The organism is Leptospira weilii serovar Ranarum str. ICFT (assembly GCF_000332415.1).
Classification (GTDB): Bacteria; Spirochaetota; Leptospiria; order Leptospirales; family Leptospiraceae; genus Leptospira; species Leptospira weilii_A.
Window position 1 is genome coordinate 1 of record NZ_AOHC02000016.1, and the last position, 57,671, is coordinate 57,671.

The window sequence follows — 57,671 nt, forward strand, 5'->3', positions numbered from 1 at the left end:
CATTTTATCATTAGAAGCAACACNCGTTGGCTCAAAGAGGCAAAAATTGCAGGGAAATACAAAGAATACGACAAAAGTTAAAAACATTCATATCACTAACAATAATGCACCTAGTATGAAGGAATGGCTTAAGGAATATGCGAATACGAAAGGAAATCTGTTTTCATTACGTTTTGTCAGCTCAAGATATAAAGACGGACAAGTCGGAATTTTTGTCACCGATCTTCCCGATTCCGAATTTTCAAGAGAAGATATTGTTTCCCTCTACGGCAAACGTTGGAATATAGAAACTCATTTTCGTTTCGAAAAATATTCTCTTGAATTGGAGAATGTAGCATCCAAAACTTCAATCCGATTTCTTCAAGAATATTATGCAAAAATCTTAACATTTAATCTTGCCTCTCTTCTAATCCAAGAAGCGCAAATAGAATACGATCAATCGATTCAAAACAAAAAAGTAAAAACAAAATATGATTATAAAATTAATAAAAATATCGCGATCGGCATTCTAAAAGGAGAACTTCCAAGGTTACTTTCCGGTACTGAACCGATGAACTCCGTTTTTGATGAAATGAAAGCCGAACTTTTAAAACATCGGCTACCTGTCATTCCAAATAGAACCTTCAATAGAAAACATAAAGTTCGAAAACGTAAGTTTGAAATCTATTACGGCAGAGTCTCTTAAATTGACAGCATTGCCCTTCCGGCCGCTGGCGCGTTGTAAAACCGAAAACTTTCGTAAACGGATTCAAAGATTCGCCTTGACAAGAAATTTCGAAATTGTTAAGGAAAGAATGTTTATTTTCAAAGAATAAAGAAAAAAAACTTTTGAAAAATTTGAAATTCGAAGTTTTTACTCATAACTATATAATAGAGTTGTTGAAAAATTCAATAGTCACGATTAACAAAACTGCTTCAATCGTCTATTTCAATGAAACAGAAACAAATGGAGAATTAATTTTTCAATAACTCTAATAAAGTAACCTAGAGCCTGTCCAAAACTTAAAACAATCGCAGAGATGCGGCCATTCCGATAAAATCGGACGGTTTTGGGACAAACACCTAATATTTCGCATTGAAACGGTATTTTGCGATAAAAATAAACGGGACTCGATTTTTATAGAGATCAGTAAAAATAAAAATGAGAGAAAAGGAACCAGTATGAAAATATTATTCGGAATTATGGGAACGATCGTTTTTTTGGGTTTAGGATTTTTCGGTTTGGGAGTTTTTGCAAACCCGAAATTTGAAGGTAATATTACCGGAACGATTCATGCGCCCGTAGAAAAAGTATTTCGGCATTTATTGGATTTGGAAAACCTCCCGAAATATAGAAAAGAAGTCACCGAAGTGATCATCGAAGGAAAGAATACAAAGGGATATCCGATCTGGAAGGAAGGAACGGATATGGGAGGATTTATACATTTCGAAATGATCGAAAAAGAAGAAAACTCTCGGGTTCAAGTTCGGATGAAAGAAAGCAGTTTTGGAATGAAAGGAACCTGGGATTATAGACTACAAGCCGACGGATCCAAAACAAATATTACAATTTACGAAAGTTCGGAAACTTCAAACGTTATGATACGAGCGATCTTTGTACTTGTGGGGAAAGACGCAAATCTCAAAAAAGAGTTAGAGATTTTAAATACTGTTTTTCCTTGAAAAGAAATATTAAGAACCTGTCCCAAAACTTAAAACAATCGCAGAGATTTGCGGCCATTCCGATAAAAATCGGACGGTTTTGGGACAAACTCTAAATTTGTACCAAACATCGCGACTTGAATTGGAAGATAAACCTCCGTCGGAAATACGAGAAACTCTTTGAAAAAACCGAGTTAGGAGCGTTTATCATAATACAAGTTAGAACCTTGTGAGTAGGCAAAGCCTTAATTAAATCCGTAACGAACCTCAAGATTTCCGGTATTCGAGAAATCTTTTCTTAATTTGTGTAGGGTTGAAAAGACGAGTATTTTAAAGTAAAATGCAGGTGTTTAAAGAGTTCCCACATTGTAATTGTAAGGACGCGATTTCAGGATTCAGCAAATAGTCTCCCTCCCCATTCATAACCAAGGTTAGGTTTTCAGGGCTCAGATTTCAGAAGAGATGGATTTACCTTTGATAAAGTCTGATTGCTTGTTAAGAAAATATAACTGAACCCTGAAATCTATCCACTGACTGCTATAACATTTGCATTTTTGATCCTTTTTATTTCTAAAACCTTTCGACCTGTGGGATGGTTATGCCCATCGACCTAATTCCAATTTATAATATGAATATTTTTTTGGCATAGTTTTTGAAACGATAAAAAAGAGTTTTTAAAAACAATAGATTGTCATTGTCGTTTTAATTTCAGTATTTCGATTGCGCACGGATTAGAAACTTTCATTCGAACCATGTTTTTACATAATTGATTTTGAGTCCTGAAATCAATTAAAATCTTTACAAATAACAATTCATTTTCCAACGTGCCTATTATGAATTATGAGTTTATTTCTTCACGTTGTTACAGGAGTAATAAGACTAAATTTCTTTCTTCAGATCGTGAAATTCTAAAAAATAAAATTCAAAACAAAACCTTCCGGATATTTCACTTTGTAAACTTCAGAATCTTATCTCACTTTTGTAAATTTTCAGTTAAAATTCTATTTTTTGGAATATTATCGATTCTTTATGCAGAGGAATCTTCGCGTTTTAAGACTGCCGAATTCAACAAAGAAACGTCCGAAAAAAACGGCGGAATTGTAGTTCAGGGTAAAAAAGATCGGAGGGACCTTGAAATATTCAAAACTCCGAGCAGCATTTCCAGATTCAACGAGCAGGATATTTTGGATACGGGGATATCCAGAACAAACGATATAGATAAACAAGTTCCGAATTTTGCAATTATAGATTCAGGCGCTCGTAATTTCACATATTATAATATTAGAGGAATGAGAAGTACCTTATTTAGCGATCCATCCGTGGGAATAATCTTGGACGGAGTTCCTCTTGCGGATAATGTCGCATTAAATACGGAGCTGTTCGCTCTGGAAAGTATTGAAGTGCATAGGGGTTCTCAAGCCACCGTTTTTGGAAAAAATTTCCAAGGAGGTGTTATAGAGATCAATACCAAAAAACCGAACAATATGCCTCAGGGCAGATTTACGATCGATTTTGGAAATTATAAAAAAAAGGAATATTCCTTTTTCTATAATACCCCCTTGATCAAAAACACTCTTTACATAGGCGTTTCCGGAAAATCGACGGAAAGAAGCGGATACCTAAAGAATATTAGGGGATTTCATTATCCAAATAATTTAGTTTCGGATATACCCGTCGAATTTTATAAAACCCATCCCGACGGAAGAAGGGGAAAATCGGGAAGGCTCAGGTTTTATTGGACCCCCGCCGAAAATTTTGAAATCGATCTACAAACAAGCGCCGAAAGTTTTGATGACGGCTCTTTAAACATAGTCAATTATCTGGCTTCTAAAACGGACAGACGTAAAAGTTTAGTAAAAGGATGTGCAGTCAGTCCCGAAAATTGTGAAAAAAATTTTCGAACCTATATCAATCGTACTAAATCGGTTCGAAAAGTATATTGGGACTATGAGGGTATTTCCAACACAACCGGAAACACTTATTCCGGCAATATCAGTTACAAACTTCCGAAAGCCATTTTTAAAACGGCTTCTAGTATTAGAAAAATGGCAATCGATCCTTTGAATGTGGACGGCGACTTTACGAGAAGCGCCATGTCCAAATCGGAATACGTGGAAAAATCCATCACCCGAACCCACGAAACAAACATAGAATCCAAAAATAAAAAAGATCCGTTCCAATTTAAAATCGGAACATTACTTTATCATAAAATATCCGACAAGGATTTTACTCAGGAGCATTTGACACAATCCTATACGTATAACGTTCTTAAAGGGCTAAACGCGCCCGCAAGAGAAACACATCACTCAAGAATCGAAGACAAGTCACTCAGTCTGTTTACTCATAATAGTTATACGTTTTGGGAAAAATTTACTCTTACCTTAGGAGCCAGAATTGAAACTCAAAAAATCAAGATAGGTCATAGCCGAGACGCGACAGGTGTACTTTTCGATAATCCGTACGGCGACGTGCGAATTTTATCTCCTCATTATAATAGAGACGATTCCTATCGATACAACGTCTCTAGAATCATTTTCGATTATAAACCCATCGAGTCTTTGATGATTTTTACGGGTTTAAGTCGCGGTTATAAAAACGCGGGGTATAGTACGGTGGTCAATCAGGCTTCATTCGCCGCTTTCAAACCGGAAATCAACGATACGGTCGAAGTCGGAATCAAGTCGAAGTATTTCAAAAACACGCTCGGAATCAATATAACCTACTTTTATACGGAAACGTCGGATTTTCACGTTATCAGAGCCATTTCCATCGCCGAGGCCGTGAACTTAAACGCGGAAAAAGTTACGATTCGGGGCGCCGAAATGGAAACCTATGTGAAACCTTGGAAGTTGTTAAAACTCGGTTTTTCAGCGGGATACACGGAAGGTATATTCAATAAGTTTTATGATCGAATTTTGAACGCCAATTTCGACGGCAAACGTGTGCATTTTATTCCGCAATACGATGTCGTAAGTTATCTGCAATATCGTTCCGCATTGGGTCCGTTTTTCAGATGGGAATTTCAAGCCGTAGGAAAGATGTTTTTTGCAACGGATAATACGATCTATAGCAGTCCTTATACGGTTACTAATCTTAAAATCGGATACGAAAAGGAACGTTTATCCGCATACGTTTATTGTAATAATCTAAATAACGAATATTACTTCACTTCCTATATTGATGGTACCTTCCAAGCGGTTCCCGGCGCGCCCCGCACCTACGGATTCATTGTAAATTACAAAATATAAGAGAATCAAATTTTAAAGAGATATGGAGATTAAATGAAAAGAATGATAAAAATAGGGTCAACTGCTTTGTTGATTTTTACCCTACTACCTTTTTGCAAAAACGAGGAAAAACTGAATATGAATGAAGTTTTTGGAATTTTGCTTATGAAAAAAACTTCCGAAAGCGAGGGGGAAAGTTTAGGACTTAAGATCGAGTATAGCTATCGGTACAAAAAGCCGGATGGAGAGATCCTTTTTTGTCAAGAATGGAGCACCGCCTATTTGGATAAAAGGGCCTTATGGGACCAGTCCGCTCAAGGATTTGTCGATAGAATGAAAGAAGTATACGGTTATGAAATGGTCGTTGATTCAATCGAGGGTCCCTGTGTTGTTCCGAATAAGGTGATGGCTTGTAATTACGAAGGTTTTATGGGCGTCAACGAAACGGTGACGAATGTGTATTCGTATGCCGGGGAGCGCGAGTTTTTCGTTCCGATTTGGCACTCTTATAATTTTTTTACGGATGCCAAGACCGGAAAAGAACTATGCAACAGACTGAATGAGTTTGGGCACGCAACTCAATACAAATGTTACGCGCCTGGACGGTGTATGGAAGAATAATTGGAAAATTTGCCTTATAAGTTATCTTATTTGGAAACGTTGTTTCTAGATAAAAGAACTTTATGGGATCAGTTCTAATTCGTTTTTACTAAGCGCTGCATGATAATGTTGCCGGGAATTCCGTACCTAAAAAGCGGATTTGTGCTAAAATTTGCGGTGCGCTTCATCGGCAGCGTTTAGTAATTTTTAAGGAAAGGTATCTCTCAAAAAAATCAATCCTGACGATCGTTGATGATTTCCGGAACGGTTACAAAACTATAACCCTTGGAAAGCATTTCCTGAATGAAATCGGGAAGAATGTATATGAGCTTTTCCGATTGTCTCGGCGAGCCTAAGTGCATCAAAATGATCGCTCCGTTCATACCGTTTTTATCCGCTTCTTCCCAACGATACAGAAAGTCGAGAGTTTCTGCTTTAGTTTTGTAATTCGGGTTTTGCATGATTTTCGTTTTGCCGGTCTGAGGATCCTTCTTATAAATGAATTTCTTATATACGAAATCCGGAATGTCCAAGGAGCCGATCGAATTGTTGCTCCAAAAGATATGATGTGTAAATCCCAGTTTTCCGAAAATTCGGATTACCAGAGGATCAAAACCTCCGTAAGGAAGGCGATAATACTTGGTCAATTGTTTGCCGGTAACGGATTCGAATTTTTCTTCCACCATTCTCATCTCCTGTTGGAGAAAATCCGCGTCCGGAATTTCGTCGGAAACATAACTGAGTAAAGCCCTTTTACGTAGGGAAGTTTCGTATAAACTTCTTGGAATATTATAATGACTCCAAGTATGATTTCCGAAAACGACTCGATTTCCGAGTTCCGAAAGTTTTTTCAAGTAATGAAGATTCGTATTGCTAAAGAAGGAGCCGTTTTTGAGCGCTGGATTTTCGTTCGAAACAAACAACGTGATTTTAATGGGAAATCGATTCAGATATTCGTAGATCAGTTTCAAATCTTCTCCGGTTCCCAAATCGAAGGTCAAAGCGATTTCTTTAAAACGAACATCCCCCCGATCGACGTTTTTTCCCACGTCTTCGGCCGCAAGAGATTCTAGATTCGTTTTATTTTCGGAAACCTGATCGGTTAAATCTCCGTCGGGAACCGTATCGTAAAGTTCGGATTTGAATTTAAGAAGTTCCTCTTCCTGTTGTTGTTCTTCGAGACGAAGCGACGTTAAGGTTTCTTCGAGACTAGTGATATGGACCGTTTGTTTTTCGACGGTGGCTTCCAATCTGAAAATCCGATTGGTTAGGGTAAGCGCGGATGTCGCGCCTAAGAACGTAAAAAAGCCGATGGAAAAAAGAACACGAAGAGTTTTGAACTTTCGCTCGATCGCCTCGGATTCGATTCCGCTTTTTTTAATTTCGAAAATCGTTCTGGAAAGTTCCGATGATTCTTCTTCGCTTAACATTAAGATTTGATTGAAAGGAAGAATTTCGAATCCTTCAAATCATTTTTAGGAAAGAATTTTTAAAAATTTTCCCTTTTTGCCCTGCCTCACCAAGTATTCTTTTCCTTTTTGAATCGAGAGTTTTTCGTCCGTGATCTTGTCTTCGAAAAGATACAATCCTCCGGCTTTGATCAGTCTTCTCCCTTCAGAGACGGATGGAACAAAAGAAAGTTTATTTAAAACCCAAACAAGCAAAGGCTCCTGTGTTTCCGCAAAAAATTCTTCTCCGAGTTTTACTTCTTTGATATCGTCCGGAACGGCTCTTGATTTCGGGTTGTGTATTTTTTTCCATTCTTCGATCGCTTCCTCGTTTTCGGAAGAAGGAGAAAACTGATCCATAATGAGTTTTGCAAGTTCCGTTTTCACTTCTTTCGGATGAAGTTCTTTTTTTGCCATTCCGTTCTTGCGATTTGAAATTTCAGACAATGGAAGGTCGGTCAAGAGTTCGAAATAGTTCCACATCAGTTCGTCGCTGATTGACATGAGTTTTCCGAACATATCAATGGGCGTTTCCGTAATTCCCACATAGTTACCGAGAGACTTGGACATCTTTTTACTTCCGTCCAGTCCTACAAGTAGCGGAAGAGTCAGAACACATTGTGCTTCCTTTCCGTATTCTCTTTGTAAGTCCCTTCCCACGAGAAGATTGAATTTCTGATCGGTTCCTCCGAGTTCTACGTCGCATTCCATCGCAACAGAATCGTAACCTTGAACGAGGGGATATAAGAATTCGATCATAGAGATCGGCTGACCGGCCTTGTAACGTTTGCTGAAGTCGTCTCTTTCCAGCATTCTGGCAACGTTGTATTTGGAGCTTAAGACCAAAACGTCTTCGAAGTTCATTCCGGAACACCAACTCGAATTGTAGACGATCTTGGTTTTCATCGGATCCAGAACTTTAAAAACTTGGCTCTGATAGGTTTTTGAATTTTCCAAAACCTCTTCTTTAGAAAGTCTCTTTCTGGTTTCGGATTTTCCGGTCGGATCTCCGATCATCGCCGTAAAGTCTCCGAGTAAAAAAGAAACTTCATGACCTAGGTCTTGGAAATGTTTTAGTTTTTTAAGCTGAACGAAATGTCCGAGATGAAGATCGGGTGCGGTGGGATCAAACCCGGCCTTGATTTTGAGCGTTTTCTTTTTTTGAAGTTTGGATTTTAATTCTTCTTCGCTGATCAGATCAACACAACCGCGACGAATGATTTCGATTTGTTTTTGAATGTCCATGAAAGAAAATGTAAATTGGATTGTGAAACTTAATGCAAATTTGTAGGGGGAAAGAAACCTGTAAAGCAGGAAGAATTCTCAAAATGGAAAAACCAAACAGAACCGAACAAATTTCGAAACTGCAAAAAGAATCCTTTGATATCCTTGTGATCGGAGGCGGATCCACGGGAGCCGGAACCGCTTTCGACTCTGCAAAACGAGGTTATAAAACCGCACTCATTGAAAAAAAAGATTTTGCATCGGGGACCTCTTCTCGTTCCACCAAACTCATTCACGGCGGAGTGCGTTATCTGGCTCAGTTCCATTTTAAATTGATCCACGAAGCCCTGACGGAAAGACAAAGGCTTTTGGAAAACGCTCCTCATCTGGTCAAACCTCTCAAGTTCCTTCTTCCCGCTTATCGTTTTTATGAAAGACCGTACTATGGAATCGGTCTCACTCTCTACGATATCCTCGCTTCCAAAGGAAAACTTCCTTCTCACAAATCCGTTTCCAAGTCCGAAGCGATCTCCGAATTTGCGGCGATTCAAAAGGACGGACTTTTTGGAGGAATCACGTACTACGACGCTCAGTTCAACGACTCTCGTTTGAACGTTCTTCTCGCAAGATCCGCGGAGAAAGAGGGAGCGATCGTCGCCAATCGAGTCGAACTCGTTTCTTTTATTAAAAAAAATGGAAAGATCGTCGGCGCCGATCTCAAAGATTTAGAAACCGAAAAAACTTTTCCCGTTTATGCGAAAGTAATCGCAAACACAACGGGCATCTGGGTGGATCACGTCCGTAAATTGGACGACCAAAGAGCGCTTAACGTTCTTTCTCCGAGCCAAGGAATTCACTTGGTATTTTCCATAGAAAAGATTCCCTGCGAATCCGCGATGATCATTCCAAAAACAAAAGACGGACGTGTTGTATTTATCATTCCTTGGGAGGATCACGTAATCCTGGGAACCACGGATACTCCGATTGAAAATCCCGGAGACGAACCTCTTCCGATCGGAAACGAGGTTCAATTCTTGTTAGATACGGGAAACGAGTATCTGGAAAACCCCGTCACCGAAAAAGATATTCTCTCCGTGTTTGTGGGGATTCGTCCTTTGATTTCTCCGGAAGGAAATCAGGATACGAAGAATATTTCGAGAGAAGAAGTCGTCCTCGTTTCCAACTCGGGACTCGTCACCATGGGCGGGGGAAAATGGTCCACATACAGAAAGATGGCTGAAGATTTGGTGGATAAACTCATCCAAGTCGGAAATTTAGAAAACAAGGCAAAATGTTCCACGAAGTTTTATTCGTATCCGGGTGCGGAAGGTTATTCGGAATCTCTTTATCAGGAGATCGAAAAGACTTATAAAGTTGATACACAGTTTGCCAAAAGACTTCAGAATTACTACGGAACCGAGGTTTTTGAAATCTTAGGTAAAAAGCCGAAACTTTTAAGCAAGGGAATCCCCTACTTCGAAGAAGAAGTTTTGTTCGCCGCCAAAGAAGAATTCGCGTTAGGCGTCACCGATATTATCGCGAGAAGATTTCGAGTTCTTTTTGTGGATTTGGATCTCGCTCAAAAGATGGTTGTTCCAGTCGCGGCCCTTCTTTCCAAACAACTCAAATGGAAAGACAAAAAGAAAAAATCGGAAGAATCGGCCGCGATAGATTTGATAGCAAATTTGAAAAAGTCGTATCGATAGGCGGTGATCCGATTTTCTCTTTAGAAATAAAAGATGATCTTTGATTTCGGAAATCTGTCGGAGTTACGACGACTCTAAATGACGCTTAAGAAAAGTATGATATTCTAGAGTAAAATCTACCGATTCTTTCCGCCAGTGATAGGGTCAAATCCCTAATTCATAACTACTTGAAACTGAAACGTCGGAACTCTTACAAAATCAACCGTCGATATAATCTTTCAACTTCTTAGAACGGGAAGGATGTCTGAGTCTTCGAAGCGCCTTCGCTTCAATCTGACGAATCCTTTCTCTCGTGACCTTAAATTGATAACCGACTTCTTCCAGAGTTTGCGGATAACCGTCATCTAAACCGAAACGCATGCGGATTACTTTTTGCTCGCGTGCAGGCAAAGTATGAAGCACCTGACGGATTTGTTCGGCAAGAATGCTGGACGCCGCGGCGTTCACGGGAGTTTCCACTTCCGTATCCGGAATAAAATCTCCCAGTTCCGAATCTTCTTCGGAGCCCACAGGAATTTCGAGAGAGATCGGTTCTCTGGCAACGTTCTTAACCATTTTGACTTTTTGCACCGGCCAACCGAGTCTTTCCGCAATTTCCTCGTTGTTTGGATCTCGTCCAAATTCTTGGATAAACAATCTGGTCTCTCGAATGACCTTGTTGACCTGTTCGATCATATGAACGGGAACACGGATCGTTCTTGCTTGGTCTGAAATCGCTCTTGTAATCGCCTGACGGATCCACCAAGTAGCGTATGTGGAAAATTTATAACCTTTTTTATATTCGAACTTATCCACCGCTTTGATGAGACCGATGTTCCCTTCCTGGATCAAATCGAAGAAGTGCATCCCACGATTCGCATAACGTTTCGCGATGGAAACCACAAGTCGTAAATTCGCCTTAACAAGTTCCTTTTTTGCTTGGGAAATTTCTCTTTCCCCTTTGATGATCTTCTCACCCCAGTCCTTGATTTCTTGAACCGTAGAACCCGCTTCCTGTTCCATACGACGGAGTTTTCTTTCGTTGTTTCGGATGTCCTTAATGACTTCTCGAACCTCGTCTATGTTGACTCCCATCTTGACTTCGATGTCGTCTAACTTCTCATTTTTTTCTATGAAACGGTTGAAGGCTTTGATGTCGCGAACGTCTTGACCGTACTGAGCCTTGATCTTTAAGAAGTGGCGATCGATTTCCTTGATTCTAAAAACCATGGATTTGATCTTCTGGGAAATTTTTTGAATCTCCTTTTGAGAAACACCCAGTTCTCGGGTCGCGTTGTGAATGATATCCGTGGAAGCGTCGATTTTCTCTTTGAACTCTTTGAACTCTTTGAACTTTTTGGAAGTTTCGGAATACTTTCGGATTTTGGAAACGGCTTCCTGAAGGACTTTTTCCTGTTCTTGGATGACTAAAATGTTCTTAAAAAATAACTCTTCGAGTTTGTAAGCCTCTTCGGCGTTGAGGGCGTACATCTTGTCCACGCGAATCAGATCGTAGACTTTGATCTTTTTACTTCGAATCTTCGGTAAAAGTTTAATATAGTTCGCCCTAAGAATGGAAGAACTAAGAATCGTTTCTTCGATGATTTTCTCACCCTTCTCGATTCTTTTTGCAAGAAAGACTTCGGTCTCGCCGGAAATCAAACTTACTTTACCGATTTCTCTCAAATACAGTTTGATCGGATCTTCGGAACCGCTTGTGGAAGCCGAGGATTCTTTTTTCTTTCTCGCGGGTTTGGAATCGTCTTTAGGAACGAGTGTGGAAGCCGGCTCCAGAGTGTTTCTGGTATATTCTTCCACAATTTCGATTCCCATTTCGTGCAGGAGGGTAAAAAAATCGTCTATCTTTTCCGAGTTCAGAATTTTGTCGGGAAGGATCTCGTTGATATCATCATACGAGACTTCTCCGTTTGCCTTTCCAAGAGATATGATCTTCTGAACTTCAGGCATACTTTGTAGATTTTCCATCATTTCAATTTCCCTCTATTTATGTGGTAGCCGATTGACTCCGGATATGTTCCAGAATCTTTTCTTTTTCCTTACGGTAGAAACTCAGTTCCGTAAAGACCTCGGGCGTAAAAAAACGTTCTCTTCTTTGATCGAGTTCCCGAATTCTTTCCTCGATCCTAAACTTCTTTTGTTGTAACAAAAGTATTCGAAAAATCTTATGTAGTTCTCCCGGTTCCACCTTTTCGGAATCTTCCTCCAAAAGATATGGAGCCAGAACTTGTTTTAGATCCTCGGGAACATCCGAGGTTAAAATTCTCACGGGAGAAATTTCACCTTCTCCCGTATAAATCGTATATAAATAATCCCAAAGAAAGGAACTCGCGGTGTCCATGAATTCCATCGAAGAAATTTCCTCCGAATAGGAAAACAACCCCGTGTGTTTGACGAGCATGGAGATGATTTTTCTTTCACAATCCAACGCAGGACCCGAGATCCCTTGAACTTCTCTTAGGTTAGAACTAGTATCGGCATTGACGGGTCCAATCTTTGCACCGGTTCCGCCTTTAAAATCCCGAAGAACCGCATCCATACTGATCCCAAGTTTATTGGCTCCTAGTCCCAGTAAGAACTGTTTGTCCGTTTCCCGATTCAAACTCTGGATGAAAGAATACAAATTTTGAAGCGACTTCCTTTTTCTTTCCGGCAAAGCCCGAGAATCTGCGTTTTCGAGCAATTCTCCGACAACGAATTCGGAACCTTGAATTTGTTCCGACAAAAGTTCGTTCAACTCGGGTCTGCTTAAAAGTTTTGCGAGATCAAACGGATCTTTTCCTTCCGGGAGGAGAACGATGGAACATTCCATTCCTTCTTTGAGACAAATTTCGGCGGCTCTCAAAGCGCCTTTTTTTCCCGCTAGGTCCCCGTCCAAAACGAAGGTCACTCGTTCCGCAAATTTTTTAAGAGTTCGAATATGATTTTCCGTAATCGCGGTTCCCATGGAAGCGATCACGTTTTCGTAACCTCTTCTCACGAGTCCGATCACGTCCAAATACCCTTCCACTAGCATAACCTCGCCCGTCTTACGAACTCCTTCCCTCGCTCTGAAAAAATTATAAAAGGTGCGACTCTTATCAAAGATAACGGAGGCGGAACTATTGATGTATTTGGCTTCTTTTCCGGGACCTAAAATTCTTCCCGAAAATGCGATCGTTCTGCCGGATAAATCCAAAACCGGAAATAGAATTCGGTCCCGAAAAAAATCGTAAGGACGTCCGTTACCCGCTTCTTTCTCTCGAAGAAGTCCGAGCTGAACGGCTCCCGCGATTTCGTCTTTGGTTTTTAAGACTTCTTTTGTAAGAGTTTCAAATCCTTCGGGGGCATAACCCAGTCCAAACAATCGAATTTCGGAATCTTCGATTTCTCTGGACTTTAAATAATCCAGAGCGTTTTTACCCGTAGGAGTGTGCAACAGATGTTGATAATATTCAGAAACCTTTAAATTGATTTTATAAAGAAAGTCGGAGATTTCCGCGTTCTTGGAGTTTTTTTCTTCCAGAGGAATTCCGGAGTATTCCGAGAGAATTTCCAGAGATCTGGAAAAATCCACTCTCTCGTAATCCATCACAAAACGGATGAGATCTCCCGAAGCCTTACAGCCGAAACAATAGTAAAATTGTTTTTCAGCGGAAACGTTAAAAGAAGGGGATTTTTCTTGGTGGAAAGGACAAAGACCTAGGAAATTTTTTCCTCGTTTTTTAAGAGGAACAAAACGCGAAATGTAAGATTCGATGGGAACTTCCCTGTGAACTCGATCGATGAAATCCTTTTTGTTAGACAAAGGGGTCTCACTTAAGATCAGGAAAGCCTGGATTTAACAATTGCCGAAACTTTAGTACCGTCGATACTTTTTCCTTTGAACGCGGCCATAACTTTACCCATGACCTTTCCCATATCCTTTGCCGTTGGTTGTAATTCCGCAAAGATTTGATCGATCGTTGCGATGATCTCCGATTCCGGAAGTTCCGGCGGAAGATACTCTTTGAGAACGGACGCCTCTCCCTCTTCCTGAGTTAAAAGATCGTTTCTTCCTGCCTTTTGATACATCTGGATCGCATCCTGACGTTTTGCAAAAGCCTTTTTGATTACGGAAACGACCTGATCGTCCGAAAGTTCTTTGGCTCCGGTTTTAGTCAGTTCGTATTGAATATCGGATTTGAGAAGACGAAGCGTGGAAAGATGAGGTTCTTTCTTTGCTTTCATCGCCTCTTTCAGATCGTCATTGATTTTTATCTGCAGGGACATAGGTTTTTAAGATTCAATTTTGAGGGGAATCAAACTGATTCCATTTTAACAAAGCTGAATTTAGGCTTTGTCTTTTTTAGAGAAAAGGCGTTTTTTCTTTTCTGCTTTTCTTTTTGCGGATTCGATCGCTTTTTTCTTTTTGATACTCGGTTTTTCGAAGTATTCTCTGCGTTTGATTTCGCTCATAATTCCTGCGTTTGCACAGTCGCGTTTGAAACGTTTCAGAGCCGATTCGATCGACTCTCCGTCTTTTACAATGATTCCTACCATTCGATTTTTAGATTCCTTCGTTTTATTGCCATTCTCCAAACGATTTGATTTGGAGATAAAATTGCATGCCAGTCACTACCGATTTTCAATTAGAAATAAGTAGATAAGATCCACGATACCAGAAAAAAGGGGCATTATGTCAAGGGTTTTCCGACAAAATCTTAAAAAGACGTCGTTTTTCCTACAATTCCGATTTAAGCGGCAAAGAATTCCGCTTTTTGAATCTCAGAAATCTCAATTTGAGCCACGATTCCTGTTTTTCCGTTTTTAATTACTACATCTCCGTTCAATCTTCTGTTTTTATCCAGCTCGATCACGGTTCCGTTTTTAAGATGAAGAATGATGTCGATCCCTCTGTAGTCGATGTACCTTGCTAGTGTTTTCTTGAATTTTTCTGCTTGATCCATTCTTTCCTCCGAGGGGTTGTCCTCGTAAAAATTTACGGTACAACTGTTCATTCCCTGAAGAACTTTTTAAAAAAGATGAATTTTATACGCGGCTATCGATTTGTGAAGCGGAGTGCCGTCTTTTTTTGAAGAAAAGTGTGAATGTTTTTAGATCGATTCGTTTAACAAACCGTCTTATACTTTTTTGAAAAAAAGAGTAACTCTTTCAGTTCGGTCCAGTTCGCTTAACAAACGTCATGTACTTTTTGAATACACAATTAATTCTTTCCAAATCGGTTCGATCGAATCGATGGGAGAATCCAGTTCCATAAATTGAATCTCATAATCCACGATCAGATGGTTTACCTGAAAAACGACCTCGTTGAATCTCGCTTGAACCACTTCCGTCTTACAGTCCGGAGATAGAGTAAGAATCGATCTCGGACTGATGACATACAATTTATCGTAAGGACGGAGATGGGCCTGAATGATCGATTTCAACTCTTTCATGATTTCGCCGGATCTTTGTTCCCCCAAAAGTTTAAAATAAGGATGTAAATCCTGAAAATAAAAATGGGTGATCACGATTTCGTTACTCAGAGAATTTTGAATGTCTCTCACGATCTGATTCGAAAATTCTTCGAAGGGATCTTCCGTAATTTTATATCTGTGTGTGATCGGTTTGATTGCGGATTCCATAGGAGTCTCCTTCTACTTATAATATCGGATGAGAATCTTCTCAAAAATCGCAAGTTTCTTTTTTAATCTTAACTTTCGAGTAATCCTTTTTCGAGGATCTTTTCGCTTGAATTCGGAGACACTCCGAAAACTCTGTTGGAATCATTTTCCAAGAGGAATTTATGTCTGTCCATCCTACACAAACATTGAGTCTTTCCCAGTATCTGATCGAGGAACAACTCAAGTTACCCCAGGCCACGGGGGACTTTACAGCCTTGATGAGCCATTTGGTTTACGCCGCTAAGATCGTTTCCAGAGAGGTTAGAAAAGCGGGTCTTTTAGAAAACATTCTCGGTTCTACCGAAATCGTGAACGTTCAAGGGGAAACCCAAATGAAACTGGACGAATACGCGGATAAGGTTTTCAATCACACACTGACTCGTTCGGGTCATCTTTGTATCTTAGGAAGCGAGGAACATGAAAACACGGTTCCCGTTCCGAACGGATACAAAATCGGAAAATACACGATCGCAATCGATCCGCTCGACGGTTCTTCCAACATAGACGCGAACGTTTCCATCGGGACCATCTTCTCCGTTCATTTGCGAAAAAGTCCGGGTGGAACTCCAGGAACGTTAGGCGATCTTCTTCAGCAAGGTTCCGGTCAAAGGGCCGCCGGTTACGTTTTATACGGATCTTCAACCATGCTCGTTCTTTGTACGGGCAAGGGAGTTTCCGGATTTACGTTAGACCCTTCTTGCGGGGAATTCATTCTTTCTCATCCGGATATGCAGATACCGGAAACGGGAGGTATTTATTCGATCAACGAAGGAAACTACAACTATTGGTCCGATGAAGTGAAGAATTATATCCGAGACATCAAGTCGATCGAAGGCGGAAAAAAACCTCAGTCGGGTCGATACATCGGTTCCTTGGTTGCGGATTTTCATAGAAACCTTTTGAAAGGCGGAATTTTTCTCTATCCGAACGATACCAAGTCCACGAAATACCCGAACGGTAAATTAAGACTTCTTTATGAAGCGGCTCCTATGGCGTTCATCGCGGAACAAGCAGGTGGGATCGCAGTCACCGTTTACGGAGAAAGAATTTTAGATCTCACTCCCAAAGAACTTCATGAACGTACGACCTTAGTCGTAGGAAGCAAAAAAGAAGTGGAACATTTCTTAAAGTTCGCTCCGAAAAAACCTTAATCGGAAACGGATTCGAAAACTTTTTTCTATATCATAAAATCATACTTTTTGCAAGTAAAAAGTATGATTTTATCGAAACTTCCGCTTTTTAAGTTCAGTATCCAATTGGATCGTTCTTTCCCCATTTCCCTTAGAGCTACTGCAAAAAAATAGACTTCACGTTAGATCCAATTCGCGTTAGAATACTTAAGGAATACTGAATATACTTTCTTGCGAAGTTTACTGGGCGCTCGCGTCGACGATCGGAATTCTTAAATAAAATCGCGTATATTGTCCCGGTTCGCTTTCAAAGTTAAGATAACCTCCGTGTTCCTTCGCGATTCCTAAACTGACCGACAAACCCAAACCGGTTCCTTTATCGGCCGCCTTGGTCGTAAAAAAAGTTTTAAAAACCGATTGTTGAATATCGATCGGAATTCCCGTGCCGAAATCCTGAACCGCAAATTCCGCGTATTTCTTGTTGTTGTCTTCTATGATTGAGTTTTCCAAGATGATCCTTTTTTCGTCGTCATACTCGGGATACTTTTGATTCAGACTATCCACGGAATTGTTTATAAGATTTACAAGAATTTGAAGAATCTGACCTTCCCTACACTGAATCGAATATCCCGGTTCTACGTTTTTCCAAGAGGCGTCGATTCGATTCATTTTAAAAATTTGTTGTGTGATCGATTCCAGTTTTACGAGAATTTCTTCTACTTCTACGGGATGAAGAGATCCCTTATCGTCCCTGGAAAATCGAAGAAGATTTTTCATGATGGTGGAGATACGAGCGCTTTCGTCCCGAATTTTGGAAGCCAACTGTTTTGTTTTATCGGAGTCGATTTGCCCTTTTGCGATTATGGCCGCGTACTCCGAAATCGCTATCAAAGGATTGTTAATCTCGTGCGCCAAAGTCCCCGCCATAACGCCCATCGCTTCCAGTTTTTGGCTTTGTATCAGTTGCTCTTCGAGTTCGTATCTTTCCTTTTCCGCCTTTATGCGTAATTCATGATCTTCTAATTCGTGTAAGGCTCTTTGTACTGCGGGAAGAAGTTTTTCGATTCTATCTTTGAGAACGTAATCGGTCGCACCCATGGTAAGAGTCTGTATGGCCGCGTCTTCCCCGTAAGTTCCCGATACGAATATGAAAGGCGTCGTAGGACAGATTTTTTTAGCCAATTTCAAAGCGGAAAATCCGTCGTATTTGGGAAGACTGAAATCGGATAAGATCAGATGAGGTTTTTGTTCCAGGATCGCCTGAGAGAATCCTTCCGAATCGCTGACGTGAATCGGGTAGTAATCGATTTTAGCGCGATTCAATTGCCTCTGAATCAATTCCAAATCCACTAAAGAATCTTCTAAAAAAAGGAATTTCCATCTATTCATGTGTAGTACCGTTTTCTATATTTTTATGACGTTATTTTAAATGTTTTCGTTTCCAGAAAGTTTCGGAAGAGTGAATGAAAATTTGGAACCTACGTTCACCTCCCCTTCCGCGAATACCTGCCCCCCGTGACGTTGTACGATTCTGGCTACGATCGCCAAACCGACTCCGGTTCCTTCAAATTCCTCTTGTGTATGAAGTCTTTGAAATACCTTGAATAACCTGGTCGAATAAGCCTTATTAAAGCCGACTCCGTTGTCCTCTACGAAGTAAACGTTAAATCCGTCCACTTCCGTAAAACCGATTTTAATTACAGGATATTCTCTCGTGGAAGAATATTTAACCGCATTCGAAATGAGATTGACCCATACCTGTTTGAGAGCGGACCCGTTTGCAAAAGCGTTCGGCAATTTTTCGACCTGAAACGAATAATCCTTTTCCGGATAATTTTGAAGAACGGTTGCGATCGCTTCCTCGACCATTCTGTCCATGTCGACGATTCTGCTCGTCATATCGATCTTTGAAACCTTATGAAAATTCAAAAGGTCCTGTATGAGATTATTCATATAGAGCACGTTCTTTTGAACGACCTTGAGCAATCGCAGAACCTCCGAATCCATCGTTTCGGAAAAATCCTCCAAGATGATGCGTATAAAACCGTCGATCCCTAAAATCGGCGCGCGAAGATCGTGTGATACGGAATAACTGAAGGATTCCATGTCCTTATTGGCGATCTCCAACGTCTCAATCGTTTTTTTACACGCGGCAAAATTCCGAACCTTTACGCTCAGCTCTTCCGGCGAAAACGGTTTGATCAGATAATCGTTGGCTCCTTCTTGAAGGAGTTTGACTCTGAAATTCTGATCGGACTTTGCGCTTAAAAAAAGGATAAATGTGCCGACAAGTTCCGGAATTTTTCGGATTTCCTTTACCATCTGATCTCCGCTCATCACCGGCATCATAATATCCGTAACGATAATATCCGGCTTCTCAAGGATCGCTTTTTCCAAACCCTGTTTTCCGTCGGAAGCGACCCAAAGATTGAAATCGGCGGATAACGTATCGAAAACGTATTTTCGCATTTCCGCGTTGTCTTCTACGATCAACACCTTGGGACGATTGTAAAATGTGGACGGTTCTTGCGTTTCTATTTTATTTTTCTGTAACTGATTGATATCGCTGATCAAAGCGGGAGTTAATTCTTCCGTCTCGATGGATTGTTGCATATCTTCGATCTGAATCGGAGCGTAAATCGGAATCTGAACCTTAAAGAGGGCTCCGCCCAAAGTAGAATCGGAAACTTCGATAGATCCCATATGTAGATTTGCAAATTCCTTTGCGATTGCAAGTCCTAGTCCCGTTCCTCCGAAAGATCGGGAATCTCCCTCTTCCCCTTGTCTGAATTTTTCAAAGATCTGATCTCTCAGATGAACCGGAACTCCGGGACCGTTGTCCGCGACGTAGAGGGAGGCCATTACACCTTCCGTTTTCAAAGCACAATGGATCTTACCGGAATCGGGAACGAATTTAAACGCGTTTGAAAAAAGATTCAATACGATCCGTTCCACTTTGGAAACGTCCATTTGAATCGGAAAATTTTCCGGAATACTCAACACAAAGTCTATATTTCTTTCCTTGACTATGATATCAAAATGGGCCGCTATAAACCGAATCACATCCGAAAGATTCACATTCGAATATCGTAATGTCATTTTACCGGATTCCAATTTGGAAAGATCCAGGAGATCGTTTACGTGTTTGAGAAGAGTATAGGAATTTCTTTCGATGGTTTCCAAATGGGAGCGCACAGTCGAAGCGATTTTCTGATCTTTCAGCAGGTTTCGAGTGGAAGCGATAATTAAGGTCAAAGGAGTTCTTAACTCGTGGCTTACATTGGCAAAGAACTGGGATTTCAATTGATCGATGTCGAACAAACGTTTGTAAATTTCCTGAATCTCGCGTTCTCTCTGCGTGAGTTCGTCGTTGAGTTTGAGAAGTTTTTTATTGTTATTCTGAATTTCTTGAGCCCTTTGATAGATCTCCGTTTCCATGGAGGCCGTCAGATTTCGCAGGTCTTCGGCGATCTTGTCCTGCTCTTTTCCCATGTTTTTAAGTCGAACAAATTCCGTTACTTCTTCCACTTTGTGGATGATATAAACCACTTCCCCTTTTTCGTTCAAGATCGGAGAATTCATCGGACTCCAGTATTTTTCCTCGAACCCTCCTCCATCCGCCTCGGATCGCCTAACGTCGTACTTTTGTACGGCCATTGTGTTCGTGGCTTTATCCTTTAGAACGAGCATAAGAGAATCGCGCAAATTACCCACTCCGTCGGCGTTAGGATCGGATGGGTTGTCCGGGAAAACGTCGAAAATTCCGCGGCCAAGAATTTCATCTCGTTTTGTATTCGTTGCTTTGAGGTAGGATTCGCTTACCGCGACGATTCGAAGATCGGGAAGGAGGATGAGATAAAGTCCCGGAAGAGACTCGAAGATAAGCCGATATCCGTCGCGTTTTAAATCGATTGAATTTATCATAAATTTCTAATCCGGAAATCGCTCCAAAATCGCATCCGCTTTGATATTTGTGAGTCGCGAGGACAAAAAAATATCAAAGTTTAAATGGAATTTCAAACTCTTTTTACGGAAATTTACAATTCGTTTTGTTTTATGAAAGTATAACATAATTCCTTAAAACGGGTTCAACTTTTTAAAAAGAGAATTTGAATTCCACACGAAATGGATCATTATCACGTTGGAATATTCGCATTTTCCGGTATTGGAAAGGATCGAAGAACTGATTTTTCCGTTTGAATTTCTGAATGCGACAAAAATTCGAAAAACTTAATTAAAGACTTATTTTTAAACTTTCAATATCCGGCAACTTTCTCATGCAAGTGTATACAGTAATCCGGATGAGTTTAAGAAAAAATTCTTAGTATACAACACGTTTATCCGTAACTTAGAACGATTCAAAATTGTTTTTCAATTTCCGTATGTGCTAAAAATAAGATTCCGATTTACAATATAATATACGTGTAATCATTGAACAAATAACAACGGGATACTCGGACGATAGTCCCCAAAAAGTCCAACTTTACGGCGGTCAACTAAAGTATTACAGCAAGAGGGTGGCAGGAATTTTGTATGTAAGTAAAAGGAGGATTTGCGCTAAAGAGCCAACATTGAGTTTTCCCCTTGATTGGGTGGTAAACTAAAGTGAATTGCTTCCTGCCGAATGATCCTAGAGAATGAGGCGCCTACTTCAATCAATCATTCTCAGAAGTAAGCGAAACGCTCACTAAGGATCGCGTTTCAGAGGCGCGTTGTGGAGCTTATCGTAACAATTTTAGAAATTCCTAAAACAGAAATTTCAAGAAATTATTTCCTACGAATGACTTCCTTTTTCAATTCTTCTTTGACCGCGTCGCGAGTACTACCGGTTTTGTTTTTCAGTTCCAAGGAATAATGAATCTGAAACCTGGTCACAACCGGTTTTTCTTCGGAGTGTTCCATTGTCCAACGGGTCACGTCGTTTTGAACGATTTTGGCGAGGTCGTTGATCCTAGGCACTCTGGTATTAAAACGAATCGTCTCAAAGGCTCCCGTATTTCCGTTTAACACGACGATGATGATCCCGTCGTCTACGAAATTGATTTTGTTGTAACGAACCAACTCTTCGCTGATAAGAGCGTCCCCGCCCTTATCCACTTTTCTTTTGATAAACTTGGAACCTCTCAATTGACGCAGTTGATAACCTTCGCTCGAAATATGAACTCGAAAGTATTCCAAAGGATCCTTGGAAGGTTTTAAAAAAGACGCCGGATCTTCCGTATTTAAAGCGACTTCCCTTCCCTCTTCGTCCAATACGACTTCGTTTTCTCCGGCAGGGTTTGGAACCGATTCCCGTTTTATCGTTTCGTTATCCGTAGTTTTTGTACTGGAACAGGAAAGGATCCATAATAAGCTCCAACTCAGTCCCGCAAGCAGGATCGTCTTTTTAAGAACGGACTTTGATTTTATACGCGACATTGATTTTTGATTCTCCGAAACTGATTTCTAATTAAAAAATTCGAACATAACTAGGATAAACAGGAATATTTGCACTTTAAAATATTATAACATTTGAATGAACACGGTAGCCAATCCCAAAAAGCAGAAAAAACCGAACACGTCCGTAAAAGTAGTCACAAAAATGGAGGAAGCGATCGCAGGATCGATTCCTAAAACGCGCAACAACAACGGAATCGAAGTTCCGATTACGGCGGCGATCACCAAATTCGCCTGCAAGGCCATAAGCATAACCATCGAAAGCGTAAAATTTCCCGTAAAGAAATAAACGATCAAACCCGCCGTGATTCCGATCATAAAACCGTTTAGAAGTCCCACAAGTCCTTCCTTTCGAATCGCGGATTTCCAATTTCCGGTGGAAAGATCTCCTGTCGCCAAACTTCGTACGATCAAAGTGATCGATTGTGTACCCGCGTTTCCACCCATTCCCGCGACGATCGGCATGAGAGAAGCGAGGATTACGTATTTCTCGATCGTTTCTCCGAAAAAGGAAACGACCGAAGCGGCAAGAGCGGCCGTTCCCAAATTGATCAAAAGCCAGACCATTCTTCTTCTTGTGGAAGTTAAAACGGAAGAAGACAATTTCTCCTCTTCGGAAACCCCTCCCAAACGAAGAATATCTTCCGACGCCTCTTCGTGAACGATATCCAAAATATCGTCTACGGTAATTCTTCCCAAAATTCTTCCGGAATCGTCTACAACCGCCACGGAAACCAAATCGTACTTACGAAAAATTTTAGCGACTTCCTCCTGATCCTTATCGTAGTGAATCGAAGTGAAAACGGTTTTCATCAGTCGATGTACTTTTGTGTTGAGAGGGGCCAAAAACAAATTTTTCAGTTTAACGTATCCTTTGAGTACGTTGTTTTCGTCCGTGATATATAAATGATAGATATCGTCCGTGTCTCTTGCGATCTTTCTGAGTTTGATGATCGCCTTTCGGACCGTATCGGTTTCCATGGCCGAAGCAAACACGGTGTTCATCAAACGTCCGGCGGAATATTCCCGAAACGTAAGTTGTTTTCTGACTTGGGAAGAATCCTCTTTATCGATCGAGTTTAGAATTTCTTCCGCCTTGTCTTTGGGAAATTCGGAGATGAGACTTGAGAGTTCGTCCGTTTCCAGATTTTCCAAAATCGGAGAAATTTCCTTCATTTGAAAACGGGAGATTAAGTCGGCCTGAAATTCTTCGTCGAACTCGACTAGAATCGAACTCTGCAATTCGGAATCACATCGTTTGAATACGGAAAACGCCTCGTCTTCTTCGAGTTTTTCCAGAACCTCCGCGATGTCCGCGGGGTGATTCTGCTTGAGAAAACGATCCAAAAAAACATTCTCGTCGGCTTTGATTTTTTCGGAGAAAAATTCGATCCATTCCTGAGAGGAAGGATTCGCTTTTTCAGAAAATAGTCCGCGGCTTATCCCTCTTTCTTCCATAAAGTTTTCTCCAAGAAACGGTTTTTAGTGAACAGAATTGAAAACGGAACAGACCGATCAATGAATTTCCAAACGAACGTTAAAAAAGGAGTGACCCGATCGTAAACCGTTCAATCTTAGAAAGAAGTGTGATCACGATGAAGCCCTTTCTGAAATCTCATTTTCTTTTTTCCTGTTGTCTGATTCTTTCCGTGAACTCGGTTTCTGCGGATACGTTTTACTATCCTTGGGAATACAACAAGGTGTATAACGAGAAAATCGCGTTGGAAATCGAATTGGATTCTCTCAGAACCAGATATAGAAACGAAACCGAAAATTCCAAAAAGGAACGTTTGGGATTCGATTCTAAAATTCGTTTTCTGGAAGAAATGCTCGCGAGAGAAAAAGAATTCCGAGCCAAGGACAACGACCTCTCCGACGAAAAACTCAAGATCTTGGAGAATCAAATCGCCGTTTTAAAAACAAAAAGTTCCCATAAAGAAAAGGAACTGATCGAAGAGAATGAAAAACAGAACAAGAAGTTCAATGATCTTATAAACGACTTAAAAGAAGAATTGGAAAAAGAAAAAGAGGTTTGTCAAAAAAAAACGGAGTCTCTTCAAAAAGAATACGAGAAAAAAATCAACGAGCTTGAAGGTAGAATCCTATCCTTAACCGATGAAATTTCCAAACTGAAAAATCTTTCGGAAAATCAAAAAAAAGAACTGGATCGGCTCTCGGATCAGGCGAACGAACTGGAAAACAAACTCGTAGATGAAATCAAAAAAGGGCAGATCCGTCTCAAACGTTTTCACAATCGACTCGTCATCAATATCGACGATCGGATTTCCTTCGATTCCGGTTCGGCCGATTTAAAAAAACAAATCCTTCCCGCGTTGGATAAGATCAGAGAAATCCTGGGAAACTATCCGGGAAATTTAATCATCATCGAAGGACATACGGATAACGTTCCGATCCGAACCAAAAAATTTTCGGACAACTGGCAACTTTCCGGAGAAAGGGCCCTTAGTGTGCTTCACTACTTTTTAGAAAGTAAAATTTTGGATCCGAGAAGTTTTTCTCTCGCGGGTTACGGAGAATTTCAGCCCATCGTTTCCAACGATACTCCCGAAAACAAAGCGCTCAATCGAAGAGTGGATATCGTAGTCGTTCCGCGTTGATGGATGATTTTTTTCAACTTCATCATGTAGAGAGAAGTCAGGAGAAAGGTCTGAAAAGATCGATTCTACTGGCGATTCTCGTTTCCCTTTCCATTTTTTTCGTGGAGTTGTTCGGCGGGTTTCAGAGCGGAAGTATCGCCCTTCTTGCGGACGCGGGTCATATCATCACGGATGCGATCGCCTTATCCCTTTCTTTTATTGCGGTGTTACTCGCTTCCCGAAAACCCAATCATCGATTTTCGTTCGGTTATTATCGAATCGAAATCTTGACCTCTCTTTTGAATTCGATTTTGATTTTCGGGATTTCGTTTTATATTTTTTACGAGGCCGTTGAACGATTTCAAAATCAAAAAGAGATTTTGAGTTTTCAAATGATCTTTTACAGTTCTTTAGGAATCGTTCTCAACCTGATCAGCGCCTGGATTTTATTTCGTTTTAGCGACGAAAACATCAATATCAAATCGGCTTACGTTCACGTTCTAAGCGATCTTCTTTCGACGGCGGGAGTTCTCCTCGGTTCCATTCTGATTTATTTTACGAATTGGAACTGGATCGATCCTTTGATCAGCGTTTTGATTTCGATTTTGATTTTGCGTTCCGCTTGGGGAATTTTTAAGGAAAGTGTTTCCGTTCTATTGGAATCGTCTCCGCAAACATTCGAAATTCCTCATATTCTGGAACACGTTCGTAAGATCGAGGGTGTCGGCCAAATTCTGGATTTTCATTTTTGGGCCATCACAAGGGGAGTTTACGCCTGCACCTTGAGGATTTCGATGGCGGATTTTAAACACTCCGAAGAGATCGTTTTCAAGTGTAATCAAATTTTGAAATCTTCATTCGGGTTCGACTTTGTTACAGTTCAGTGCGAGATTCCGGAACTAACAAAAAAAATCGGCGCATTTCCGATCTTAAATTCACACGGAACGCACGACCATCACGGACATCGTCACTGAGCGGCCGACAACACGACCCATAAAGGATGTTGCGTTTTAGTTCAGGGTTTTTATTTTTTCGGAACTTTCTAAAATAAATTTCGACTTTTTGAGCCTTTCAATGTCGCTTTCGGAACCGTTTTCGGTGAGGGCGAATTTTTTCGCTTGCCCATTTTTTTTTTGGGGGAGTAGTTTTATGCTTATGTCAGCGTTAGTTCGAAAAGTTCCTAAACGTTTGGGGGAACTTTTGGGTCAGGAAGGTATTGTAGAGTTTGTGGATTTTTTAAACCGTGCTTTTGGGGATAGTCATTCGACAGCAATCGAAGTTGTTACGGACCGTTTCGAACGTCGTCTTTCCGAGGAGAGCGGTAAACTTCGTTCTGAAATTTCGGAATTGAGAGTAGAATTTTCCAACTTAAGGGCGGACATCAAATCCGAAGTTTCGGAAATTCACAAGGCCATATCTTTGCAAACAAAATGGATTTTAGGCGTCATGATAGGCGCGATCGGAATATTTTCGATCATCGTAAAATCCTAATATTCTAAAAATGGAATTTTCCTCTTTTGCAAATGGGAAAATTCCGATTCGATTTCATTATCCCGAATTTCAAAACTTATCTCAAAGATATTTTCTCGGTTTTTTACTCTCCTACTACTACAAACAAAACGCAAAATCCGCTAACGCAAAGCTCGAATCTTTTTCAAGATATTCTTTTGATAGATAGGAGTTTTACCCGGATGAATGGAATAAAAAAGTCCTATATCCGGAAACATATTGGATAATTCCACTCCGCTTACAAGATCCGTAAACCAGGAATAAATCAGGTCCAGAGCCGTTTCGTAACCGTAAGGATGAACTTCTTCCATCCTAAAGTTCGGATCCTGATCCTTTTTTACGGAGATCTCAATTATTTTTGAATATAATAATTGTTGAATGTCTAAGATTTTTCCGGCGATCATCGGATCCACGTCTCTTTTTTCTTTTAAAAGGGTTTTTAGGATCAAATCCACATAACCGCAAAAAAGCGCCGAAGCCGATAACATTTCCGAAAGGTGAATTTCGGGTGCAAAGTTTTGGTAGTTCAAAAAGAGCAGATTTTTCAAAGGAAGGGACAAATCGTTGCCTTTAAGCCTACAGTGAGTCGCTTCTTTGGCGTATTCCAGATCGAAAATTTCCAATTCAAGACCGTAAGAATCGCGGGGGATATAGATCACGTCGTAGGTTTCCGAAGGTGATTTTGCCACGATCAAAAATCCGCTACAGTTCGCTCCGTTGGTTAGAAAGGACTTGGATAAACTTAAGAGGATTCGATCGTTTTCGACTCGATAGTCGGTGACGATATTGGAAATTCTTCCCTTCCATCCGGATTCGCTGACTCCCATGGAAATGATATCTTTACCGGAGCTGACATCCTTTAAAAGTTTGGTTCCGATCGCAATCGTTTCTTCTCGTCGAAAAACTCGGTGGATTCCGGTTTCGTTTAAGAAACCGTCTCCAACGAACTTCAAAATTCTTCCCGCGACATTGGTTTGAGCCATCATCGCGATTCCGAGTCCGATTCCCCTCGGATAAGAACCCAGTTGATAAATCTTTTTGTGAAACGTTTCGAAGGAACCTCCCGCAATCGCTTCGAAATAACCCTCCTCCGCCAAGTAAGGAAGCGCGTCTCTGAAAACGTTTCGATACTCGTGGGACGGAACGGAAGATAAGAATTCTTTCAGATTCATAACGCCTCGTTGCGATTTTAACGATTCACTTTTTGTTTCGTTTCTTGAGCGGATTTTTTTTCTTTCATTCCGTTTTTGCCGTCCGCTTTACCGTTCTCGGATGTAAAGACTTTCTTAAGATACTGACCCGTATAGGAATTTTTTACTTTTGCCACTTCTTTCGGAGTTCCTTCCGCAATGACAAGACCACCACCGTCTCCGCCTTCGGGTCCCATGTCCACGATCCAGTCGGCTTGTTTGATCACGTCCAGATTGTGTTCGATCACGATCATGGAATTTCCGCGATCCACAAGAGTATGCAGAACCTCGGAAAGGTGTCTAACGTCTTCGAAGTGAAGTCCGGTCGTCGGTTCGTCCAAAATGTAAAGGGTTTTTCCGGTTGGTCGTTTGGAAAGTTCGGTCGCGAGTTTGATCCTTTGCGCCTCTCCTCCGGAAAACGTGGTCGCGGGTTGTCCGAGCCGGATATAACCCAGTCCCACTTCCAAAAGGGTTTCCAGTTTACGTTTAACGATGGGAATGTTTTCAAAGAATTGATTCGCGTCTTCCACGGTCATTTCCAGAACGTCGAAGATATTTTTCCCTTTATAACGAACTTCTAATGTTTCTTGATTGTATCGTTTTCCTTTACAAACCTCGCAGGTCACGTATACGTCCGGCAGAAAGTGCATTTCGATTTTGAGGATTCCGTCGCCTTCGCAGGTCTCACAACGCCCACCGCTTACGTTAAAACTGAATCTTCCCGGACCGTAACCCCTGAGTTTCGCGTCTTCGAGATTGGAAAACATTTCTCGGATCGGAGTAAACAGCCCCGTATACGTTGCGGGATTGGAACGAGGAGTTCTTCCGATCGGAGACTGATCGATATTGATGATCTTATCGATGTTTTCAAATCCCTTGATCGTTTTGTGTTTGCCCGCCAAGGTTTTCATCTTCATCACCTTGTGCGCGGCTGCGTTGTAAAGAATGTCGTTGATAAGAGTCGACTTTCCGGAACCGGAAACCCCCGTAATGACGACTAACTTTCCCAAAGGAAGAGTAACGTCTATATTCTTGAGATTGTTTTCCCTGGCTCCGAGGATCTGAAGTTTAAATCCGTTTCCGTCCCTGAGTTTTGCGGGAATGGGAACGTTCAGTCTTCCGGAAAGATACTTTCCGGTCAGAGAATCCTTGTGATTGGCGACGTATGTAGGAGTTCCCGCACAGACGATCTGACCGCCGTGAACACCCGCGCCCGGTCCCATATCGATCAGCCAATCCGATTCTTCCATCGTTTCGTGGTCGTGTTCGACGACTAACACCGTATTGCCGAGATCTCTTAAATTCTTGAGAGTGGAAATGAGTTTTGTATTGTCTCTTTGATGCAGACCGATCGAAGGTTCGTCCAGAATATACAAAACTCCCATCAGCCTCGAACCGATCTGAGTCGCCAAACGAATCCTCTGCGCTTCTCCGCCCGACAAAGAACCCGCGCTTCTTTCCATCGTAAGATAACCGACTCCTACGTCGTTTAAGAAAGAAAGTCTCTGATGAATCTCTTTCAAAATCGGTTTGGCGATGATTTCTTCCGCGCCGGTCACTTTGAGACTTTCGACAAATTTCAAAGCGTTTTCGATCGAATACGAAGTGAACTCGTCCACGGGAACGTTATGCACCTTTACCGAAAGACTTTCCCGTTTGAGACGTTTTCCCTTACAAGAAGGACAAGGATGATTGGTCATGTACGACTCGAACCACTGACGCATCGAGTCGGATTTGGTTTCCTTGTATCTTCGTTGAAGATTCGGAATCACACCCTCGTATTCTTTGGTGAACTCGTAATGGGAATTGGCGCCTCTAAAATCATATTCAATTTTTATTTTCTTATCTCCGTGTAGGATCGTTTGTCTCGTTTTTTCGGGAAGATCTTTCCAAGGAATGTTCATCTTGAACTTCAAAGAATCGGATAAGGACTTGAGAGTGGCCATAAACCAAAAGCCGTTGCTTTTGGAACCCGCCCAGGCTTCGATACAACCGTCGACTAAGGAAAGTTCCGGATCGTTTATCAAAAGATCCTCGTCAAATTCCAATAAACTTCCCAGACCGTCGCAGGTCTCGCAGGCTCCATAAGGAGAATTGAATGAAAACATCCGGGGAGAAAGTTCGGTAAAACCGATATCGTGTCCGTTCGGACAGGCCATCTTTTGGGAAAGAATATGATCCTTGGAACCGTCGTCCAAGATCACGAGCCCTTCGGATTGTTTGAGCGCGGTTTCCACGGAATCGGCGAGTCTGCTTCGAATTCCGTCCTTCATCACGATCCGATCCACAACGATCTCGATGGATGTTTTAAAATTCTTTTTTAATACGATTTCTTCGTCCAGGGTTCGGATCTCACCGTTGATTCTCACCCGATTGAAACCGTCCTTGCGGATCTTTTCGAGAACGTCCTTGTGTTCTCCTTTTTTGCCTGAGACAACCGGCGAAAGAATCTGGAGTTTACTTCCTTGTGGAAACGCAAGAACCCGAGCCGTGATCTGATCGATCGACATGGATTGGATCGGGGTTCCACATTCGGGACAATGCGGTTTTCCCACCCTTGCGTATAAAAGCCGGAGATAATCGTAAATTTCCGTAACTGTTCCGACAGTGGATCTTGGGTTTCTATGAGTCGTTTTTTGTTCGATGGAAATCGCCGGGGAAAGACCTTCGATCAGATCCAGATCCGGCTTTTCCATCTGACCCAAAAATTGTCTGGCATAAGCGGATAAACTTTCCACGTATCGTCTTTGACCTTCCGCGTAGATCGTATCAAAGGCAAGAGAAGATTTTCCGGAACCGGACAACCCAGTAATGACAACAAGTTTATCCCTCGGAATATCCACGTTGATATTTTTAAGGTTATGCTCTCTCGCTCCGCGAATCCGAATTTCCTGCAATGAAATACCCTCTTGCTTTTTAGAATTTATTGTGTACTTAAATCTGAAAACTCCTTTCCTAAATGAAATTCTTCTTTTTCAAGAAGAATCCGGTTTTCAAACTGACGTCATGTTTCGAAATTTTCTTCAAATCGTATTCATTCCATTTCGTCTGCTCTTTCAACTTACCCGCGTCCTTCGATTTCGATTTTTTCGAGGAGATCATTACTTTTTGGAAATTCCTTCCGAATTTTCAAGTTACAGAAAATCTCTCTTAATGAAACTTCTCTCTTCCAAAGAGGAAGACGTTTTTTTCACGGATTTTCTTTTAGAACTCAAACTTCTCTCTCAAGTCCCCGGGTTGAAAAAAATTTCCGTTTTGATTCAACAACCGGAATACGGATTCGGTGAAACCTTGAGTATCGCGGAAAGATTACGAATTTTGAAAGAAGCCGGAGTGATATTGGAAGGATTTGCGCTGACAGGCGGACTCAAATCCTTGTTTCTCTTGGGAGTTTGCAACGAACGGTTCGCTTCGGAAGCCTCGGAATTTTTTCCAGTTCTACCTTCCGCAGAATCTTTTTTCTTTGGAAACGCGGGTAAAAAATGGGGAGTGAAAGTGGAAACCTTCCAGAGCGGTCCCTACAAATCCTTCGGGGAATCCTTTCAAAGAGATAAGTTTTCTCCCAAAGCAAGGGAAAATCTAAACGCGCTCCTCAAACAAATGACGGAAGATTTGGAAGCCCTTTTTCAACGTTATGCGGGCTTTTCGCTCACAATATTTGCCGAACCTTTTTTATCCGCAAAAACCCTAAAGGAAAGAAAATTCATCTCCGGATTTTTAAACGAAGAGGATTTTAGGGAGAATTTTCTTTATTTGCACTACGAAAACGAGGACGACAAACAAAAACCGGTTTCAAAAGAACTCAGTCTTTCTTCTTTATATCGTTTTTCTAAATTAAGAAATTTTAAAATACTTCCCGGACGCGAACCGATCGTCGCGGTTCTGCCCCTCAAGGGAAACATTCATCACGATACTCTCGGCAAAGGGGAAGGAAAAACGGAAGGAATCTCCTATCACTCCGTAAAAAACGCTCTCAAAGAACTCAAGGAAGCATCTTCCGTCAAGGCGGTGGTGTTGGAAGTGGATTCTCCCGGAGGTTCGGCTTTCGTGTCGGAACTTCTATATCAGGAAATTCTAAAGTTGCAAAAGAAAAAACCGGTTTACGCGTATGTGCAAAACATTTCCGCGAGCGGGGGATATTATCTTTCCTGCGGAGCTTCTAAAATTTACGCTTCTCCGTACGGAATCGTTGGAAGTATCGGAAGTATTTCGCTTCGTTTGGATCTGAAAAATCTTTATTCCAAATTGGGTGTCACAAAGGATAGGGTCGGTTTTTACAAATACAGGGATCTTCTTTCCGAATACGGGCCGATTCATCCGGAATCCAAAAAATTGATGGAGCAGGAAATCAAAGAATCGGAAGGACTTTTTTACAAACGGGTAGCCGATGCGAGAAAAATTTCAACCTCGGATTTGGATAAACGATTCGGACAAGGAAGGGTTTTTACTTCCAGTCAATTCTTAAAAGAAAAGATGGTCGATTCCATCTCCGACTTTCTGGGACTACTGGAAGACATCAAACAAGAATTGAAAACGGAACGAGTGGAGGTTCGATACTTGCCGACTCTTTTTACGTTTCAAAGTTTTCTTAGGTCCTTAAAACCCGGATTTTTATCCAATCGATTGTCGGGAAATTTCTCCTCGATTTTCCCGGAGGTTTTACAATCCGCCTCCGCCGAAATTACGGATCCGATTCGAAAAAAATTTCAATTCGCGGAAGCCGAGTTTTTTCTGAAGTCGAGGTTCTGGAATCAAGGTTGACGATCGGTAGAAAAAATTTCGGAACCCTCGTTTCAAGCGGCTATGTAAGGATTAGCTCAATGAATTGCGGGCGCAATTCAGGTAGTGAAATGGGTGGGAAGACTCTTTTCTCTATTAGAAAATCATATTTTTTGCAAGTAAAAGTTCAGGCTTTTTGCGAGAACTCCCGGGTTTTAGGATTGCTCAGAAAATCAAACCGAATTTCTCTTCTATTTCAAAGCCGCTTTTGAAATCCGATTGATTAACGCTTCCTTTCCTCTTCCTTCCTTGGGAGTTTCACACCACGCTTCCGCAATTCCTCTGCGATCGCATTCCACAAAAAAGGAATAGATGGATTTCATGTATTCCTCGTTAGTCGAAATACGGATCTGATATACCGATGGATTCTTAATGTCAAAACCGATTTGGCCGAAATTTTTTGAAATTCCGTTTAACGAATCCTTTAATACGACCTTACAGGCCGGAGCATAATGCCGATATTTAAGACCCGGACTTTTTGGAGCTCCTTCCGCTTCGTTTAACAATTCGAGACCTTTTAAATCCGGAAGAATCAAAAGCAGATCCTTTCGGTCCACAAAACCCGGACGAACTAAAATAGGAGGTTCGGAAGTGAAGTCGATCACGGTCGATTCGATTCCGATTTTCGGTTCTTCTCCCAGCAAAATGCAGTCTACTTTTCCGGTAAATTCCTCCAATATATATTCAATTTTTGTTAAGGAAGGTTTTCCGGAAAGATTGGCGGAAGGGGCGGCAACGGGAACCCCGCAGGATTCCAAAAATTGAATCGCAGTCGGATGGGAAGGAATTCTTACCGCGACGGTATTGAGTCCCGCCGTAAAAAGTTCTCGGTTTCTTTTCGTAAAAATGCCCGTGATCGGGCCGGGAGAAAATTTTTGAAATACGAGATCGGCTTTTTCACTTACGTTTCCGCAGGTTTTCAAGGAAAAAATATTTTGAACGTGCAGAATGAGAGGATTGTCCGAAGGACGATTTTTGACTTCGTAGATTTTTTTACAGGCTTTGACGTCAAGGGCGGAGGCTCCGATTCCATAGACCGTTTCGGTCGGAAAAACGACGAGCCCTCCTCCGAGCAATATGTTTGCCGCTTTTTGAGGAGAGTCCGTGACGAGAGTGTTAACCTTGTTTTCCGGCAAGTTTTTCCGTATGTTTGCGGTCTACATTTGCTTCTTCCGGAGCGGTTTGTTGAACGTCCGTCGCAGGTGCGTTCGGATTTTTTACGGGCTCTTTGACCTTTTCAACAGGAGGAAGTTTATTAGAAACTAATAATTCTAGATAATCGTTGATTCCGGGATCGTTGTCGCTGATCAATTGCCAAAAGGAAAATCCGCCGAGGTCGTATTGTCTGAGAAGATTCATCTTGTCTTCGAACGCTTTTCGGTTCATGTAAAACGCTACACGGTCACAACCCTCCGATTTATACCAGATGCTCGGATCTTCGTATGTTTTTCCCGAATGAACGTAGGAAAATTTCGAAAGATTGGTCCAAGAACCGGAGTTCTTCGTGTTCGCAAGAATCTGATCGATGTTAGTCGGTTGTCTGTGAATTCCGAATTCTTTTTTGCGAACCGCATCCTGATAATAAACCGATTTGATTTTCGAATTACAATTCAAGGCCCAATCGTACCCGTAAGTGGGAATCGCCATATACAACTGATTTGCGGGAACTCTCGCTTTCGCATATTCGATGATACTTTTGATCCAAGTGTTCGGGGCCTGCGGTCCCGGTCCCGGATTTCTGTATTTTCTAGGATGCAATTCATATGCCATAATTTTAATACGATCCGCGTATTTTGCGAGGAAGGTATAATCGTGAGTCATAGGTCCTCTCCAGTTTTCCGCGTAATCCATTTTAATTTTGTCTTTTAAACCCTTGCAGACTTTCATGGATTCTTTTTTAGCCGGAGTTTTCGGATGAACCGCAACGGAAAGGATTTTTCCGCGTTTATGAATTTCCTTGGAAAGAATGACGATGAATTCTTCGAACTTTTCCTTTTTCTCGCAACTCATTCCTTCGTAATCGATATCGATCCCGTCGTAACCGTACGTATCCAGTTCGTGAAGAATATTCGAAAGGTGTTTATCACGAATATCGTTGCGTCCGTTCATCCCGATATTTTCGGAAATCTTTTCGTATTTATTCTCCCAACGAAAGATCGTAGGAATGATCTTTACATTCGGATTGAGTTTACGCAACTCGGCGACCCGTTCGTGTTTTTGAGCGCTTCCCCAACTCGAATAAAGATCTCCGTTATTCGTTTCACGGCCTTTCATTCCGTAGATAAAGGGATGAATTTCGTTGTAAAGATGTACGGTCTTTTTCATCGCTTCGTAATCGGAAAACCAAGTGGAAGCACGGAAGGTTGTATTCTCGTCCGCTTTCGGAAGTAAGGTCGCCTCGGGCATATCGCCGTCGTCTTTTCCAAATGAGAAAAGATCCGATTTGAATTCGGAAGAAGTTTTTGGATCTTGCGACGGTTCAGACTGATTGGCGGGTTTGTTGATAAAAAAAAGATCGCGGATTTCATCCATGATTCCGACGGAACTCGCACGAACATTCTCCACTGAAAGCGGAGCTCGATCTTTTTTGAGAAGATGAATCCCTAAAAAAAAGGAAGTTGCGGATAATAAAAACCAAGTAAAAGAATAAAATAAGATCTTATGCTTCGGTTCTGAACCTTTCTGAAGTTCCGAACCTTTCTGAAAAGGAGTCGGTTTTATCAAATCTTCCGGAAAATCGTGTTTGTCTTCTTGTTTGTGTGCCATCGGTGTTGTCTTAATTATCGAATCGAAACTCGGGAAAATAAAGAAGTTTCCTACGTTGATGAATTTTAGAACCCGCTTCCAGAGATTTATACGCTTGGAGACTGTCAAACGGTTCTTTTTACAAGTTGACGAATTCGAGTGATCGACGGATAAAACCGCTTATGCCTCTCTCCAAATCTCTGAAATTATTTATCGTCTTAAACGCATTCTTTTTAACGTTCTTGATCCTGGCCGAAGTGACAGGATCCAAACTTTTTATTTCCTTCGGTTTTACTCTTACGATGGGAGTGATTCCGTTTCCCGTAACATTCATCATAACCGATCTTCTCAACGAATACTACGGAAGAAAAGGAGTTCGTTTTACCACTCTCTTAGGAATGGTGATGATCTTCTTGGCTTACTTTCTTTTGATGTTGGACATGTCGATTCCTGCGGCCTCGAATTCTCCCGTCGACGATCATTCCTTTAATATCGTTTTTGGAAATTCGGGAAAGGTAATCGTCGGTTCGATTGTGGCGTATTTGATCGGCCAATTGATCGATATTCAGATCTTTCATTTTTTGCGGGTTAAAACCAAAAACAAATACATCTGGCTTCGGGCCACGGGTTCCACGATCGTTTCTCAGCTCGTGGATTCGTTCGTAGTGATTTATATCGCACTCGGAGGTGGCAAACTCAGTTTTCAAGAATTGAATCAAATTTCCACCAATAACTTTCTTTATAAATGTGGTGTGGCGATCGCGATCACTCCTTTGATCTACGGAGCGCATCAATGGATCGATTGGTATTTGGGGAAAGAAGCGGAAGAAATGATAGAAGCCGCTATGAAAGAAGGTAGATCCGACGTGGATCCGATCTCGCCGGGTTAAAAACTCTTAAAAGTTCACCTTAGAATCGATCGACTTAGAATTTTCAATCAAACGTAGTAGTTTCCATATAAAGTGCAAAAAAATGTAAACTCTCTAGTTTTTAGGAATGAGGTATGATTTTAGCAAATAATCATATACGAAATAGAAGAAAATCGTTTTAGAGTTTGTCCGCCAACCGTCCGATTTTATCGGAATGGCCGTCAATCTCTGCGATTGTTTTGAGATTTGGGACAGGCTCCTACTTTTGAAAAATCAAAATCGATTTATTGAAAAAAGAGACATGAGAACAAAGAGCTTTTTTATGATTCTAAGTACAATTCTTACTTTTTCATTTTGTCTTAAATCGCAAATGACTTTTGAAACGATTCAACAAGGAAAGAATTTAGAAAAGGTTCCTCTTATTTCTCCGGAAGAATTTTTTCAGTTATGGATCAAAAATCAAAGAAAACTTAAATTTCAAACCAACGTAACTTCTTTATTTAAAAATTCTGAATATGTTTATTTTGGAAAGAATGATCTTTTAGGTTATAGTTGGAAAACCCGTTTCTTTAAAGTCAGTTCCGATCTTTTAAAAAAAGAATTTCCAAATTACGAATCTTTTTTTGCCGAAGACTTGGAGCGCTACTACTGGAACCATAGAGTATCGAAAGAAGATCGTGATCTCTGGATCGATACGAAGAACCAAGATCGGAAAAAATGTGGACCAGAATTTTTCTATTCCCTTTCAAATCAAAGAGTGGTCTTAGAGATACGTTGGGAAGTGAATCCAAGTTGTCCTAAACTTACAATCTTCCATGGAAAAAACGATAGAATCCGTTACGATTGTAGAACCGAAAAAATTTCAATCGGAAAGGAATAGATTGTATTCCCGACCCCTGCTTCTAGAATAAAATCAAACTCATTTGGAAAACTTCGATTTTTTCCGGCTTGTGAACGTTCAAGAACAAAATCACACGTTGGAAAATAGGATTAAAAAAATTTAAAGTTCAGAGTTGAACAAGTAAACAAAATTCAAAACGTATAAAGTAATCTCGAATTTGTATTTAAAAAAAACGAACCCGAGCGAATGAAAGTAAAAAAAGATCATTGAAATTTTAGAGGATGACGGTCGGTATTTAGGATCAAAGAGGAAGTGACTCGACGGATTAAAGAAGCTATCGAGTTTCATTTAGAAGGGATGCGAAAAGACGATCAGCGATTCCAAATCCCTCCAAGTTTACCTTGATTACGGTTTAATAGATTTCTTGAGTTATCAAACCCAAGAGGGTAAATGAGTTATGAAAAAAACCGCCAAACCGATAAACATGGAGAATATGAGTCGAAAAAATTCGGATGGAACCAGGACATCTTTCGTTTTATTACTTTCGATTCTAATCTCGATCTTTGGAATTCTATTCTACTGCACTACAAAACTAAACACGATGACATTTGAAAGTGTAAAACAAGGAAACGACCTCGATCAAATCCCTCTCGTTTCCTTAGAAGAATTTTTTCAACTTTGGTTACGAAATCGAAAACATCCAAAGACAATGGGAATTAATTTTGAAAAACTTTTTGAAGATCAGAAGTTTCAATACTTTGGAAGAAAGGAATCCCGTCTTTTTACTAGTACATTCCGTTTTTTTAAAATTCAAAAAAAAATTCTAAACAGAGGATTTCCGAATTATGAATCTATTTTTAGAGACGAGCTTCAAGGATATTTTCAGAATCGAGTTCTTCCAGAATCGGATTGGAATTTTTATAGGGAAACAAAAACCTCCCATAAGGAAAATTGTAAACCTTTCTATCAGTATTCTCTTGTGGAAAAGAAAATAATTCTTACGATGAAATGGGATGTGGAAAACTGTAAAGAACTTGTTTCTCTCAAGGATAAAACCTATCGGTTGGTTTATGATCTTAGAAAAAAAGAATTTGAAAAATGATTTTGAGTTTGTCCCAAAACTTAAAACAATCGCAGAGATCTGCGGCTATTCCGATTAAATCGAATGGTTGGTGGACAGATTCTTTGTAGAAATCTATTTTATCGGATCGAGAAAATTTAGAACTTGTAGTATCGTATAAAAAGTTGTCATAAAAAGGAAGATTCAATGACAACGATCAAACTTTGTAAACCGACTCCTAATCCTATCCACTTGTCTTCACATGAAACCGCCGTTTTACGACCGTCCTCAAATTAAAAATTCCTTTGATAGTTTGATAGTGACGGGCTTTTATTACCCATAAATATGTAATAAAGTACCTAATATTTTGCATTAAAACCGTTTTTTGCGATAAAAACAAACGGTACTTAAGTTTATAGGAATCAGTAAACGGACTCATTACAAACTTACGATCCTTTGCAACGCGGAAGGGATGGAGGCGGAGTCAAGTTATTGAAATTACAAAAATTGAATGTATTATAGGAAAACACAATAACTTGACTGGAGCCGAGAGCCCGGTCCTCACGCCCTTGTCCGTGATTTGCGGCCTTTGTTCGGGAAAATTCGGCGGGGAGGATCCGCCCGCTTGTAATATAACCGAATGACGGCCTTTCCGTTTCCGATAATGTCGGGGTTTTTTTATGCGGGAAATGGATTTTGAATCATCCAAGCGGTTTATGGTTCGATCGAAGAATTAAGAAAGTCTAAAATTTAAAATTTTAATGTATCGATTTTTTGGCGGAACTTTATTCGAAATAAAACCAGATTCGGTTTTTCCAAGGATCCAAAACGGAAACATACTTTGGATCCGAAGCTTCAACGGTAAATCCGCGAGAAAACAAACGGATCTTTAGATTCTCCCAATCATTCTTAGCGACACAAAACGTCAAGGTCCCGGGACTCGCCGGACAATTTTTAGATTCTTTGCTAAAGATCAAAATTCCTTTCTCGTCGGGCCAGGAAAGTTCCGCGTGGGTTCCGGAACTGCTGACGGTTTTTAAACCGAAAAGTTCTCTGTAAAGATTTGCGGCTACGGAACAATCGGTGGATTGAAAGTTGGATGCGTAAAATCGAATCATGGTTTTTTGATGAACATTGAAAGTTGAAATCGTAAAAAGGGTTCTCCGTTTTTCAATCGAATATTTCGTTTTGAAAGAATGCGGAGTTTAATTGGTTGTCTAAGGAATAAAATCCAAAAAACTGGAAACAGAATTTTTTGCGAGAATCACATGGCAACAGATCAGAAAGACTACGTTCGCATTTTTGATACGACGCTCCGAGACGGTGAACAATGTCCCGGAGCCGCGATGACGGAAAACGAGAAGTTGGAAATCGCAGCTCAATTGGCTACGATGAAAGTGGATATCATAGAAGCCGGATTCCCCGTATCTTCTCCCGTTCAATTTCAAGCCGTCGAAAGGATCGCAAGAGAAACCGAAGGTCCGACGATCGCCGCTCTTGCAAGAGCCATGAAAGCCGATATCGAAGCCGCGTCTAAAGCGCTCCAACCCGCAAAAAAAAGAAGGATTCATACCTTCATCGCGTCCTCTCCGATTCATATGAAATATAAACTCGGAAAGGAACCCAAAGAAGTTTTAAAAATGGCCGTGGAAGCCGTGACCCTTTGCAGACAATTCGTGGACGACGTGGAATTTTCTCCCGAAGACGCTACTAGAAGCGAACCGGAATTTTTAAGAGAACTCTGCGAAGCGGTAATCGAAGCCGGGGCGACTACGATCAACATTCCGGACACGGTCGGTTATACTACTCCGGCCGAATACGGCGCCTTGTTTCAATTTTTACTTAAGAATGTTAGAGGATCCGATAAGGCGATCTTCTCCGCACATTGTCACAATGATTTGGGACTTGCAACCGCTAACTCCTTGGCTGCGGTCCAATACGGCGCCCGTCAAATCGAATGTACGATCAACGGTATCGGGGAGAGAGCGGGCAATACGGCCATGGAAGAAATCGTCATGGCGATGCGAACCAGAAAGGATACGTTCGGAATTCAAACCCAAATTAAAACCGAGGAAATCGCTCGCGCCTCCTATCTCGTGAAAACGATTACAGGTATGCTCGTTCAACCCAATAAGGCCATCGTTGGTGCAAACGCTTTCGCTCACGAATCCGGGATTCACCAAGACGGTGTGATCAAACACAGAGAAACCTACGAGATTATGAAACCGGAAACCGTCGGGCTTTCTTCCAACAGAATGGTTCTGGGCAGACATAGCGGCCGCGCCGGTTTTAAGGATCGAATCGTAAAACTCGGCTTTTCTCCGCAAGCGGAAGAATTGGAAGCCGCTTATCAAAGATTTTTGGAGATTGCCGACAGAAAAAAAGAAATCTACGACGAGGATATCCGCGCCCTTTTTTCGGATGAAACCAGAAAGTCTACGGGGGACCGTTTTCAACTGGACGGTTTTACGGTTTCCACAGGCAGCAAAAGCACTCCGACTGCGGGCGTGAGAATTGTTATTGACGGTCATATCAGAGAAGAATCTGCAACCGGTGACGGCCCTGTGGACGCGATCTTCAAAGCGATTCAGAAAACAACCGGTATGGATCCGGAAGTTTCCAGACTCGTGATCTCTCCGGTTACTGCGGGTCAGGACGCTATGGCGGAAGCCTCCGTGACTTTGGAATACAAGGGAGAGCGTGTCGTCGGGAAAGGAAGCTCCACGGACATCATCGAGGCCTGTTCGAGGGCTTATATTTCCGCGCTCAATCGACTTTAAGTTTCTACGACGGGGTTTTTGTTCAAATGGTAGGGATATTGGTCCGTCATTGAGTTTGGATCGAAGTCGAATTCCCTGGTGATTTTGTTTTCTCGTAAATTTAAAGTCCAAATCATTCTGTAAATCTCATGAAACCTAGGAGTTCCTAGGTTTACAGTTTCTACGATAGAATCTCCGACCCCGATATCATCCAGCCAAAGCATATAATTAAACATAAAACATCTAGAAACACCATGCGCCGCCGCCAAAGCTCCCAGCAAAGCCCAAGCACCCGTATTCACGCGAATGCTCATCTTCTTCATCTTCCCCACACCCCAGTTGTACTTGATCTTACCCGCCCTCCAATGAAGCCTCTTCATAGAAGCCACATACTTCGTATATCTCCGCAAAAGATAAGGTAATTTTTTAGAAAGAGCCTTTTTTTCTTCCAAATCCAAAACATTCCAATACGAGACAGGAACGAGAATCGAATCGATTCCGATTCCACCTTCGACCAATGCGGATTCAATTTTCCTCTGAGAATACAGCGAAAGAATTTCCATACTCAATACGGTTCTTCCGGAACGAAGCAGAGAGGGAGATTCACAAAAAAAAATAAAAAAAATCACACGGAACCAGGTTCCGAATTAAGGAGCTTGTCCCAAAGTCTAAAAATGTTGGAACTCCTACGTTTTTAAAGGACGAGAAAATCACGCAAAAGCCTAAAAACCTTCAAAGGGAAAGTTTCTGTGGGAACTCCTGCAAATTCTCTTTCAGGTTTTGGGACAAGCTTTAAGTTGGAATCAAACAGGAACCGGTGAAATGGGTCCAAGAATTCACTTGCCCGTTTACCAATCCGTTTTCAAGATAGAAGGAAAGATTCTCCAAAAAAAAAGGTTTGTTATGAAATATTCTGAAATTTTCCAACCGATCCAAATCGGTTCGATCACACTTCCCCACAGAGTGATTATGGGCTCCATGCACTTAGGACTGGAAGGAATGCCGATGACTGCGGAAAGAATGATCGCGTTCTATGGGAGACGATTCGACGGAGGCGCTTGTTTTATCACGACGGGGGGAATCGCCGTCAATCACGAAGGCAGAGGAGCTAACATTTTCTTTAACTTTCAAAAGGAAGAAGATTGTAAGGAATTATCTATCGTTGCAAACGCACTCAAGCCCAAAGGAGTTTTTTGCGCTCAACTATTTCACGCGGGAAGATATTCATATCATAGGGAACTTGTGGCGCCAACCGCGCTCCGTGCTCCGATCAATCGTTTTATACCGAAAGCGCTTTCCGAAGAGGAAGCCTGGAGAACGGTCGAAGACTTCGGAGACTCCGCGCTCAAGGCAAAGGAAATCGGCTTTGGCGCCGTAGAAATCATGGGAAGTGAAGGTTATTTGGTGAACCAATTCTTTTCACCCGTAACCAATCACAGAGAGGATTTCTTCGGCGGAAGTTCCGAAAAAAGAATGAACTTTGCGATCGAAGTAATGAAAAACGTCCGAAAAAAAGTCGGAAAGGATTTTCCGGTTGTATATCGTATGTCGGGAATCGATTTGATTCCGGGCAACCCGACCTTTGAAGAAGTCATCGTACTTGCGGAAAAACTAAAAGAGACCGGGGCCGATGCGCTCAACATAGGAATCGGCTGGCATGAATCCAGAATTCCGACGATTTCCATGCTCGTTCCGAGAGGGGCTTGGGCAAAAATTTCCGGAAAGATCAAAGAGAGAATCAAGGACATTCCGATCATCGCATCCAATCGAGTCAATATGCCGGAAACGATGTCCCGCATATTGAAAGATCACGAAGCGGATATCCTGAGTATGGCGAGACCTTTTTTAGCGGATCCTGATATTCTAAATAAGATCCAAGCGGATCAGGAAGAAAGAATCAATACCTGTATCGCCTGCAATCAAGCCTGTTTGGATCATACGTTCAAAGAACAGATGGTTTCCTGTTTGGTAAATCCTTCCGCAAATAGAGAACTCGAAATCGGCAAACTGAAAAATGCAAATCAAAAACACGTGGTCATAGTCGGATCCGGACCGGGAGGACTCGAGTCGGCGAGAATCAGCGCGATTCGAGGTCACAAAGTGACCGTACTGGAAGCGACGGACAAAATCGGAGGACAACTCAATCTTGCAGCGCAGATTCCCGGAAAATCGGAATTTTTTGAAACGATTCGTTATTTTAAAAACGAACTTAAAAACCTAGGAGTGGAAATTCGGTTCGACCACCGCGCCACGTTAGACAGCATTCTTGCACTCAAACCGGATGCGGTGATTTTTGCAACCGGAGTCAAACCTAGGGAATTTTCCCTTCCTGGAATCGAAAAAAAGAAGACGGCTTCTTACGCGGATTATCTTTCCGGAAAATTCAAGCCGGGTGACAAGGTTGCGATCATCGGAGGAGGAGGAATCGGTTGTGACGTGGCTCATAAACTTACGGAAGAAGAGGCGCCTACGATCGATTCTTATTTTCATCGTTACAACGTGACTTCTTATACGAACGCACAAATTCAAAAAGAAAAACCGAATCGAAAGGTTTCCATCTTTCGAAGATCCGGAAAGATCGGATCGGGATTGGGAGCGACGACTGCCTGGGCCTTACTTCAGGAATTGGAATCGAAAGAGGTCGGATTTTATACTTCTCTCAACTATAAGGAAGTCACAGATCAAGGGCTCGTCGTTGAAACCAAAAAGGACGGTCCCCTAACCATTGAATGCGATTCGATCATCCTTTGTGCGGGACAACTCAGCGAAGTTTCTCTTTACGAAGAGTTCAAAACAAAATCTCCGGAAATTCCGTCGTATCTCATCGGAGGCGCCAAGGACGCATCCGGAATCGACGCAAAACGGGCGATGTTGGAAGGATTTGAGGCTGCGATCGAAATCGGAGTGAACTAGAGAGTTTGCCTAAGAAAACCGGGCCAATCGGAAACTCCGGCGCTATGGATTGAGCGGATGTAAATCACTTCGACCTCTGAATTCTAACCGCTGAACCCTAGTACTCTGATCGCTATAAAGTCAGAGATCGCCTAAAGGTTGATTTTTTTTGAGATTGGTTTCGATTTTTTCACTCTGAACGTTCTCTTCCGAACGGTACGAAGAACCGTACACGTTAGGAGGAGAATTCCTTGTATTACAAATTCATTTTTATCCTTTCACTTTTAACGATCGTCGAGTGTATTCCCGACTTACAACCCACAACTCAAGAGGAAGGTTTTCAAGACCTAACCGGCTCTTGGGAAATTTACCTTGGCTCCCATCCGGACGAAAACCCAAACGACAACGAGTTAAAGCCAAACAAGGACCCAAGGCCGAACGTTCCGGATTCCGAACTTTGGAAACCTGTACCGATTCCTTCCAATCTCAAGGATTTCGTAGAATCGACTTCGTTTCGGGGTGAAATTCTACTACGAAAACGTTTTGAATTGGAAAGGCCCATCGATTCCCCGCTTGCACTTTCTTTAGGAAGGGTATCGGATCATGTCCAAGTCCGATGGAACGGACAAGAACTTTCGGAAGAATTGTTTGACGGTTATCGAAATTCAACTCCTCAAGGATACGATCGGACTCGAATCTATTCGATTTCAGAAAAAAGAATATTCCAAAAGAATGAAATACTCGTTTTCATTCGACCCTACTTCGATTACGAATACGGAATACTTTCCGGACCCATCGGAATCGGTTCGCCCGCTACGATCTGGAAAAAATTCTATCTCCGGGAAATCGGCGGACTTTTGATGTCCGGTTCCTTTTTGCTGATCGGCGGATTCTTTTTGTTCCTTTCCTTGAGAGAAAAAAAGGGAGAGGAAAATTTTTATTTCGGACTGTTTTTGGTTCTATTCGCTCTGTTTCAGACTTTTCTTTCGGAGCTAAAATATATCACCGAATGGAAAATCCTTTATTTAAAAAAAATTGAATATTCTTTACTTGTGTTTTTGTTTCCCGTTTTTTGTAGATTTTTAAATTCCCTTTTTAAAAAGGCGCGAACCAGATTTCATACTTTTTTGGAGGCGGTAATTTTAGTCGTACTCGTTTGGATTTTAATCGCACAAACCGTTTCGTTATTGGATACGATCAATCGATACGTACTACAAGTTCTTTGGATCGGTTTTGTTTATTTGAGTTTGAGAATTCTAATTCCGAATCTGAAAAAAAGTTTCGAATCCAAAACGATTCTTTCCGGAATTTTATTCTTACTGATCTGCGTGGGGATCGACGTACTTTCTCAAAGAGGAATGTTTAAAACGGTTCGCCTATCCGGCTTGGGAGTTTCCGGATTTTTGGGTTTTTTAACCTTAATTCTTGCGAACAAATTCGTGAAGATGAAGGAAAAACTGAAATCCTGGAACCGAGTTTTGGAGACTGCCATTCGAAATCGAACCCAAGAACTTTCCTCCAGTCTGGAAGAAATCCGAAATCTCAAGGAACATCAAGACGGAGACTACTTTCTAATCACTCTTCTTTTTCAACCTTTCTTATCCAAAAATCTCAAAACAAACTTCGCTGAGATCGATATCCATAGAAAACAATTTAAGAGTTTTCAATTTAAAAATCGAACCTACGAAATCGGCGGAGACGTAGTCCTCAGCGAGCGAGTTCTGATATCGGGTATTCCGTATCAGGTGTTGATCAACGCGGACGCGATGGGAAAATCGCTTCAAGGCGCAAGCGGCGCGTTGGTCTTTTGTTCCATCGTAAAAAGTTTTTTACAAACTCAGGATTATGAATTCAGAAATCCGGAGAATTGGCTTTTTCTACTTTACGCCAACCTCCAGGCGGTTTTCGAATCCTTTGACGGAAGTATGCTCGTTTCCGGAATTCTTTCTTTGTACCAAATCGAAACCGGAGATTTATTTTTTATCAACTGCGAGCATCCTCCGATTGTCATCGCCCGAAACGGAAAAACGAGTTACCTCTTCGAAACGGCGGTCTTACGAAAGATCGGTTTTCCGGATTCGGATACGAAGGTAAAAATCGAATACTATAAACTTTTGCCCGGCGACACGATTCTTTACGGTTCCGATGGAAGGGAAGATTTGTATATTCAAGATCCTTCCTCCCGAAAACAAAAATCTTCGGTTCCGGACGTATTCTTTGAATTGATCCAAAACTCCATTCCGGATTTGGAGGAGTTGGAATCTATGATTTCCGAAAAAGGGGAACTCTCGGACGATTTGAGTTTTTTGAGAATTCAAACCGGCTTTGAAACCGTTTCCCAAAAAAACCTTTCTCAATGCGGAGTTTTGATCCGGGAAGGAAACGAATTTCTCCAAAAGGGACAAGTCCAAAACGCATGTTTTCAATACGCAAGGGCTTCGATCCTGAATCCAGGAGATCTGAAGTTGTCAAAACTTGTTTTGCTTTTAGCGAAAAAGTCTCGGAATTTGAAACTTTTCCGTTTCTTTTCGGAAAAGATTCTTTTAAGGACCGACGGACTTGAAATTCAAACCTCGAAAGCTTCTTCCCAAAAAGAGACCTATTTAAGACCGGAAGGGACCGTTCATTCCAATCTAGACTTAAATTTTAGAAAAAATGCAGCTTAAATGATTTTTAAGTAAAAATATTGTTGAATTTATTTCAAAAAACATATAAAGTCACAGTTAATCCATTCTTTAGCGAAGATTCGGGCGCTTTATAGGAAAGAATGAGTTCGGAAATCCAGTCTCCCCCCATATTCTGCTTTTCCGGATTTCTTTCAATGCCAGCTCGTTGCTGGGATAGAATCCGAATTCGATTCTTTCTGAGGAGAGATGAGAATTTGGATTCCGTCCCGGAATTTTTAGCCTTTAAGGAGGAGTATGAAAATCTATTCGGGCGCAATGATTCCCTCAAAGCTGGATCAACCGTCTTTGTTCGTAACCAAAAACGGATTGAAAAGAAAAATTCCGGTTCAGGAACCTCAGAAAGTTTTAGAAACTTCTCTGGCTTATAGGCTTGAAAAAAATGTTTTAGTCATTTCTTACAACTTACTCTTGGATCATACCGGAGATTCAAAGCTCGCAGAAAAAGATTACCTCCAATTTTCCGCCAGGTTTCATGAAATCTTTGTTCAAGATTCCTGGTTCTTTCTATCCAATCGAATCGAAACCTTTCTCAGAGAACGCGAACAAGCCAAATTGGATTTTCACTACGATTCCAAATTCTAAAATAAAATTCTGATTGAGCTAAACCCTACCGCTCAATTTACTCTGAAAACGACCCTGATTCCGGTATTTCTCTAACCGATCCTACCAGAATTTCAATTTTATCCCCTGGAGTACAGCTATCCATGAAAAATAGAGTGATTACTTTCCATTACACCCTTCACGATACCGAAGGTAATTTGATCGATTCTTCCGAAGGGAAGGCTCCGTTATCCTATCTGGAAGGAGTCGGACATATCATTTCCGGTTTGGAAGAAGAGATGAAAAAAATGGAAACCGGAGAAAAGAGAAAAATCAATGTTTCCGCAGAGAATGCATACGGTATGAAAGATCCGGACCTTATTTTTGACGTTCCTAAATCCCAGTTTCCTCCCAGTGAAGATTTACAAGTGGGAATGATGTTTCAAACCGACGAACCGGACAAGGTTTTTACGATCACCGAACTTCAAGAAGAATCGGTGATCGTAGACGGAAATCATCCTCTCGCGGGAGTGAATTTGGTTTTCGACGTGGAACTTACCGGAATTCGAGAAGCCACCGAAGAGGAGGTTTCGCACGGACACGTTCACGGAGAAGGTGGGCACCACCATCATTGAGAGTCGTCGTCGATTCCTTCATGTCTTGGAAAAAAGAATTAAATCCGGCTCAATTGGAAGCGGTCCTTACCCAAGAAGGACCCTTGCTCGTTTTAGCGGGCGCCGGAACCGGTAAAACCAAAACCATCATCAGTCGATTGGCCCAATTGGTTTCCTCCGGAACCCCCGCCTCCTCCATTCTACTTTTGACATTTACCCGCAAGGCCGCGAGAGAAATGATTCTCAGGGCTTCTTCCATCGGAGACAAAAAATGCGCCGAGGTTCAGGGTGGAACCTTTCATTCTTTTTGCAGCGGAGTTTTGAGAAAATTCGCTCCCGCCCTCGGAATCTCCTCCGGATTTACGATTTTGGACGATTCCGATTCCTTGGACGTGTTTCAATTTTTAAGAGAAGAAAGAGATTTCGGCAAAACCAAATCCCGGTTCCCTTCCAACGAAACCTTGGTTTCCATCCACGGTGAAATTCAAAACACCGGAAAAACCCTCCAGACTATATTAGAAAAAGATTATCCTATTTTTTTGCAAAAAGCCAAGGATATTTCCCAAATTTTCGAAGACTACAAATCGTATAAAAGCGAAAGATCCCTTTTGGATTACGACGACCTTCTTTATTTTACGAGAGACCTTCTCGCAAATCACCCCGGAGTCAGAACGGCGTTATCCGAAAAATATAAATTTATTATGGTGGATGAGTTTCAAGATACGAACAAAGTCCAAGCGCATATCGTTTGTTTACTCGCTTCGGAACATTCCAACTTGATGGTCGTCGGAGACGACGCACAATGTATTTATACGTTTCGAGGTGCTTCGGTCAGAGGTATTTTAGATTTTCCTAAAATATTTCCGAATACGAAAACGATCTTTTTGGAAAAAAATTATAGAAGTACACCCGCGATTTTGAATCTCGCAAACGCGGTCCTTAAAAATTTTTCCGAAAAATACGATAAATATCTTTTTACGGACAATGAAAACGGTCAACTACCGAACGTTCTGCAATTTGAGGACGAATTGGAAGAAGCCGAAGGAATCGCGGAAATTCTTTTACAAAAAAAAGAGGAAGGGATTCCCTTTAAAAAAATGAGCGTTCTTTTCCGCGCGGGTTGGAACTCGAATCAACTCGAACTTATACTCGCAAAACGGAATATTCCGTTCGTAAAATTCGGCGGAAGAAAGTTCATCGAAACGGCTCATATCAAGGATTTGATTTCTTTTTTAAAACCGCTCGTCAATCCTTTGGATTCCGTTTCTTGGATTCGAATTTTAAAACTGATCCCCGGAATCGGAAATACGAAGGCAAACGGCATTTTAGAGAAGATCCGTAAAACTTCCGGTTCCTTAGAAGTTCTTTTGGAGGAAAACGGAACCGCAATCGGTAAATATCTTTCCCCGCTCTTTTATCTTTATCAAAAACACAAAGAAACAAACTCGGAAGTAAAAAAGATCACCGCGGATTTTATCGATTACTACCGGGTGCTTTTGGAAAAGAACTACGACGACTCCAAAAGAAGATCGGAAGACTTGGATTCCGTTCTCGGATTTTCTCTGAAATACGTTTCGCTCGGCGATTTTTTATCCGATCTTACGATGGATCACACATCCTTAAGTTTGGATAAAATCAAACCGGACAACACGGAAACCGATCTACTCAACTTATCGACCGTACATTCCGCAAAAGGATTGGAGTTCGATCTCGTATTCGTTTTGAACACAACCGAAGGAGTTTTTCCTTCGAGCAAAAACACGGATACGGAAGAGGAAAGAAGACTTTTTTACGTGGCGATCACAAGAGCCAGAAAGGAATTGTATTTTACGAGACCTTCTTTGGCGGGCTCCAGATCGGGACCGTATTATACGAAACTCTCTCGTTTTTTAAACGAAATTCCTACTTCCGAAAAAGTCTACGAACTGAAACTCATGCCGGGCAAATCCGTATCTAAGGAGCCTTTCGCGACCCAGGGTTCTGCGATAAAAAGCTCGAACGACTCCTTCTTGAGAATTCAAGGTTACTTCGGGAAGTAAAAATTCATGTTTTCCGCATTCGAAAAACGCGGCGAAGAAATCGAAAAATCTTTCGCGCTGAGTTTTTTAGAAAAAAGAATATTCGAATTTTGTAAACTCCCCGGAGGGAAAATTTTGAAAGGGAAAAAAATCGGAGCTAAATTTTATCCCTATTCCAATCTGGGAAGTTCCATTCGGATTTCCCCGGAAAAACTAGAATTCAGAATTCATTCATCGTATTTGAAATCGGAACCGGAAAATTTGGAAGCAGTGATCGACCTTCTACTGTATAAATTATTAAAACGACCGATTCCGGATCACTTGGAATCTACGATCCAAAAGTTTTACGAAAATCATTCGACACAAAAAAGAAATACGAACAAAAATCGCAAACAAATCCAACGTTCCTCCTCGCAAAACGGACGACTCAGAGAAATCCTGGAAAGGATCAACGAATCGTATCTGAGGCTCGATCTTTCCGAGCTGGAAATTTTTTGGGGAAAATCCAAGTCGTTCACAAGGCTCGGACATTACGACCCGTCGCATAAGATGATCGTAATCAACCCCGTTTTATCGCTTGAATCCGTTCCGGATTTCGTTTTAGAATACATCGTCTTTCACGAGCTACTGCACGTCCATTTTCCGGTTTCCCGAAAAAAAGGTAGGAATATCATCCACGGAAAGGATTTCAAAACTTTCGAAAAAAAATTCGTCGATTACAAACGGGCTAATACGTGGTTAAAATCCGAATTTTTTCGAAGAACGATTTTGCGTTGAATTCTTTTGAATTTTCTGATTTTCTTATATTCGAAAAAAGAGGTAAATGGTGCATCCGAAAGTGTTTGAAACTCTTTATATTCGTAAAAACTACGTGGACGAGGAATTACGAAATCACTTGAAAGAAATACAAAGTTTGAATTATCGCTCTCTCGGGGATTACGACCGCGGGGTCTACGACGGTTACGTTCAGGCGATCACCGAAATTCTAAAAAAAATAGAAAGAAAATTCTCGCAGGCCCGATAGATTGTTTCGAATTTTAGTTTTAGGGACCGGGGCCATCGCCGGACTTTACGCCGGTAAACTTGCACAAGCCGGTTGTAAGGTCGATTTTTGGGCCCGAAAAAATTCTTCCGAATTGGAATCGAACGGCTTTCAAATCGAAAGCCGTTCCTGGGGAAATTTCCGTTATCAAGCGAATCGAATTTTTGAAACGGTTCCTAAAAATTTAAATGAATACGATCTGGTTCTCAATTGCCTAAAATGCCTGCCTGCAATCCGTTTGGAAGCGATCTTAGGAAAATCCATTCCGAATGATTTACCGATTTTACTTTTGCAAAACGGGATCGGTATCGAAGAACCCGTTTCCTCCCTTTATCCGAACAATGAAATTTTAAGCGGCCTGGCCTTTGTTTGCGCCAATCGTCTCGGTGTGGGAAAAATTCTTCATTTGGATTATGGAGAATTGACGATCGGATCTTGGAATCGAAATCCTTCCTCCCTTTGCGAAAAACTCGTCGCACTTTGGAATACGGTCGGAGTTCCGACCACCGCAACAGAAACGATCCGACAAGCTCGTTGGAAAAAATTGATGTGGAACGCGCCCTTCAATCCGATCAGCGTTCTTTCGGGTGGAAAAAATACTTCCGAAATTTTAGAGGAACCTGCGAGCCGGTTGCTCGTAATCGAAATCATGAAAGAGGTTCAAAAACTTTCCAAACTCGACGGCGCGGAAGTTCCGGAAACCCAGATCGAAACCTTAATTCGAATGACCGAGGTTATGAAACCGTATAAAACGAGTATGCTCTTGGATTTCGAGGCGGGAAGGCCCTTGGAATCGGAAGCAATTTTGGGAAACGCGATTAAAATCGGCGAGATAAACGGTTTAGAAATTCCGTATATTCAAACTCTCTACTCCCTTTTAAAATTGAAAACGTTTTAATTTTAAGATTTCAGGGTTCAATTGAATCGTTCCTATTCCAAATCCATTATCAACTTTTTGAAACAGGTTCTAAAAAGAATTGAGAAGTTTCTTAATTCCTTTTTCGAGTCCATCCAAGGACAAAAAATACATCGGAATCCGATTTCCAATTTCGCGGATCGTAGGAGCGTCCCAGTATCGGATCGGCTCGGGATTCAACCAAATCGAATCTCTAAAATGTCTTCGAATTCTTTTTAAGGAATCCAGGCCCGACTCGGGATTTTCAGGAAGTCGGAAGTCCGTCCGAAACCGACTGTGATAATATCCGTAAGTGGAATCGAGCAACTCATAAGGCGCCATATACGCGTCTCCGATGATGATAAGTTTGGTATCGTTGCCGTGTTTTTTAAATACTCTTTGTAGAGAAAGCGGAGTTCTCATGTTCGCTTTCGGATATACCGCGTCATAGACGATGTTGTGAAAGTAATAGTAATGAAACTCTTTGAAGTGATTGATCTGATGACTCGCAGAAAAAAGTTTATTGACCCTTTCCGCGTGAGAAGTCATACTTCCTCCCGTATCCATCAGCAATAAAACCTTGAGTCCGTTCTTACGAGAACGTTCGAACTCGATCTGAATATCCCCCGCGTTTCTACAAGTGGAATCGATCGTTTTCGGAAGATGAAACTCGGACACACCTTCCTTTCTTAAGTTTCTGAGTTTTTTAAGCGCCGTTTTGATCTGACGTACGTCGAGTTGTTCGTCGGTTCTGTATTCTTTATAACGTCTTTCTAATGCTTGAAAAACTGCGGACCTGTTTCCCCCCTCGCCTCCGATTCTCACACCTTCCGGATTTTTTCCACCGTGTCCAAACGGAGAAGTTCCTCCGGTTCCCACCCATTTGTTTCCGCCGTGGTGTTCTCCTTTTTGTTCTTCGAGCCTTTTTTTAAGTTCTCTCAAAAGCTCTTCGGGAGGAATGAGAGAAGGCGGTAGTTTATTAGGATTATCGAATATTCGGTTAAGCCAGTCCAACAACTCTTGTTTAAATTCCGATTTGAGCGCACCCTTTTCTCCGAAAATTTCGGAAAAGACGAGATCAAAGGCGTCGAAATATTTGACGTCTTTTACCATACAAGCTCTGGAAAACCGATAGAGTTCGTTTAAGCCGATCCATGCCTTTTGATGAGTCGTGTAATGGTCCACAACCTTCAGGAAGTCCAAAAATTCTCCCGTTGTAACCGGTATTCCTTCGCTTTTAAGTCTGTAAAAGAACGGGATAAACATCTTAATTTCTGAATAATCTCAGATCCTCCTCGTTTTTGATCAGAGCCCCGAGAAACGGAATTCTTACTTCTTCCTTGAGAACCGCACCTTGGTGAACCAAAATCTGAATCCAATCCAAAAGTTCGCTCGTTCCCGGTTTTTTCTTGAGATCGTCCATTCTACGGATGAGATAAAACATTTCGAGAGCCTTGATGAGTAACGTATGACCCACTCCCGGATAATGGGAAAGGATGATTCTTTTCATAAACTCGGGGTCCGGAAATTCTATATAATGAAAAATGCATCTTCTTAAAAAAGCCGCGGGCAATTCTTTTTCGTTGTTGGAAGTGATGATCGTAAGAGGACGATGTTTCGCCCGAATACGTTTTGAAATTTCGGGAATGAAAAATTCCATTCGGTCCAATTCCAACAAAAGATCGTTCGGAAATTCTATGTCCGCTTTATCGATTTCGTCGATGAGTACGATGGACTTTTGATCCAGATCAAACGCCTCCCCGAGCGCTCCGAGCCGGATGTAGTTTTCAATATTCTTTACTTTTTCGGAATCTTCGGAAAAACGAGAATCGTTCAGTCGAGATACCGCGTCGTAAAAATACAATCCTTCCTTTGCCTGGGTGATGGATTTGATAGACCAGGTATAAAGAGGAAGTTTTCTTTGATCCGCGAGATATTCGGCCAGCAGAGATTTTCCGGTTCCGGGTTCTCCCTTTAAAAGTAAGGGACGAGAAGTTACTTCGGCGAGTAGGATCGCTTCTTCCAATGCGGGAGATAAAAGATACGTTTCAGTCGATAGTTTCATGAGAAGTCTTGGATGGATTCTAACTTAAAGGCGGTTCCCTGCAAGATAAAAACTATCTGACTTCAAAAACGACACTATCGATGATTTTTCCGGTCTTGTCCCGTAACGAAAGAATATGAAATCCGCGCTCCGGTTTCCAGAGAGCGTCTTTCTCTTTTGTTTCTTGCATTTCTTTACCGTCCAAGATCCATTGCAATCCGTTCGTAAACGCAGACGCCAAAAAGCGAATTTTTTGTCTTCCTTCGGGAATGTCCGGGTCGAGCGCATAGATCGTTTCATTTCCGGGAAGTAAAATTTTAGGAATCGAAGACAAAACTTGGCGCACAGGCAAATCGCTAAAGGTTTCTAAAAACCGATCGCTCGGAAGTTGTTCTCTTTCTTGCAAGAGATTCATCACCGCGTTCCAAATCGGTGCCGCTCCGGTGACGCCGCTCACGTCCCACATCGGACTTCCATTCATGTTTCCGACCCAAACTCCTACCGTATATCTTTTCGAATAACCCACACACCAGTTGTCGCGCATGTCTTGAGAAGTTCCCGTTTTAACCGCCGTAAAAAATCGTGTGCTGAGATCATTGTTCAGACCGAAGGAAAGGGATCTGTATTCTCGGTTGGAAAGTATTTCGGATAACGTGTCCGCGGATTCTTTGGAATAAATTCTGCTCCATCGATTTCCCTCTTGAAAATTTTCCGAAAGAGTTTGTTTTGCTTCGGAAGGATCGAACGTCGGGTTAGAAAAAACTCCCCCGTTTGCAAAAGTTCTGTATGCGTTTGTCAATTCAAACAAAGTCACGTCCGCGCTTCCGAGGGCGAGAGAAGATCCGTAAAAGTCCGCTCTCTCAAGTCCGCTAAAACCCAATTCCCCCAGTCTCTGAACAAAATCGGGAACACTTACAAGATCCAATACGCGAACCGCGGGAATATTCAAGGAAGAAGCCAACGCAAATTTTGCCTGCACGTTTCCGTGATATACGTTGCTGTAATTTCCGGGTTTGTAAATGCCCGAAACCGCATTCCATTCCGCAGGATTGTCTTCCAAGATCGAATTCGGTTTTAACACTTCCTTTTCAAATGCAAGCGCGTATAAAAACGGTTTGAGAGTGGAACCGGCCTGTCTTTTGGACTGGGTCGCATCCACATAAAAGGAAGAACTTTCCGGAAGATTTCCTACGTAAGCGAGCACCGCCCCGGACGTATTTTCGATAACGAGGATTCCGGTTTCGGACACGTTCTGTTTCTTAAGTCCGTTTATTCTATTTTTTGCAAGTTCTGTGATTTTCCATTGAAGATCGAAGTCGATCGTCGTTCTGGTTCTTCCTTCTCCGGAAAGAACCCCGGGATTTTCTTTGAAGATTTTCTGAGCCGCGTGAAACGCAATTCCTCCGGTCGATGGTAGCCCTGTGATCTTAGATGTTGCAAACTTTGCTACGTTTTCAAAGGAATCACAGAGATCTTCCTTTTCGATTTTTTTAGCCAAAATACAACTTCGTTTTGTTAAGGTAGAAACACTCGCGTTCGGAAACGGAAGCATCGCTACAAGAAGGATGGATTCGGTGTCACTTAACGCGGACGGTTCTTTTTGAAAAAGCCCCCGGCTGGCGCTCTTTAGTCCTCTCAATTCTCCCCGGAACTGAATCAGATTGAGATAACCCGTAAGAATTTCGTTCTTGGTCCAAGTCTTTTCGAGTTTTTGAGCCAGGTTCATCTGTTCCCATTTGTCGAAAATATTTCTGCTACCCGGTTTCGTTCCGAGAAAAATTCCTGCGAGTTGCATGGGAAGAGTACTCGCGCCCCGTTTGGAATTTCCGAGGATTCGATCCTTTATCGCGCCCAAGATCGCCAATCGATCCACACCCGAATGCTCGAAGAATCTTTTGTCTTCCTGCAACAACAAGGAAAACAACAAGGTCTCCGGAATTTCTCCCTCTTCCGTCCAGGCAAGTTTTCTTTCCCGGGTGTCGAGGCGAATGGTCTGTAAAAATCTTCCATAAAGATCCAAAATCGTTCCGTCCGAGACTTGGTACCGGTCTCGAACCTCGCGATACGAAGGAATTTCTTCCGAAAAAAGTACATTCGAATAAAAGAATATATTGATGCAGTAAAATATAAATCGGTTCTTCATAAGTATAATGCCATCAAAAACCAGACAATTCAATTGTGCGTAAAATAAGAATCAGTGAATAGAAATCAGAACTCAGTTACATTTTCCTAATAGAGCCATTAGACTTTAACAAAGTATAATTTCCTTATTCTGTAAATCCACTAACTCCTATCCACTAAAAAGCGCTTACTCCTTCACAACGGTTTGATCCGGATTCGGAAGTTCCACAAACTGATCCGGAAGATACATCGCTTCGGCCCGAGTCGGGGGTAAAACGAATTTTCCGGAGTGATTGATTCGATATACGTATTCCAAGGTTGCGGAGCCCGCAGGCAAATATTCGAAATACGCCGTATACCCTTCCCATTTCCGTTCCACAAAAGTGGGAGAAGACCACCAGTTATCGTCTTGAGCAAGCTCGGCGCCCGATCTTGAATCGTTTCCAAGTCCGGAACCTAAGATATTCGCTCCTGCCGGAATCGGATCCTTAACGGCAATCCAGGAAAGATCGGATTCGGTTTGAATTTTTAAACGGACACGAACCAAGTCCCCTTCTTTGAAAGAAGACTTCTTACTTCCGGATTCATCCAGGATTTCTTTCTCCATTTTCATTCCGCTTTCTAGTTTCTCTTTCAAAGGCAAAGCAGCCTTTGTATGAATGACCGCATACGGTTTTCCATTTCCGTTTTGGACAAACTCAAGATTCTGCGTGTTTCTTGGCATCGGAATCGATAGAGTGGGAGGATCTTTTTGATTCTTCCATTCTAGAGTGTTCGTATTGTTTTCCAAAGTGATCGTCGTGTTTCCTTCCACGTTGTCTTTTTCAAACTGTTTGGAATACGCTTGGAACGCAAGAATTCCAAGCGCGTTTGCGGGTGTGATATCCCAGTGTCCTTTGGATTGTCTAACGATCGCACCACGAATCAGACGAGGAAGATCCTCTTTCCAACTCGGATCCTTTGCCACGGAAAGGATCGTACGCATCACGGTCGAATCGTTCGAAGACAACAACCACCAAAGGCTCGATTCGTCCGCGAAGTTATAAGAGGTTCCTTGGATTCTATATCTTGACTTCAAAAGGACGTCTAACGCAGGAATCTGTTTTTTATATATTCCTGATTTTGAATATATATTTCGAAGACTGATCAAAATGTCGGTAGGAAGAATTTTCGGATCGGTCTGAACGGAACGAATTACGTCGTCTCCTACAACTTGAAACCGAGACATCGCATCGAGCACGATGATTCTTTTCAGTAGAAAATCCGTGTTGGAAATATAGCTGTTTCTATAGAGTAAACCGTTGTTGTATCGATTGAGCGCTTCTAAAAGAGTTCCCTGAGTCTGTTCCGGAATTTTATATCCCGACTCGGAAGAAAGGATCAAAACATACGCCGTCAAAATCTCGCTTCCATACAAAGACGATGGAAAGAATCTCAACAATCCGTCTCCGTCGAGATATGTGTTCAATTGATCCATGATCGAATCCCATTCTTTCTGAGACCCGGACGAAATTGCCTTGGAAAGTTTTTGTTCGAGACATGTATATGAATATTTACTCATATACTCTTTCGAAGAAAGAACGGCTCCACCCGTAAGAGTGGATTTCAAACTGATCTCGAGTTCTCCGCTTCCTGCGATCGCTTCTTGATTTTCTTGGATCGGAAGACTGAGTTTGCCGTCCTCCAAACGTCGAAAGGTGGATTGCAAAACCCGAACCGGAACCGATTCCCCTACTTTCTGTCGAAAGCGAACCGTATCCGTAAACGATCCTCCGACTTGTTTGGTTTGGAACTCGTAGACGATCTCTTCTTTTTTTGAGGGGATCGACACGTTCCAGTGAACGTTTGCGGATTCTCCCGCTTTTAATTGAATATTCTTAGTTTCTAATTTTAGATCCGGCGACGTTTTAGGACTGATTTCAAGTTCCAAGTTTTTTTCGGTCGTGTTTTTGAGAGACAAACCGCTTTGTACGTCGTCCTTTTCTCTCGCAAACGGAGCGATGGAAGGATATATGAGAACGTCTCTTGTGGTTTGGATCTGAGTCGAGCCCGAACCGAATTTATCTTTTCCGGAATGAACGATCGCTACGATTTTAAACGAGGTCAAGGAATCGTTCAAGGGAACTTCCACTTCTAAAAATCCGTTTTCATTCGGTTTTAGATCCGACTTCCAATAGAGCAAAGTATCGAACAACTCTCTCGTAGTCGATCCACCGCCGCCTCCACCGGAAGGCAAACTTTTTAATCCGAAATGCCTGCGACCCACGACCTGAAGTTGTGCGGTGGAAGTTTCTACCGAATTCCCTCGTTCTCGCATCATCGCTCTGAGTAAATCCCAGGTATCGTTTGATTTCAATTCCAAAAGTCCCTGGTCAACGGCGACTAACGTAATCCTTGCGTCCTTCTTTACTTGTG

The 57,671-nt window shown here is 41.7% G+C and carries 44 protein-coding genes (1 of these 44 running past the window's edge); 22 read left to right on the forward strand and 22 right to left on the reverse strand.

The window, feature by feature from the left end:
* Positions 1-46: 46 nt before the first annotated feature.
* The 4 genes from LEP1GSC060_RS20960 to LEP1GSC060_RS04535 all read left to right on the forward strand — a co-directional run bounded on the left by LEP1GSC060_RS20960 (position 47) and on the right by LEP1GSC060_RS04535 (position 5,489).
* Positions 47-685 (forward strand): transposase, encoded by a 639-nt coding sequence (locus LEP1GSC060_RS20960; RefSeq protein ID WP_420805473.1) that lies wholly within the window; start codon positions 47-49, stop codon positions 683-685.
* A gap of 476 nt (positions 686-1,161) precedes the next feature.
* Complete coding sequence (locus LEP1GSC060_RS04525; RefSeq protein WP_002996981.1) at positions 1,162-1,662, forward strand: SRPBCC family protein; 501 nt, start codon at positions 1,162-1,164, stop codon at positions 1,660-1,662.
* An 812-nt stretch (positions 1,663-2,474) separates the two neighbouring features.
* On the forward strand, positions 2,475-4,889 hold the full coding sequence (locus tag LEP1GSC060_RS04530) for a TonB-dependent receptor (protein WP_002997005.1): 2,415 nt from the start codon (positions 2,475-2,477) through the stop codon (positions 4,887-4,889).
* A 33-nt stretch (positions 4,890-4,922) separates the two neighbouring features.
* Positions 4,923-5,489 carry an LIC_11695 family lipoprotein gene (locus tag LEP1GSC060_RS04535; protein WP_036095364.1) on the forward strand — a complete coding sequence of 189 codons (567 nt, stop codon included), beginning with the start codon at positions 4,923-4,925 and terminating at the stop codon, positions 5,487-5,489.
* 212 nt (positions 5,490-5,701) lie between these two features.
* Here LEP1GSC060_RS04535 and LEP1GSC060_RS04540 read toward each other — a convergent pair whose 3' ends face one another.
* Entirely contained in the window at positions 5,702-6,898 is a 1,197-nt protein-coding gene (locus LEP1GSC060_RS04540; RefSeq protein ID WP_002996950.1) for a polysaccharide deacetylase family protein, read from the reverse strand.
* Between the two features lie 45 nt (positions 6,899-6,943).
* Entirely contained in the window at positions 6,944-8,161 is a 1,218-nt protein-coding gene (gene tyrS / locus LEP1GSC060_RS04545; protein ID WP_002996857.1) for a tyrosine--tRNA ligase, read from the reverse strand.
* A 32-nt stretch (positions 8,162-8,193) separates the two neighbouring features.
* On the opposite strand from tyrS, the gene LEP1GSC060_RS04550 reads away from it, so the two are divergent.
* A complete protein-coding gene (locus LEP1GSC060_RS04550; RefSeq protein ID WP_036095365.1) occupies positions 8,194-9,846 on the forward strand; it encodes a glycerol-3-phosphate dehydrogenase/oxidase in 1,653 nt (550 codons plus the stop codon).
* 198 nt (positions 9,847-10,044) lie between these two features.
* Here the strand turns inward: LEP1GSC060_RS04550 and rpoD are convergent, their stop codons facing one another.
* The 6 genes from rpoD to LEP1GSC060_RS04580 all read right to left on the reverse strand — a co-directional run bounded on the left by rpoD (position 10,045) and on the right by LEP1GSC060_RS04580 (position 15,449).
* Positions 10,045-11,811, reverse strand: coding sequence for an RNA polymerase sigma factor RpoD (gene rpoD, locus LEP1GSC060_RS04555; protein ID WP_036095378.1), 1,767 nt, complete (start codon positions 11,809-11,811; stop codon positions 10,045-10,047).
* A 19-nt stretch (positions 11,812-11,830) separates the two neighbouring features.
* Positions 11,831-13,630 carry a DNA primase gene (dnaG, locus tag LEP1GSC060_RS04560; RefSeq protein WP_002996864.1) on the reverse strand — a complete coding sequence of 600 codons (1,800 nt, stop codon included), beginning with the start codon at positions 13,628-13,630 and terminating at the stop codon, positions 11,831-11,833.
* A 17-nt stretch (positions 13,631-13,647) separates the two neighbouring features.
* On the reverse strand, positions 13,648-14,094 hold the full coding sequence (locus LEP1GSC060_RS04565; RefSeq protein WP_002996891.1) for a GatB/YqeY domain-containing protein: 447 nt from the start codon (positions 14,092-14,094) through the stop codon (positions 13,648-13,650).
* Positions 14,095-14,154: 60 nt separating this feature from the next.
* Entirely contained in the window at positions 14,155-14,364 is a 210-nt protein-coding gene (gene rpsU, locus LEP1GSC060_RS04570) for a 30S ribosomal protein S21 (protein WP_000232823.1), read from the reverse strand.
* Positions 14,365-14,558: 194 nt separating this feature from the next.
* Entirely contained in the window at positions 14,559-14,771 is a 213-nt protein-coding gene (locus tag LEP1GSC060_RS04575; RefSeq protein ID WP_036095380.1) for a hypothetical protein, read from the reverse strand.
* Between the two features lie 234 nt (positions 14,772-15,005).
* The gene (locus LEP1GSC060_RS04580; RefSeq protein ID WP_002997060.1) at positions 15,006-15,449 is read right to left on the reverse strand and encodes a hypothetical protein; all 444 of its coding nucleotides are present in this window, start codon (positions 15,447-15,449) and stop codon (positions 15,006-15,008) included.
* A gap of 161 nt (positions 15,450-15,610) precedes the next feature.
* Between LEP1GSC060_RS04580 and fbp the strand changes: the two genes are divergently transcribed.
* Positions 15,611-16,639, forward strand: coding sequence for a class 1 fructose-bisphosphatase (gene fbp, locus LEP1GSC060_RS04585; RefSeq protein ID WP_002996923.1), 1,029 nt, complete (start codon positions 15,611-15,613; stop codon positions 16,637-16,639).
* Positions 16,640-16,858: 219 nt separating this feature from the next.
* On the opposite strand, the gene lvrB is transcribed toward fbp, so the two are convergent.
* The 4 genes from lvrB to mgtE all read right to left on the reverse strand — a co-directional run bounded on the left by lvrB (position 16,859) and on the right by mgtE (position 23,512).
* A complete protein-coding gene (lvrB, locus tag LEP1GSC060_RS04590; RefSeq protein WP_002996940.1) occupies positions 16,859-18,007 on the reverse strand; it encodes a hybrid histidine kinase/response regulator LvrB in 1,149 nt (382 codons plus the stop codon).
* Positions 18,008-18,043: 36 nt separating this feature from the next.
* Complete coding sequence (gene lvrA / locus LEP1GSC060_RS04595) at positions 18,044-20,542, reverse strand: hybrid histidine kinase/response regulator LvrA (RefSeq protein WP_002997039.1); 2,499 nt, start codon at positions 20,540-20,542, stop codon at positions 18,044-18,046.
* 843 nt (positions 20,543-21,385) lie between these two features.
* A complete protein-coding gene (locus LEP1GSC060_RS04600; RefSeq protein ID WP_002996870.1) occupies positions 21,386-22,036 on the reverse strand; it encodes an LA_2219 family laminin/E-cadherin/plasminogen-binding protein in 651 nt (216 codons plus the stop codon).
* A gap of 84 nt (positions 22,037-22,120) precedes the next feature.
* Positions 22,121-23,512 carry a magnesium transporter gene (gene mgtE, locus LEP1GSC060_RS04605; protein WP_002996955.1) on the reverse strand — a complete coding sequence of 464 codons (1,392 nt, stop codon included), beginning with the start codon at positions 23,510-23,512 and terminating at the stop codon, positions 22,121-22,123.
* A 137-nt stretch (positions 23,513-23,649) separates the two neighbouring features.
* Between mgtE and LEP1GSC060_RS04610 the strand changes: the two genes are divergently transcribed.
* The 3 genes from LEP1GSC060_RS04610 (at position 23,650) to LEP1GSC060_RS04620 (ending at position 26,142) form a co-directional block, all read left to right on the forward strand.
* Entirely contained in the window at positions 23,650-24,672 is a 1,023-nt protein-coding gene (locus LEP1GSC060_RS04610; protein ID WP_002996894.1) for an OmpA/MotB family protein, read from the forward strand.
* Positions 24,672-25,625, forward strand: coding sequence for a cation diffusion facilitator family transporter (locus LEP1GSC060_RS04615; protein WP_002996942.1), 954 nt, complete (start codon positions 24,672-24,674; stop codon positions 25,623-25,625). The genes LEP1GSC060_RS04610 and LEP1GSC060_RS04615 overlap by 1 nt, the downstream gene beginning before the upstream one ends.
* A 181-nt stretch (positions 25,626-25,806) precedes the next feature.
* Complete coding sequence (locus LEP1GSC060_RS04620; RefSeq protein WP_036095381.1) at positions 25,807-26,142, forward strand: LA_3696 family protein; 336 nt, start codon at positions 25,807-25,809, stop codon at positions 26,140-26,142.
* A 140-nt stretch (positions 26,143-26,282) separates the two neighbouring features.
* Here the strand turns inward: LEP1GSC060_RS04620 and LEP1GSC060_RS04625 are convergent, their stop codons facing one another.
* Both LEP1GSC060_RS04625 and uvrA read right to left on the reverse strand, forming a co-directional pair.
* The gene (locus tag LEP1GSC060_RS04625; protein WP_002997037.1) at positions 26,283-27,332 is read right to left on the reverse strand and encodes an acyl-CoA dehydrogenase family protein; all 1,050 of its coding nucleotides are present in this window, start codon (positions 27,330-27,332) and stop codon (positions 26,283-26,285) included.
* A gap of 17 nt (positions 27,333-27,349) precedes the next feature.
* Complete coding sequence (gene uvrA, locus LEP1GSC060_RS04630; protein ID WP_002996880.1) at positions 27,350-30,247, reverse strand: excinuclease ABC subunit UvrA; 2,898 nt, start codon at positions 30,245-30,247, stop codon at positions 27,350-27,352.
* Between the two features lie 109 nt (positions 30,248-30,356).
* Between uvrA and sppA the strand changes: the two genes are divergently transcribed.
* Positions 30,357-32,111, forward strand: a complete 1,755-nt coding sequence (gene sppA, locus LEP1GSC060_RS04635; RefSeq protein WP_036095382.1) for a signal peptide peptidase SppA — start codon at positions 30,357-30,359, stop codon at positions 32,109-32,111.
* A gap of 209 nt (positions 32,112-32,320) precedes the next feature.
* On the opposite strand, the gene LEP1GSC060_RS04640 is transcribed toward sppA, so the two are convergent.
* The gene (locus tag LEP1GSC060_RS04640) at positions 32,321-33,265 is read right to left on the reverse strand and encodes an L-threonylcarbamoyladenylate synthase (protein ID WP_002996911.1); all 945 of its coding nucleotides are present in this window, start codon (positions 33,263-33,265) and stop codon (positions 32,321-32,323) included.
* Positions 33,246-34,895: a glycosyl hydrolase family 18 protein gene (locus LEP1GSC060_RS04645; RefSeq protein ID WP_002996852.1), complete on the reverse strand. Its 1,650-nt coding sequence runs from the start codon at positions 34,893-34,895 to the stop codon at positions 33,246-33,248. Before LEP1GSC060_RS04645 ends, LEP1GSC060_RS04640 begins: the two co-directional genes overlap by 20 nt.
* Before the next feature lie 161 nt (positions 34,896-35,056).
* On the opposite strand from LEP1GSC060_RS04645, the gene LEP1GSC060_RS04650 reads away from it, so the two are divergent.
* From LEP1GSC060_RS04650 to LEP1GSC060_RS04665, 3 genes are all read left to right on the forward strand, one after another.
* Entirely contained in the window at positions 35,057-35,764 is a 708-nt protein-coding gene (locus LEP1GSC060_RS04650; RefSeq protein ID WP_002996929.1) for a queuosine precursor transporter, read from the forward strand.
* Between the two features lie 280 nt (positions 35,765-36,044).
* A complete protein-coding gene (locus tag LEP1GSC060_RS04655) occupies positions 36,045-36,623 on the forward strand; it encodes a hypothetical protein (RefSeq protein ID WP_036095383.1) in 579 nt (192 codons plus the stop codon).
* Between the two features lie 562 nt (positions 36,624-37,185).
* The gene (locus tag LEP1GSC060_RS04665) at positions 37,186-37,686 is read left to right on the forward strand and encodes a hypothetical protein (RefSeq protein WP_230458302.1); all 501 of its coding nucleotides are present in this window, start codon (positions 37,186-37,188) and stop codon (positions 37,684-37,686) included.
* Between the two features lie 743 nt (positions 37,687-38,429).
* Here LEP1GSC060_RS04665 and LEP1GSC060_RS04675 read toward each other — a convergent pair.
* Positions 38,430-38,762, reverse strand: a complete 333-nt coding sequence (locus LEP1GSC060_RS04675) for a VOC family protein (protein WP_002996907.1) — start codon at positions 38,760-38,762, stop codon at positions 38,430-38,432.
* Between the two features lie 78 nt (positions 38,763-38,840).
* Here LEP1GSC060_RS04675 and LEP1GSC060_RS04680 point away from each other — a divergent pair, with 78 nt between their 5' ends.
* Positions 38,841-40,424 carry a 2-isopropylmalate synthase gene (locus LEP1GSC060_RS04680; RefSeq protein ID WP_080634508.1) on the forward strand — a complete coding sequence of 528 codons (1,584 nt, stop codon included), beginning with the start codon at positions 38,841-38,843 and terminating at the stop codon, positions 40,422-40,424.
* On the opposite strand, the gene LEP1GSC060_RS04685 is transcribed toward LEP1GSC060_RS04680, so the two are convergent.
* A complete protein-coding gene (locus LEP1GSC060_RS04685; protein ID WP_036095387.1) occupies positions 40,421-40,966 on the reverse strand; it encodes a DUF1564 domain-containing protein in 546 nt (181 codons plus the stop codon). The genes LEP1GSC060_RS04680 and LEP1GSC060_RS04685 overlap by 4 nt on opposite strands.
* 340 nt (positions 40,967-41,306) lie before the next feature.
* Here LEP1GSC060_RS04685 and LEP1GSC060_RS04690 point away from each other — a divergent pair, with 340 nt between their 5' ends.
* The 8 genes from LEP1GSC060_RS04690 to LEP1GSC060_RS04725 all read left to right on the forward strand — a co-directional run bounded on the left by LEP1GSC060_RS04690 (position 41,307) and on the right by LEP1GSC060_RS04725 (position 51,094).
* On the forward strand, positions 41,307-43,316 hold the full coding sequence (locus LEP1GSC060_RS04690; protein ID WP_036095389.1) for an oxidoreductase: 2,010 nt from the start codon (positions 41,307-41,309) through the stop codon (positions 43,314-43,316).
* Between the two features lie 230 nt (positions 43,317-43,546).
* Complete coding sequence (locus tag LEP1GSC060_RS04695; RefSeq protein WP_002997000.1) at positions 43,547-45,961, forward strand: SpoIIE family protein phosphatase; 2,415 nt, start codon at positions 43,547-43,549, stop codon at positions 45,959-45,961.
* A gap of 255 nt (positions 45,962-46,216) precedes the next feature.
* Positions 46,217-46,564: an LIC14007 family protein gene (locus LEP1GSC060_RS04700; protein WP_002997012.1), complete on the forward strand. Its 348-nt coding sequence runs from the start codon at positions 46,217-46,219 to the stop codon at positions 46,562-46,564.
* Positions 46,565-46,686: 122 nt separating this feature from the next.
* A complete protein-coding gene (locus tag LEP1GSC060_RS04705; protein ID WP_002997049.1) occupies positions 46,687-47,157 on the forward strand; it encodes an FKBP-type peptidyl-prolyl cis-trans isomerase in 471 nt (156 codons plus the stop codon).
* 20 nt (positions 47,158-47,177) lie between these two features.
* Positions 47,178-49,175, forward strand: coding sequence for an ATP-dependent helicase (locus LEP1GSC060_RS04710; protein ID WP_002996958.1), 1,998 nt, complete (start codon positions 47,178-47,180; stop codon positions 49,173-49,175).
* A 6-nt stretch (positions 49,176-49,181) separates the two neighbouring features.
* Positions 49,182-49,931 carry a SprT family zinc-dependent metalloprotease gene (locus tag LEP1GSC060_RS04715; protein ID WP_002996886.1) on the forward strand — a complete coding sequence of 250 codons (750 nt, stop codon included), beginning with the start codon at positions 49,182-49,184 and terminating at the stop codon, positions 49,929-49,931.
* 49 nt (positions 49,932-49,980) lie between these two features.
* A complete protein-coding gene (locus LEP1GSC060_RS04720) occupies positions 49,981-50,178 on the forward strand; it encodes a hypothetical protein (protein ID WP_002997055.1) in 198 nt (65 codons plus the stop codon).
* A 1-nt stretch (position 50,179) separates the two neighbouring features.
* Complete coding sequence (locus tag LEP1GSC060_RS04725; RefSeq protein WP_002996867.1) at positions 50,180-51,094, forward strand: ketopantoate reductase family protein; 915 nt, start codon at positions 50,180-50,182, stop codon at positions 51,092-51,094.
* A 69-nt stretch (positions 51,095-51,163) separates the two neighbouring features.
* Here LEP1GSC060_RS04725 and LEP1GSC060_RS04730 read toward each other — a convergent pair whose 3' ends face one another.
* The 4 genes from LEP1GSC060_RS04730 to LEP1GSC060_RS04745 form a co-directional block, all read right to left on the reverse strand.
* Positions 51,164-52,357 (reverse strand): hypothetical protein, encoded by a 1,194-nt coding sequence (locus tag LEP1GSC060_RS04730; protein ID WP_002996855.1) that lies wholly within the window; start codon positions 52,355-52,357, stop codon positions 51,164-51,166.
* Between the two features lies 1 nt (position 52,358).
* Positions 52,359-53,156 (reverse strand): AAA family ATPase, encoded by a 798-nt coding sequence (locus tag LEP1GSC060_RS04735; RefSeq protein WP_002996919.1) that lies wholly within the window; start codon positions 53,154-53,156, stop codon positions 52,359-52,361.
* 52 nt (positions 53,157-53,208) lie between these two features.
* Positions 53,209-55,278 carry a penicillin-binding protein 1C gene (gene pbpC, locus LEP1GSC060_RS04740; RefSeq protein WP_002997041.1) on the reverse strand — a complete coding sequence of 690 codons (2,070 nt, stop codon included), beginning with the start codon at positions 55,276-55,278 and terminating at the stop codon, positions 53,209-53,211.
* 165 nt (positions 55,279-55,443) lie between these two features.
* A protein-coding gene (locus LEP1GSC060_RS04745) for an alpha-2-macroglobulin family protein (protein WP_420805474.1) crosses the window boundary here: on the reverse strand, positions 55,444-57,671 show its final stretch. It continues 3,580 nt past the right edge of the window; only the last 2,228 of its 5,808 coding nucleotides appear in the window; its start codon lies off the right edge, out of view; it ends in the stop codon at positions 55,444-55,446.

What these genes read in the sequence shown, in the direction of transcription:
- LEP1GSC060_RS04525 (WP_002996981.1), top strand. Translation starts at nt 1,162, where the DNA reads ATGAAAATATTATTCGGAATTATGGGAACGATCGTTTTTTTGGGTTTA.
- LEP1GSC060_RS04530 (WP_002997005.1), top strand. Translation starts at nt 2,475, where the DNA reads ATGAATTATGAGTTTATTTCTTCACGTTGTTACAGGAGTAATAAGACT.
- LEP1GSC060_RS04535 (WP_036095364.1), top strand. Translation starts at nt 4,923, where the DNA reads ATGAAAAGAATGATAAAAATAGGGTCAACTGCTTTGTTGATTTTTACC.
- LEP1GSC060_RS04540 (WP_002996950.1), bottom strand. Translation starts at nt 6,898, where the DNA reads ATGTTAAGCGAAGAAGAATCATCGGAACTTTCCAGAACGATTTTCGAA.
- tyrS (WP_002996857.1), bottom strand. Translation starts at nt 8,161, where the DNA reads ATGGACATTCAAAAACAAATCGAAATCATTCGTCGCGGTTGTGTTGAT.
- LEP1GSC060_RS04550 (WP_036095365.1), top strand. Translation starts at nt 8,194, where the DNA reads ATGCAAATTTGTAGGGGGAAAGAAACCTGTAAAGCAGGAAGAATTCTC.
- rpoD (WP_036095378.1), bottom strand. Translation starts at nt 11,811, where the DNA reads ATGGAAAATCTACAAAGTATGCCTGAAGTTCAGAAGATCATATCTCTT.
- LEP1GSC060_RS04565 (WP_002996891.1), bottom strand. Translation starts at nt 14,094, where the DNA reads ATGTCCCTGCAGATAAAAATCAATGACGATCTGAAAGAGGCGATGAAA.
- rpsU (WP_000232823.1), bottom strand. Translation starts at nt 14,364, where the DNA reads ATGGTAGGAATCATTGTAAAAGACGGAGAGTCGATCGAATCGGCTCTG.
- LEP1GSC060_RS04575 (WP_036095380.1), bottom strand. Translation starts at nt 14,771, where the DNA reads ATGGATCAAGCAGAAAAATTCAAGAAAACACTAGCAAGGTACATCGAC.
- LEP1GSC060_RS04580 (WP_002997060.1), bottom strand. Translation starts at nt 15,449, where the DNA reads ATGGAATCCGCAATCAAACCGATCACACACAGATATAAAATTACGGAA.
- fbp (WP_002996923.1), top strand. Translation starts at nt 15,611, where the DNA reads ATGTCTGTCCATCCTACACAAACATTGAGTCTTTCCCAGTATCTGATC.
- lvrB (WP_002996940.1), bottom strand. Translation starts at nt 18,007, where the DNA reads ATGAATAGATGGAAATTCCTTTTTTTAGAAGATTCTTTAGTGGATTTG.
- lvrA (WP_002997039.1), bottom strand. Translation starts at nt 20,542, where the DNA reads ATGATAAATTCAATCGATTTAAAACGCGACGGATATCGGCTTATCTTC.
- LEP1GSC060_RS04600 (WP_002996870.1), bottom strand. Translation starts at nt 22,036, where the DNA reads ATGTCGCGTATAAAATCAAAGTCCGTTCTTAAAAAGACGATCCTGCTT.
- mgtE (WP_002996955.1), bottom strand. Translation starts at nt 23,512, where the DNA reads ATGGAAGAAAGAGGGATAAGCCGCGGACTATTTTCTGAAAAAGCGAAT.
- LEP1GSC060_RS04610 (WP_002996894.1), top strand. Translation starts at nt 23,650, where the DNA reads ATGAAGCCCTTTCTGAAATCTCATTTTCTTTTTTCCTGTTGTCTGATT.
- LEP1GSC060_RS04615 (WP_002996942.1), top strand. Translation starts at nt 24,672, where the DNA reads ATGGATGATTTTTTTCAACTTCATCATGTAGAGAGAAGTCAGGAGAAA.
- LEP1GSC060_RS04620 (WP_036095381.1), top strand. Translation starts at nt 25,807, where the DNA reads ATGTCAGCGTTAGTTCGAAAAGTTCCTAAACGTTTGGGGGAACTTTTG.
- LEP1GSC060_RS04625 (WP_002997037.1), bottom strand. Translation starts at nt 27,332, where the DNA reads ATGAATCTGAAAGAATTCTTATCTTCCGTTCCGTCCCACGAGTATCGA.
- sppA (WP_036095382.1), top strand. Translation starts at nt 30,357, where the DNA reads ATGTTTCGAAATTTTCTTCAAATCGTATTCATTCCATTTCGTCTGCTC.
- LEP1GSC060_RS04645 (WP_002996852.1), bottom strand. Translation starts at nt 34,895, where the DNA reads ATGGCACACAAACAAGAAGACAAACACGATTTTCCGGAAGATTTGATA.
- LEP1GSC060_RS04650 (WP_002996929.1), top strand. Translation starts at nt 35,057, where the DNA reads ATGCCTCTCTCCAAATCTCTGAAATTATTTATCGTCTTAAACGCATTC.
- LEP1GSC060_RS04655 (WP_036095383.1), top strand. Translation starts at nt 36,045, where the DNA reads ATGAGAACAAAGAGCTTTTTTATGATTCTAAGTACAATTCTTACTTTT.
- LEP1GSC060_RS04665 (WP_230458302.1), top strand. Translation starts at nt 37,186, where the DNA reads ATGACATTTGAAAGTGTAAAACAAGGAAACGACCTCGATCAAATCCCT.
- LEP1GSC060_RS04675 (WP_002996907.1), bottom strand. Translation starts at nt 38,762, where the DNA reads ATGATTCGATTTTACGCATCCAACTTTCAATCCACCGATTGTTCCGTA.
- LEP1GSC060_RS04680 (WP_080634508.1), top strand. Translation starts at nt 38,841, where the DNA reads ATGCGGAGTTTAATTGGTTGTCTAAGGAATAAAATCCAAAAAACTGGA.
- LEP1GSC060_RS04685 (WP_036095387.1), bottom strand. Translation starts at nt 40,966, where the DNA reads ATGGAAATTCTTTCGCTGTATTCTCAGAGGAAAATTGAATCCGCATTG.
- LEP1GSC060_RS04690 (WP_036095389.1), top strand. Translation starts at nt 41,307, where the DNA reads ATGAAATATTCTGAAATTTTCCAACCGATCCAAATCGGTTCGATCACA.
- LEP1GSC060_RS04700 (WP_002997012.1), top strand. Translation starts at nt 46,217, where the DNA reads ATGAAAATCTATTCGGGCGCAATGATTCCCTCAAAGCTGGATCAACCG.
- LEP1GSC060_RS04705 (WP_002997049.1), top strand. Translation starts at nt 46,687, where the DNA reads ATGAAAAATAGAGTGATTACTTTCCATTACACCCTTCACGATACCGAA.
- LEP1GSC060_RS04710 (WP_002996958.1), top strand. Translation starts at nt 47,178, where the DNA reads ATGTCTTGGAAAAAAGAATTAAATCCGGCTCAATTGGAAGCGGTCCTT.
- LEP1GSC060_RS04715 (WP_002996886.1), top strand. Translation starts at nt 49,182, where the DNA reads ATGTTTTCCGCATTCGAAAAACGCGGCGAAGAAATCGAAAAATCTTTC.
- LEP1GSC060_RS04730 (WP_002996855.1), bottom strand. Translation starts at nt 52,357, where the DNA reads ATGTTTATCCCGTTCTTTTACAGACTTAAAAGCGAAGGAATACCGGTT.
- LEP1GSC060_RS04735 (WP_002996919.1), bottom strand. Translation starts at nt 53,156, where the DNA reads ATGAAACTATCGACTGAAACGTATCTTTTATCTCCCGCATTGGAAGAA.
- pbpC (WP_002997041.1), bottom strand. Translation starts at nt 55,278, where the DNA reads ATGAAGAACCGATTTATATTTTACTGCATCAATATATTCTTTTATTCG.